At 61.0% G+C, this 44306-nt stretch carries 39 protein-coding genes and 2 pseudogenes; 16 read left to right on the top strand and 25 right to left on the bottom strand.

Annotated features, from left to right (window positions below):
• Positions 1-88: 88 nt before the first annotated feature.
• Positions 89-697 carry an AAA family ATPase gene (locus BQ17_RS23270; RefSeq protein ID WP_256091520.1) on the top strand — a complete coding sequence of 203 codons (609 nt, stop codon included), beginning with the start codon at positions 89-91 and terminating at the stop codon, positions 695-697.
• A 474-nt stretch (positions 698-1171) separates the two neighbouring features.
• Here the strand turns inward: BQ17_RS23270 and BQ17_RS08180 are convergent, their stop codons facing one another.
• From BQ17_RS08180 to BQ17_RS21645, 11 genes are all read right to left on the bottom strand, one after another.
• Entirely contained in the window at positions 1172-2380 is a 1209-nt protein-coding gene (locus BQ17_RS08180; protein WP_089726016.1) for a type II secretion system F family protein, read from the bottom strand.
• Positions 2381-2384: 4 nt separating this feature from the next.
• On the bottom strand, positions 2385-4163 hold the full coding sequence (gene gspE, locus BQ17_RS08185; RefSeq protein ID WP_089726018.1) for a type II secretion system ATPase GspE: 1779 nt from the start codon (positions 4161-4163) through the stop codon (positions 2385-2387).
• Between the two features lie 211 nt (positions 4164-4374).
• Positions 4375-6258 (bottom strand): polysaccharide biosynthesis protein, encoded by a 1884-nt coding sequence (locus BQ17_RS08190; RefSeq protein ID WP_089726020.1) that lies wholly within the window; start codon positions 6256-6258, stop codon positions 4375-4377.
• A complete protein-coding gene (locus tag BQ17_RS08195) occupies positions 6255-7298 on the bottom strand; it encodes an MraY family glycosyltransferase (protein ID WP_089726022.1) in 1044 nt (347 codons plus the stop codon). The genes BQ17_RS08190 and BQ17_RS08195 overlap by 4 nt, the downstream gene beginning before the upstream one ends.
• Before the next feature lie 263 nt (positions 7299-7561).
• Positions 7562-8116 carry a DJ-1 family glyoxalase III gene (locus BQ17_RS08200; RefSeq protein WP_089726024.1) on the bottom strand — a complete coding sequence of 185 codons (555 nt, stop codon included), beginning with the start codon at positions 8114-8116 and terminating at the stop codon, positions 7562-7564.
• A gap of 13 nt (positions 8117-8129) precedes the next feature.
• Positions 8130-9497, bottom strand: coding sequence for a S41 family peptidase (locus tag BQ17_RS08205; RefSeq protein ID WP_089726026.1), 1368 nt, complete (start codon positions 9495-9497; stop codon positions 8130-8132).
• Between the two features lie 42 nt (positions 9498-9539).
• A complete protein-coding gene (locus tag BQ17_RS08210) occupies positions 9540-10802 on the bottom strand; it encodes a murein hydrolase activator EnvC family protein (protein ID WP_089726028.1) in 1263 nt (420 codons plus the stop codon).
• Positions 10799-11218, bottom strand: a complete 420-nt coding sequence (locus BQ17_RS08215) for a secondary thiamine-phosphate synthase enzyme YjbQ (protein ID WP_089726029.1) — start codon at positions 11216-11218, stop codon at positions 10799-10801. The genes BQ17_RS08210 and BQ17_RS08215 overlap by 4 nt, the downstream gene beginning before the upstream one ends.
• 22 nt (positions 11219-11240) lie before the next feature.
• On the bottom strand, positions 11241-11648 hold the full coding sequence (locus BQ17_RS08220; RefSeq protein WP_256091521.1) for a CoA-binding protein: 408 nt from the start codon (positions 11646-11648) through the stop codon (positions 11241-11243).
• A gap of 535 nt (positions 11649-12183) precedes the next feature.
• Positions 12184-13068, bottom strand: a complete 885-nt coding sequence (locus BQ17_RS08225) for a TIR domain-containing protein (protein WP_089726032.1) — start codon at positions 13066-13068, stop codon at positions 12184-12186.
• A 519-nt stretch (positions 13069-13587) separates the two neighbouring features.
• Positions 13588-18255, bottom strand: a complete 4668-nt coding sequence (locus BQ17_RS21645) for a DEAD/DEAH box helicase (RefSeq protein ID WP_176722351.1) — start codon at positions 18253-18255, stop codon at positions 13588-13590.
• 359 nt (positions 18256-18614) lie between these two features.
• Here BQ17_RS21645 and BQ17_RS08240 point away from each other — a divergent pair, with 359 nt between their 5' ends.
• Positions 18615-19301 (top strand): YiaD family glycine zipper/OmpA-like lipoprotein, encoded by a 687-nt coding sequence (locus tag BQ17_RS08240; RefSeq protein WP_089726034.1) that lies wholly within the window; start codon positions 18615-18617, stop codon positions 19299-19301.
• Positions 19302-19691: 390 nt separating this feature from the next.
• Here the strand turns inward: BQ17_RS08240 and BQ17_RS08245 are convergent, their stop codons facing one another.
• On the bottom strand, positions 19692-20168 hold the full coding sequence (locus BQ17_RS08245; RefSeq protein WP_089726036.1) for a group I truncated hemoglobin: 477 nt from the start codon (positions 20166-20168) through the stop codon (positions 19692-19694).
• 413 nt (positions 20169-20581) lie between these two features.
• Here BQ17_RS08245 and cobT point away from each other — a divergent pair, with 413 nt between their 5' ends.
• Both cobT and tsaC read left to right on the top strand, forming a co-directional pair.
• Complete coding sequence (cobT, locus tag BQ17_RS08250; protein WP_176722353.1) at positions 20582-21643, top strand: nicotinate-nucleotide--dimethylbenzimidazole phosphoribosyltransferase; 1062 nt, start codon at positions 20582-20584, stop codon at positions 21641-21643.
• Positions 21644-21667: 24 nt separating this feature from the next.
• Positions 21668-22233 (top strand): annotated as a pseudogene (gene tsaC, locus BQ17_RS08255) (L-threonylcarbamoyladenylate synthase type 1 TsaC).
• Positions 22234-22269: 36 nt separating this feature from the next.
• Here tsaC and BQ17_RS23275 read toward each other — a convergent pair.
• The 4 genes and pseudogenes from BQ17_RS23275 to tagH form a co-directional block, all read right to left on the bottom strand.
• On the bottom strand, positions 22270-22497 hold the full coding sequence (locus BQ17_RS23275) for a Uma2 family endonuclease (protein ID WP_424945083.1): 228 nt from the start codon (positions 22495-22497) through the stop codon (positions 22270-22272).
• Positions 22474-23480, bottom strand: a pseudogene (locus BQ17_RS08260) (IS5 family transposase); the annotation flags it as partial. The gene BQ17_RS23275 and the pseudogene BQ17_RS08260, both read right to left, overlap by 24 nt.
• 73 nt (positions 23481-23553) lie before the next feature.
• The gene (locus BQ17_RS21650; RefSeq protein WP_165741680.1) at positions 23554-23685 is read right to left on the bottom strand and encodes a hypothetical protein; all 132 of its coding nucleotides are present in this window, start codon (positions 23683-23685) and stop codon (positions 23554-23556) included.
• Positions 23686-24143: 458 nt separating this feature from the next.
• The gene (gene tagH, locus BQ17_RS08265; RefSeq protein ID WP_141699168.1) at positions 24144-25949 is read right to left on the bottom strand and encodes a type VI secretion system-associated FHA domain protein TagH; all 1806 of its coding nucleotides are present in this window, start codon (positions 25947-25949) and stop codon (positions 24144-24146) included.
• Between the two features lie 268 nt (positions 25950-26217).
• Between tagH and BQ17_RS08270 the strand changes: the two genes are divergently transcribed.
• From BQ17_RS08270 to cfa, 5 genes are all read left to right on the top strand, one after another.
• Positions 26218-26967 (top strand): hypothetical protein, encoded by a 750-nt coding sequence (locus BQ17_RS08270; RefSeq protein ID WP_089726042.1) that lies wholly within the window; start codon positions 26218-26220, stop codon positions 26965-26967.
• Between the two features lie 29 nt (positions 26968-26996).
• Positions 26997-27251 (top strand): hypothetical protein, encoded by a 255-nt coding sequence (locus tag BQ17_RS08275; protein ID WP_089726044.1) that lies wholly within the window; start codon positions 26997-26999, stop codon positions 27249-27251.
• A gap of 202 nt (positions 27252-27453) precedes the next feature.
• Positions 27454-28119, top strand: a complete 666-nt coding sequence (locus tag BQ17_RS08280; protein ID WP_089726047.1) for a septation protein A — start codon at positions 27454-27456, stop codon at positions 28117-28119.
• A 1-nt stretch (position 28120) separates the two neighbouring features.
• Positions 28121-28423 carry a YciI family protein gene (locus BQ17_RS08285; RefSeq protein WP_089726049.1) on the top strand — a complete coding sequence of 101 codons (303 nt, stop codon included), beginning with the start codon at positions 28121-28123 and terminating at the stop codon, positions 28421-28423.
• A gap of 176 nt (positions 28424-28599) precedes the next feature.
• Positions 28600-29772, top strand: a complete 1173-nt coding sequence (gene cfa / locus BQ17_RS08290) for a cyclopropane fatty acyl phospholipid synthase (RefSeq protein ID WP_089726050.1) — start codon at positions 28600-28602, stop codon at positions 29770-29772.
• A 111-nt stretch (positions 29773-29883) separates the two neighbouring features.
• On the opposite strand, the gene BQ17_RS08295 is transcribed toward cfa, so the two are convergent.
• From BQ17_RS08295 to BQ17_RS08305, 3 genes are read right to left on the bottom strand one after another with little or no spacing between them, the layout of a single operon-like run.
• The gene (locus tag BQ17_RS08295; RefSeq protein ID WP_089726055.1) at positions 29884-30816 is read right to left on the bottom strand and encodes a hydrogen peroxide-inducible genes activator; all 933 of its coding nucleotides are present in this window, start codon (positions 30814-30816) and stop codon (positions 29884-29886) included.
• A complete protein-coding gene (gene sfsA / locus BQ17_RS08300; RefSeq protein WP_218068174.1) occupies positions 30813-31571 on the bottom strand; it encodes a DNA/RNA nuclease SfsA in 759 nt (252 codons plus the stop codon). Before sfsA ends, BQ17_RS08295 begins: the two co-directional genes overlap by 4 nt.
• On the bottom strand, positions 31552-31842 hold the full coding sequence (locus tag BQ17_RS08305; RefSeq protein ID WP_089726057.1) for an acylphosphatase: 291 nt from the start codon (positions 31840-31842) through the stop codon (positions 31552-31554). The genes sfsA and BQ17_RS08305 overlap by 20 nt, the downstream gene beginning before the upstream one ends.
• 100 nt (positions 31843-31942) lie before the next feature.
• On the opposite strand from BQ17_RS08305, the gene arsC reads away from it, so the two are divergent.
• From arsC to hda, 3 genes are all read left to right on the top strand, one after another.
• Entirely contained in the window at positions 31943-32290 is a 348-nt protein-coding gene (arsC, locus tag BQ17_RS08310) for an arsenate reductase (glutaredoxin) (protein WP_089726059.1), read from the top strand.
• Positions 32291-32612: 322 nt separating this feature from the next.
• Entirely contained in the window at positions 32613-33212 is a 600-nt protein-coding gene (wrbA, locus tag BQ17_RS08315) for an NAD(P)H:quinone oxidoreductase (RefSeq protein WP_089726061.1), read from the top strand.
• Positions 33213-33224: 12 nt separating this feature from the next.
• Positions 33225-33920 (top strand): DnaA regulatory inactivator Hda, encoded by a 696-nt coding sequence (hda, locus tag BQ17_RS08320; protein WP_089726063.1) that lies wholly within the window; start codon positions 33225-33227, stop codon positions 33918-33920.
• Positions 33921-33933: 13 nt separating this feature from the next.
• Here hda and BQ17_RS08325 read toward each other — a convergent pair whose 3' ends face one another.
• Positions 33934-34497, bottom strand: a complete 564-nt coding sequence (locus BQ17_RS08325) for a CDP-alcohol phosphatidyltransferase family protein (protein ID WP_089726066.1) — start codon at positions 34495-34497, stop codon at positions 33934-33936.
• Between the two features lie 111 nt (positions 34498-34608).
• Here BQ17_RS08325 and BQ17_RS08330 point away from each other — a divergent pair, with 111 nt between their 5' ends.
• Positions 34609-35850, top strand: a complete 1242-nt coding sequence (locus BQ17_RS08330) for an alginate O-acetyltransferase AlgX-related protein (protein WP_089726068.1) — start codon at positions 34609-34611, stop codon at positions 35848-35850.
• A 407-nt stretch (positions 35851-36257) separates the two neighbouring features.
• Here the strand turns inward: BQ17_RS08330 and BQ17_RS24635 are convergent, their stop codons facing one another.
• Complete coding sequence (locus tag BQ17_RS24635; protein WP_089726070.1) at positions 36258-36575, bottom strand: Asp-tRNA(Asn)/Glu-tRNA(Gln) amidotransferase subunit GatB; 318 nt, start codon at positions 36573-36575, stop codon at positions 36258-36260.
• On the opposite strand from BQ17_RS24635, the gene BQ17_RS08340 reads away from it, so the two are divergent.
• Entirely contained in the window at positions 36514-37752 is a 1239-nt protein-coding gene (locus BQ17_RS08340) for an alginate O-acetyltransferase AlgX-related protein (protein WP_089726072.1), read from the top strand. The genes BQ17_RS24635 and BQ17_RS08340 overlap by 62 nt on opposite strands.
• A 269-nt stretch (positions 37753-38021) precedes the next feature.
• Here BQ17_RS08340 and gatB read toward each other — a convergent pair whose 3' ends face one another.
• Entirely contained in the window at positions 38022-39455 is a 1434-nt protein-coding gene (gatB, locus tag BQ17_RS08345; RefSeq protein ID WP_089726075.1) for an Asp-tRNA(Asn)/Glu-tRNA(Gln) amidotransferase subunit GatB, read from the bottom strand.
• A 568-nt stretch (positions 39456-40023) separates the two neighbouring features.
• Here gatB and BQ17_RS08350 point away from each other — a divergent pair.
• Together BQ17_RS08350 and BQ17_RS08355 are read left to right on the top strand one after the other, a co-directional pair.
• Positions 40024-40287, top strand: coding sequence for a UPF0175 family protein (locus BQ17_RS08350; protein ID WP_176722352.1), 264 nt, complete (start codon positions 40024-40026; stop codon positions 40285-40287).
• Positions 40288-40403: 116 nt separating this feature from the next.
• Positions 40404-41174 (top strand): beclin/Apg6 coiled-coil domain-containing protein, encoded by a 771-nt coding sequence (locus tag BQ17_RS08355; protein WP_141699169.1) that lies wholly within the window; start codon positions 40404-40406, stop codon positions 41172-41174.
• A 41-nt stretch (positions 41175-41215) separates the two neighbouring features.
• Here BQ17_RS08355 and waaA read toward each other — a convergent pair whose 3' ends face one another.
• From waaA to BQ17_RS08370, 3 genes are all read right to left on the bottom strand, one after another.
• Entirely contained in the window at positions 41216-42499 is a 1284-nt protein-coding gene (waaA, locus tag BQ17_RS08360; protein ID WP_089726081.1) for a lipid IV(A) 3-deoxy-D-manno-octulosonic acid transferase, read from the bottom strand.
• 650 nt (positions 42500-43149) lie between these two features.
• Positions 43150-43908: a polysaccharide deacetylase family protein gene (locus BQ17_RS08365; protein ID WP_089726087.1), complete on the bottom strand. Its 759-nt coding sequence runs from the start codon at positions 43906-43908 to the stop codon at positions 43150-43152.
• 187 nt (positions 43909-44095) lie between these two features.
• Positions 44096-44306, bottom strand: a 211-nt coding sequence (locus BQ17_RS08370) for a winged helix-turn-helix transcriptional regulator (protein ID WP_141699170.1), incomplete at its 5' end; no start/stop codon positions are given.

Here is a 44306-nt window from a genome sequence, read left to right on the forward strand (position 1 = left end):
CCGGGAGAGGGGTTGGGGAGAGGGGATCAAAAAGATGAATCGCGCTACTTTTTCACTTATAAGTTTACCACTACCTTAATCTGCAACGATGATACCGCACCATGCTCAGCGCCTTATAGAAGACGCACTCGCCCGCCAGGCGGCGGTGGCGGTCATCGGCCCGCGTCAAGTCGGCAAGACCACCTTGGCGCTGGAAATCGCTCAGAGCCGACCTGCGATTTATCTCGACCTGGAGGCGATGGCGGGCCGTGAGAAGCTGTCCGATCCGGTGCTCTTTCTCGACCAGCAGGTGGACAAGCTGGTCGTGCTCGACGAAATACACCGCATGCCTGCGTTGTTCGAGGCACTGCGAGGCATCATCGACGCCGGTCGTCGCTCAGGCCGTCGGACCGGCCGTTTTCTGATCCTGGGCATTGAAACCCGTGATGAGTTGTTTGGACATCCTGTCGTCGGCGCGAGCTGGGAAGCGAAGCGTGCCCATCAATCCATAGCTGTTGGGCACGGCGCGATAGAGGCCACAGACTCGATCGCCGGGTCGGCAGCGCGCCGTTGCCCAACCTACCCGACTCGCTTCCGGCCAAGTCGGTCCCCCAAACAGTGCTGTCCGGCATTATTTTGGTGCTGCCCGAGAGGGCGTCGTGTTGCGTTACGCCGCGGTCGGCGCCGTGCTCCGCCAAACGTTTTCTCGCGCGGCTAACGCAACCTACACCTAAAGCAAGGTCCGCGCGGGCAGGCAGCACGGCGGGGAATATGGGTGTAGGTTGTGTTAAGACGCCGGCACTGACCTGGCAGACGATCAGCGAGCCTTGGTGCGTCGCAACGCAACAGGTCCGGTCCCCCAACCAGCGCCTTTTCTAAGAAGAAATCCGGCATCGTTACCTGGCTTGCCTGTATTGACAGCTCGCCTAGGCGAGTGGAATCGGAATGGTATCCTTCCGTTCAACCGGAGTGTCACCAGGTTCTGGATGGAAACGGGACATCGTTTGATGAAGGGGCCAGGATTATCCTGGCCCCTACTCTACCGGTTCCAATCGGTGCAGCTCGGAACGTCGCGGAGGGCGTTCCCTACAATCCCAAACTCTTGTGATTCCCCCTGTAGAGAACTGCCTCTGTGTCATCCCGTGAACCGTTCGGAACCCCGGATCGAGTGTTCCCTCCGTCATCCTTCGTCCTATATCACCAACTCGTTGGCACCGAGGATAGGGACGATGATGGAGATGATGATCCCAGCCACCAGGATGCCAAGCCCGACGATCAGCACGGGCTCCAACAGGGTGAGCAGGCGCTTGACGCTGGCTTGGACCTCTTTGTCGTAGATCTCTCCGACTTTGGCGAGCATGGCGTCCAGGTGGCCGGACTCCTCGCCGACCCGGATCATTTGCAGCGCCAGCTGGGGTAGGATCTCGCGCCGTGCTACCGGCTCGGCCAAGCCGCGGCCGTGTTTGAGGTCTTCGCCCACCTCATCCAGCAGCCCCGAGAGCTTGCGGTTGGACACCACCTCCTTGGATAGATTCAGGGCACTGAGCAGTGGCAACCCGTTTTTCAGCAGCGTCGAGAGGGTGTGACAGAAGCGTGCGGTCTCCAGTTTCCAGATCAGGTCCCCGAACAGGGGTAGAGCCAGCAGCCGCCGGTCGAGCCGGGTCCGCACCGCCGGGTCTTGGAGCCGGCGTTCCACGGCCAGGGCAATCAGCGCGACCACTGCGAGCAGGGCCCACCAGTAATCCCGGAACAGGTCGCCGACGGCAATGACGATGCGGGTCGGCACGGGCAGGGCCGCCCCCATGTCTGCGAACAGGACCGAGAACTGGGGAACCACGAATACCAGCAGCATGATCACCGAGAGACCGGCTACCACCAACAGGATCAGGGGGTAGATCAGGGCCGAGGTGATGGTCTCTCTCAGTTCGGCAGTGCGCTCCAGGTAGTCGGCCAGGCGACCGAGCACCACCTCCAAGGTACCGCTGGCCTCGCCGGCACGTACCATGTTCACGTACAGGCGCGGGAACTGTCCGCCTTGTTCTTCCAGGGCCGCGGCGAAGGTGGAACCGCCGCGCACCCGCCTCTGTAAGCTTGTCATGACCCGGACGATCCGTTCTTCCGGTGCGAGATCGATCAGGATCTGGAGGGAGCGGTCCAGGGTCAGACCGGACTCCAACAGGGTCGAGAGCTCCCGGGTAAGCACGGCGATCTCTTTCGCCGTGAGGGGGCGCACCCGACCCTGGCGCAACCGGTCACTCAGTCCGCCGGCAGGTCGGATCTTGAGCGGAATCAGGCCCTGCCCCTGGAGCTGCCGAATCACGGCCCCCGCATCGGGTGCCTCCAGCTCGCCCTCCGTGGCCTCGCCGTCCTGACGCACCGCCTGGTAGGTGAACCGTGCCATCGGATCAGGTCTCCTCGCCGGCGACCCGCATGACCTCTTCGAGCGTCGTGCGTCCGGCCAGGGCCTTGCGCAGACCGTCTTCATACATGGTCGACATCCCTTCCGCAAGCGCCTGACGTCGGATGTCGGTGGCGGTGGCATGGGAGAGCACCGACTGGCGAATGCGGTCGGTCATGATCAGGACCTCGGTGATTACCAGGCGTCCCAGGTAGCCGGTGTCGTTGCACTGCCCGCAGCCCACCGCACGGTATAGCAAGAAGTCCTCCTGGTCCGGGTCCCGCAGGCGCGCGAACTTGGCAGCCAGCGCCGGCAGGGGCCGGTAGGGCTCACGGCAGGCCGGGCACAACCGACGGACCAGGCGCTGCGCCAGGATACCGTTGATGGTGGAGGTCAGCAGATAGTCCTCCACCCCCATGTCCAGCAGGCGGGTGACGCCGCTCGGGGCGTCGTTGGTATGCAAGGTGGAGAGCACGATGTGACCGGTGAGGGCCGACTGCACGGCGATCCGCGCAGTCTCGGTGTCACGCATCTCGCCGACCATGATGATGTCCGGGTCCTGGCGGACGATGGAGCGCAGGGCCCCCGCGAAGGTCATGCCGATCTGCGGCTTGACCTGGATCTGATTGATGCCCGCCAGCTGATACTCCACCGGGTCTTCCACGGTGATGATTTTGCGCTCCTGGGTGTTGAGGCGGCTCAATGCCGTATATAGGGTGGTGCTCTTGCCGCTGCCCGTGGGCCCGGTGACCAGAAAGATACCATAGGGCATGTCCAGGATGGTGCCGAGCCGCTCCCGGGGCGGGCCGTCGAATCCCAGGGCGTCGAAATCGAAGCGCACGCTTTCCTTGTCGAGCAGACGCATGACCAGGCTCTCACCGAACAGGGTGGGCACCGTGGACACCCGCAGATCGAGCTCCTTGCCTTGTACCCGCAGGGGGATACGCCCATCCTGGGGCAGGCGACGCTCGGCGATGTTGAGCTTGGACATGATCTTGATGCGGGAGATGACCGCGGCAGTGGAATGGGTTGGCGGAGAGTCCGTCTCCTTGAGGATGCCGTCGATCCGGTAGCGGACCTTGAGCTGGTCCGCGAAGGGCTCGATATGGATGTCCGAAGCGCGGGACTCCACCGCGCGCTGGATGATCTGATTGACCAGCCGGACCACCGGTGCCTCGCTGGCCAGGTCTTTGAGGTGCTCGATGTCGTCCTCGGAGACCTCGCCAAACCCCGGTGTGGACTCGTCCGCTCCGGTCTCGCCCTCCGCCTGCTCGTAGAGGCGCGTCACGGCCAGCTCGATCTCCGACGGCAGACCGACGGTGCAGGCTACCCCTTTAGCCGCGGCCATGGTCAAGGCATCCGGCACGAAGGCATCGGTGGGATCCGCCACGGCAACAGTGAGCCCCGCCTCGTCGTCGCGCAACGGCAGCACGCCGGCGTCCTTGAGAAAGCGGGGGCTGAACAGCTCCGGCGCAACCGATGATTGGGGGAAGTCGGCAGCTTCCACCAAGGGGAGGTCCAAAACGTGCGAGAACGCCAGCGCCATGTCCCGTTCCGAGACCAGACCGAGACGAACCAGCATCCGCGGGATCGGGTCGCCGCTCTCTTCCCCCAGGCGCCGGGCGCGTGCCAGATCCGGGTTTCCGAGCTTGCCCTGTTCCTGGAGGAAAGCGACGACACGGGATTCGATGGGTTCCTCCGACGCCAAGGCCGACGATGTGCCCGCGGGAACCTGGTCTTCTACTCCGTCAGCGGTAGCTGGTTGCGACTGATCGTGCAAATTCATAGTCTTCGGGGATGAACCGCCATCTCATTTATTCGTCCGCAAATAAACGCAAATTGTAACAATTCTTATTTGCGTTTATTTGCGGACGAATAAATGCGTTAGTGCAGCGTAGTAGAAATACTAATGCTATTTGTTAAGTGGATTTGTACCAGAACGAACCGCACCGAAGAACCACGGATGGACACGGATAAACACGGATTGTGATCTGTGTTTATCCGTGTCCATCCGTGGTTTCAATGCAGTGAAGTGGACCCCCAGGCGCCTCGCGCCATTGAGGTATCAGGGTACCGAGCGCGGCGTATAGGGCCGCTTCGTCACCGGCCCGGACGCCGGTTTCCAGTGCTTCGAGTCCGCGCGCCAGTTCCTCCGACTCCGGCACCAGCCCGCGCCGGGCAACGCGAATCTTGGGATGTGCAGTCTCCGCCAAGTCTTCCGATTCGTAGAAGAGCTCTTCGTAGAGCTTCTCGCCGGGCCGCAAGCCCACATACTCGATGGCGATGTCCTCACCGGGGAGCTGGCCGGAAAGACGGATCATCTGATCTGCCAGGTCGGCAATCGCGATGGGTTCACCCATATCGAGCACGAAGATCTCGCCGCCCCGCCCGATGGCTGCTGCCTGCATGATTAGCTGGCAGGCCTCGGGGATGGTCATGAAGAAACGCTTGATCTCCGGATGGGTGACAGTCACCGGTCCACCGCGCTCGATCTGGCGTCGGAACAAGGGCACCACGCTGCCCGCCGAGCCCAGCACGTTGCCGAAACGCACCGTCTCGAAGCGGGTCTTCGAAGCTTCGAAGATCGCCTGACAGAGGATTTCGGCCGCCCGTTTGGTCGCCCCCATGATGTTGATCGGATGCACCGCCTTATCGGTGGAGATCAGGACGAATTCCTCGCACCCGAAGTCGTCTGCGGCCTGGGCAACGACTCGTGTACCTAAAACATTGTTGCGGACTGCCGAGTGTATCTGCTGTTCCAACAGGGGCACGTGCTTATAGGCCGCGGCATGAAAAACGACCCGCGGTCGTTCCCGCTCAAACAGCTCACGCACAGCCGCCGCGTCAGTGACATCGAGCAGAGCGCACGCCAGCTCCACCAGGGGATAGGTGTCCCGCAGCTCCGACTCGATACGGTACAGGTTGTATTCACCGTTGTCCGCCACCAGGAGCCGTGTCGGCCGCGCGGTCGCAATCTGGCGGCACAGCTCGGCGCCGATCGATCCACCGCCCCCGGTCACCAAGACCACCCGGTTTTCCAGGGAACAGTGGATACTGTCCTGATCGAGTCGCACCGGGTTGCGGCCGAGCAGGTCCTCAATGGAAACCGGGTGCACCTGGCTGATGGACACCTGCCCCGCCATCAGGTCCCGCAGCGGTGGAACGGTACGGTAAGGCTTCCCGGCCCGTTGGCACAGCTTTACAAGGTGCTGCATTTGCCTGGTCGATGCGCTGGGAATCGCCAACAGGATCAAATCCACGGACAGCCTCACGACTAGCTCCGGAATCTCGGCCGTTGTTCCGCGGATCGGGATACCGTGCAGTTCGCTGCCGCGTCGGCGCGGCTTGTCGTCCACAAAGGCCACGGGGAGATAGGCCGGATGCGGATCTCGCAGCATATCCCTGACCAGCATCTCCCCGGCGCGGCCGGCCCCCACGATCAGGACCTGTTGCGCGTCATGCAGGGCCAGTCGGTGATCCTTCAGCCGCCGGTAGAGCAGGCGCGGGCCGGCCAGCAACAGCATCTGCAGTCCCAGGTACAGCAAGGGAAGGGAGCGCGGTACCCCCTGCATACGGTCGAAGATGAACAGAGCAAAGAAGATCAGGGCCGTGCCTGCCAGGACCCCCTTGGCAATGCGCATCAGGTCCGGTAGCGAGGCGAAGCGCCAGATGCCGCGATAGAGCCCGAATACCCAAAAGACAGAGGCCTGGATGAGCAGTACTAGGGGCAGGGCCGTCAAGGCACGGTCCAGGAACGGTTCCGGAATCACCCCGAGATTGAAGCGCAGCCAATAGGCGCCGAGCCAGGCCACCGGAACCATCGCCAGGTCATGGACGAATGCCGCAGTGCGCGAGCGCAGGCGATCGACCCAGGGCTTCATGGCGCAGCAGTACCCGCCGACCGTTCAGCCAAACGGGTCTTGATACCGAGCGCGAGGTAGATGACCACCCAAGCACCGAGCAGGAACCACTGATCGCGCATACCCAGGTCCCGCGCCGCCACGGCGGTGACTGCACAGGCCCCCATGAGCAGATAGGACCAGAGGACGGTCCTGCGGTGGCTCCAGCCCGTCAGCACCAGGCGTTGATAGTGGTGGGAACGGTGGGCCTGCCAGACGCGCTCGCCGCGTACCAAGCGGCGTAACAGGGTCCAACTGGCGTCCACAATGAAGGGCGAGAACGCCAGCCAGGCCACCCATAATGGGAACAAACCGCGCCGGGTCCCGATGAGAGACAAGGTTGCCGCCAGCAGACCCAGGACGGACGAGCCGAGATCCCCGAGAAAAATCCGGGCCGGCGGGAAATTGAACAGGAGGAATCCGGCCGCCGCCGCAACCACGACGCCGTTGGCCAGCGCAAATCCCGGATCCTCACCCTGCCAACCCAACACCCCTAGGGCCCCGAAGCCGAACACCGCCATTCCCCCCGCGAAACCGTCCATACCATCCATGAAATTGTAGAGATTGACCATCCACACCAGGTAGCCGAGGGTCAGGAACCAGGACAGGGTATTCGACAGCTCCCGGTAGATGCCCGGCAGCTCGATACCGGACCAGGCGATTCCCCCAACCAACAAGAGAATACCGGCACCTAAGTGAGCGGTGAGACGATAGCGGGCCCGGACCCCGCCGTGGTCATCGAGAAGGGAAATCCCCCCTACCAGGAGCAGGGCGCCCCCGATCCAGGCCCAGGGGGAAGGTAAGGGAAAGGCCGCGAGTGCAAGGACATAGGCAACCGCAAGTGCGGTGCAGATCGCAATCCCCCCGGTGCGCGGTAGGACGCCTGCATGGAGTGAACGTTCGTTCGGCAGATCGACCATGCGGGAGAAAAGCGCGGGAGAACGGGAAAACCACCAAGTCAACAAGGTACTGATCGTAAAGGCCACGACCAACGAAACGAAGACAACGACGGCCTGGCTCATTGGTCACACTCCGAACCAACAGCACGCGCTAGTACAGATGCTCCCAATTACCGATAACATTGAGCGAGCAGGATCTGCATGGAAAAGTTAGCCGCAAATCAACGTAACGGGATGAAGAAACGTCGATGATGGCAAGTCGATTGCAACCGATTTGCGTTGATTCGCGTTCATTTGCGGCAAAAAAGAATTCTCATTCGACGGGAACATGGCGAAATCTCTGGTAGGGTGATGCTTCCGTTATCTGCGCGCAGATGTACCACGGATCAAACCTCCCGCACCAAGGCGGTCTCCACCTCGTCCCGCTTCGCCTTGCCGACGAGCGACTCGATGAGCTGAAGCGCGAAGTCCATGGCGGTCCCAGGCCCACGGGAGGTGATCAGCTTCCCGTCCACGACCACTGGCGCCTGGAGCAGGTCCACCTCCGGGAAATCCTCCTGGATGACGGCCCCTGGATAGCTGGTGGCGGACTTCCCGTCGAGCAGACCCACCCCTGCCAGCACCTTGGGGGCGGCACAGATAGCGGCGATGAAACGGTCTTCGGCTCGATAGCGTTTGAGGAGCGCGTGAATCCGCTCGTCCTGCTCCAGCCGTTGGGCCCCGGGGAGCCCGCCGGGCAGCACGATCATATCGAACCTCTGGTCCATGACCGCTTCCAGCACGGTGTCGGGTACCAACACCGTGCTGCGACTGGCGCGTACCGGCCCCTCCGTCAGACCGGCCGTGACCACCTCGATCTCGGCGCGCCGCAATAGATCGATGACGGTGACCGCCTCCAGCTCCTCACACCCCTCGGCCAGGGGAACCAATACCCGTGCCATATTCGTCTCCTTCTCACTCCTCGGCGTGACGGCCCAGGATATTCAGACCCTTGAGTACATTCAGTGCCTCGTTGAGCGCATAGTCCTCGGCGGCCAAGGGCTGTTTCTCCGTTACGGTCTCATCTTTTCCGGCCTCATCGTCCGTGGCCTTGTCTTTGCCGTCCGGATCTTTACTGGCCGGATCTTTGCCGGCCGGTTCCTTATCATCCAGGTGATGGTGCAAATCCACTTCCTTCAATGGTGCCACGCTCGGCTTCTCCGTAACGCTGAGCTCGCCTCTGACCAGCTCGATATCGGGCTTGATCCCATGGGCCTGGATGGAGTGACCGGAAGGGGTATAGTATCTCGCCGTGGTCAACTTGAGCGCCGTGGCATCGTCTATGGGCACGATGGTCTGTACCGAACCCTTACCGAATGTGGGGTAGCCCATGATGATGGCGCGTTTGTGGTCCTGGAGTGCCCCGGCTACGATCTCCGAGGCCGATGCGGACCCGCCGTTGATCAGCACCACGATGGGGGCACCCTTGAGCACGTCGTCCGGACCGGCTTTGAACTGGAGCTCCGAGTCCTCACCCCGACCTTTCGTATAGACGATGATCCCTCCCACGAGGAAGGCATCGCTCACGCCGACGGCGCTGTTGAGGACACCGCCCGGATTGTTTCGCAGATCCAGGACCAGGCCCTTGAGCCTGCCGTCGTTTGCTTTCTCGAGTTCGTTCAGGGCCGAGAGCAGATCCTCGGTGGTACGTGACTGGAAGTGGGAAATACGCACATAGCCGTATCCCGGCTCGAGGGTTCGGCTCTTGATGCTCGCCACCTGGATGATGTCCCGCTCCAGATCCAGGTTGAAAGGCCGGTTCACGCCCTCCCGCAGGATGGTCAGGGTGATTCGCGTGCCGGGCTTGCCGCGCATGGTGTTGACGGCATCGTTCAGGCTCATACCTTTTACCGGCTTGTCATCGATTCGTATGATCAAATCCCCGGTTTTGATTCCGGCGCGCTGGGCGGGGGTATCGTCGATCGGGGCGATCACCTTGATGAACCCATTCTCCATCCCGACCTCTATCCCCAAGCCTCCGAACTCGCCGCTGGTGCCGACCTGTAGCTCGCGGTACTCCTCCTGGTCCAGGTAGGTGGAATGGGGATCGAGCCCCGAGAGCATGCCGCGGACGGCACTCTTGAGCAGCTTCTTGTCATCCACCGGTTCCACATACTCGCCCTTGATGCGCCCGAAGACCTCGGCAAAGATGCGCAGCTCCTTCAGAGGCAACTCGTCGTGTGCCTGTTCCTCCTCAGCAAGGATTACCCCGATAGAGCCGCCGGCAGCGGCAAGGAGCAGGCCGATTGCAAACGTCATGATCGATCGGAATGGGTTCTTCATCGGGATATCACTGAAAAGCTGTTTGGTTAAATAGACTGAAACTTAGGTACTCGGTGGGAGCAGAGAAGTTTCGACGCGTTTCGCTGCCGAGGTATCGGCGGCGGACTCACGTCCCGACCCGACATCGGGCCGACACCACTGCTCGGGGTTCAGGGGACGGCCCCGGTAACGGATGGCGAAATAGAGCCCGGGCGACAGGCGGCCACCGCTACTACCGCTCAGCGCGATCGTTTCGCCGGCGGCAACCCACTCCCCCCGTTCCTTGAGCAGGGCCTGGTTATGGCCGTAAAGTGTCATATAATCGTCGTCATGTGCGATGATGAGTAACAGCCCGAAACCCCGCAACCAATCCGCATAGGCCACTTGGCCATGGTAGACCGCCCGCACCTTGGCGCCTTCCTCCGCCCTCAGGACAACGCCATCCCAGCGCTGGATACCACCCGCCTTGCGACTGCCGTAGTGCGACAGCAGTGAGGCGTCGGCAAGCGGCCAGGCCAAGTGTCCGCGCAGCTGCTTTAGCGGCTGCAGCTTCTGATGCAGCTCCGCTTCGGGTAGTGCTCGGGCCTGCTGCTCGAGCCGTTCCAACAGTATGTGCATCTCCCGGGCCTGGGCACGCAACTCTTCGATGCGTTCCGCCCGGGTGGCGATGGTCTGCTCCAGGGAAGTCAAGAGCGCGGTGCGCTTGTCCTGCGCCATCATCAGGCGGGCCCGGGTCTCATCCCGGCTCTGTACCAACAAGACGAGCCGCCCCCTTTCCTTTGCTGCTTCCCGGACCAGGTCATCGAGTCTGCGCGCACGTTGGGTTACGGCTTCGATGCGCTGGATGCGGAAGCGGTTGAGGAACCCATAATAAGCCATGACTCGGCTCAGGCGATTGGAATCTTCCTGATTGAGCAGGATCCGGATATGGTTCTCCGGTCCCATGGCATACGCGGAACGCAACAGATTCTCCAGGGCAGTGCGTTCGCGGCCTAAGATTTCGCGCTCAACCACCAATCGGCTTTGGAGCTCCTCCAGAACCCGTTCCTGGTTACCGATCATCGTCATCAACCGGTGTACCGTCCGGGCCAGGTCAGCAATCTTGCGTTCGCGCCGCTCAAGCTCTGCCCTGAGCTCCTGCCGACGGCCACGGCGCACATCCAGGTTCTGCTCCAGGTCCCGTACCTGTTGCTCGATGTCGGCCAGATCGCGCTTGCGACCCTCGATGGCCTCATCTTCCGTCCCGGCCGGTACCAGTGTGGGAATCGACACCAGCAAGACGACAACCAGATGGAGTCGTCTCCGAATCAGACCGGGCGCACTCAAGATTCGGCCTCCGCGTCGGCCAGGATGGTGCAAACGACGGTCCGGTTGCGGCGGGGACCGTCGAACTCGCAGAAGAAGATATTCTGCCAGGTAGACAGGCCGAGCCGGCCTTCGATCACAGGGATGGTCTCCGACGGCCCCACCAGACCGGACTTGAGGTGCGCATCTCCGTTTCCATCCTGGACGTCGTGCTGCCACACACCCTGTGGGATCAGCTTGCGCAGCAGCTCGACCACATCCCGTTGCACACTATCGTCCCAGTTCTCCTGGATCATGAGGGCCGCGGTCGAGCCTTGGGCATAGACGGCCACCAGCCCGTTGCGTACGCCGCTGCGGCGCACCAGATCACGGACCTGGGGCGTAATATCGACCAGGGTCTCCCGCCTGTCCGTCCGCAATTTGATCAGCTCGCGCATCCGTCTTTCTCCCGTGCCTTCTTCAGAACTGCCCCGTCCGCAGCAGGACCAGGGTACAGGCGTGTTCAAAAGGGATGCGGGCGTCCTTGAGGGCAAGCTCGAGGGCGTGCGATTCGGTTCCCGGGTTCAGGATCACCCGTCCCGGTGCCAAATCGAGGATGTCCGCAATCATCGCCTTGCTGCGTGCAGGCCCCAGGTACAGGGTGAGGGTATGAACCGGCCCTTGGATCCGACGCAGGTGGTTGACCACCGGGATGCGATCGATACGGCTCACCTTCGGATGGCTCACCTTCGGATGCACCGGAATCACGTCGTAGCCCCGGTCATGCAGCAGCTTCACCGCCTGATAGGAGTAACGGGTCGGCTTCGGGCTCGCGCCTAGGACGACCACGGTCTGTTCCCGCGGCTTCAAATGGCTCCGCCGTTGCACGGCTTCGGCTTCCGTTAGTTAGTGGATGATTCACTGGGTTAGGCGTGCATTCTATCGCTTGGACTTTCGACGCAAAACTCGCACACGTCGTAACCCGATAAAAAAACCCCTGGCTCTTTATGGATTCCGGACTGCTTTGGAGTGCGCCGGCAAAGCGGCGCGACCGAATCAACCTCAGCGACGGGGGATACCAGCGGCGCTTGCCGAGAACCTGGGCAGCGGGTTCCACGTGCGCCGCGGCGACGGCGCCTTCCCCTGGCTGCAACGCCTGGCCGGGGATAGATGCGTCGCCAAATCCAAAGCGGCGGCGGGTTTGCAGCGTACATGCCGGCACCCCCGGTTACACCAGGTAGCGTGGGTTTCTACCAATACCGGGATAAGGTCGCCGCCGCACTCCAAAGTTTCCGCCGGACCGCTCCGGTTCGCCGCCTGCCGGTGCGTCCCTGCACGCAGACAGATGCTCACCACACTCGACGGTCGTGCCGGGGAGGGAGGATAGAACAGTCTGGAATCCATAAAGAGCCAAAACCCTTTGTTAGAAACCAATTGATGTCAGATGTTTTTTCAGTGAATCTTCAATTTTGGATTTTCCTGCAATCTTGTTTTTATAAAAGATTGTTCTAATTCCGGATAGGTCAAAAGGTAGTCTTTCCCTATTGTCATCGCAAAGCAATATCGTCGGCTTATTGATTCCATGGGAATAACCGACCTCATAATATACATTTGGGTTGTCCGGGGTTATGTCGGCAATCACGATAGCGGATTCCTGAATGGAATTTACAATGTCCTGAATGATCGGGTTTTGCGTAAAGATATCATCGGCTCGGATTGCATCGAATCCGAATTCTTTGCAGACCGGATTAATGACTTCATTATATAGCTCATCGAACTCCTCGGTAAATTGCATCACGACAAAGGCCTTCGGGATATCTTTGCTGATTTTTATCTCGGATACGGTTAAAGGAGAATTACCACCAAAATAAAATGTAAGCTGGGACTTTTCCACGATTGCATTTGTGGCGCAAACCGACACATTGTCGACGAACAGATTGATTTTCGAGCCTTTGACCGTGACTTTAATCGAGTATGTTTTATGGGCCGACAGTTGGGTACCGAGACCTGCAACAGACAGATTCTGAAATTGATTGTTTCTGAATATACCTATTCCATATGGCGCACCATTGTAATTCAATCCTACATGTACTTGAGCTTCGAGTCCATAGTTGAATACCAATTGGCAATGTGAGGAAGCAGCTTCCAATGTTACGTCGAATTCGATTTCACCATTTTCAAAATATATATCCGATTTCGTGAATGCATGACTGGGAGCACCCATTTCCAAATTCGCAGCAGGAGTTGGACGATATCTAAGTTCACCTTTCTCAAAGATCGTATTTCCCGACAGATTGATCCAGTTCATTTTTTTAACTCCTGTTTTTTGTTGTCAGCGCCAAGGGCAATCCGCCCGTCACCTGATCGTTCAGACTCTCCACTGTCTTTGCTGCCTCCCTGGCATCGGCAGATTCCGGCAATCCCTGTCGGAATGACGAGGTGGGGTCTGAACCATTACCCGCATGTTAGGCGATTGCCTCATGTCAGTCGATGGGCACGCTTCGCTTGGTGCATCCTGCAAGCAACCGTGGTCTGGAGGTCTCCGTGGAATGACCAAAGTCCTGGACTATCTTGATAGGCGTTTGCTTTGCCCATCCTACGGGCTGTCATCTCGACCGGAGGGAGAGATCCTGGACCGTAAAATCAGGCACATAATTCACAAGATTTCTCGCTTCGCTCGAATTGCGTTTCTCCAATCGATACGCAGCCGGGCAGGTCTGGAGAATACACTGAATAACCGGTTTCCGTCTTCTCGAATATGATTAAATACTTCATTGTAATGTAACAAAGTGCAACTATAACGTACCACAAATCTTTTCCGCTGCAATCACCACCCGCGCCCTACCATTTTCCGGTGTTTGACGCTATCCCTACTCTTCCGCTCCTGGGTCAGGAGTTGCGCGTACTTGCGTTCCTCCTCGGCGCGCGGGGTGATAAAAAACCGTATCTCACCGTTGATCCTGGCGGCCACCGGGATACCCTGGCGATACAGGACCCGGTTGCCGAGGATGGCGGCGACCCGCTCCCCAGGGGTAAGGACACCGGTGAGGTTGACCGGATCCGTGGCGCTGACGACCACCGGGGATTCAGGGCCCGGCTCGCGGTGGCGGCGCAGGGCGGCGACGGCCTCCGGGTGGGCGAATTGCTCGCCGCTGAAGCCGGTGACGAAGCGTCCGCCGCGCACCTCGCCCCTGGCCTCCAGGCGCCAATAGGCACGCAGCAGCTCGCGCCAGGGCGGCAGGCCCCGTTCGCGTTCCAGGATCCGGCGCATCACCAGGCCATAGCGTTGGATCAGCTGGTGCGCTAGTTTCTCCAGCCGGACACTCTGCGCTGCCGGCGACTCGGGTTGGGCACCGGCGCCCGGTGTGGGCAAGGCGTCCCAGCGCCCGGCCCGGTCGATGGGGTCGATGGGGTCGATGGAGCTATTACCGCGCCGGCGGCGTGTGGTGACACTGCTTGCCGCCGGCGCGATCAGGGCACGCAGGCCGGCGAAGCCGTCCGCGGTGACCCGGCCGGCGGCCACCAGCTCACCGAGGGCGGTTGTGACCTCGGTACGCAACCGGCCGCTGTCGCTCACCAGATCGGCGAAGAAGCGGGCGCCGCGGGTCTGGAGCAGATCCAGCAGCAGCTCAGCGCGGGACGAGAGTCCGCTGGCCTCTGCCGGGCCGTCCGCTTGCCATAGGGCAACCGTCTCGCGGCGCAGAATAGCGATGGGGGTGGTGCGTATCGGGGTCTTACCCCCCTGGCCCGGATGCAGTCTGAGCCAGAGATAGCGACCGCTGACCGTCAGGCTATCGAGCAGATCCGGGGTGTAGGCGGCAATGCGTGCAGGCAGGACCTCGGCCTCCCAAGCGGCGGCGGGGATGCTGAAGCCGGCGAGCCGGTCGAGCACGGCGCCGGTGCCCTCGATACCCTCTACCCGGTTGCCGGCCAGGCCCTGCCAGTGGAGCAGGAAGCGCATGTAGGCCGCCGGGCTCACGGGGGCGATCGCCTTGCGCAGTCCCTCCACCGTATAGCGGTTGATCCGCGCCAGCAGTCGGCGCTCGCACCATTGCTCGCCGGCCAGGTCCGGGTCGAAGCGGCCGCGCACGGCAAAGCCTTCCTGCTCCAGCGCCGCCAGGGCCTGCTCCAGGTCACTCACGGGCAGATCCAGCGGGCGGGCGAGATCCGCGGCCCGGACCGGTCCCAGGCACTCCAGGCGGCTACGGATGACTTCACGCAGGGCGTGATCCCGGTCCGCAGGGAGGGTGTCGCAAAAGGCATCGGTCACCTTTCGATCCCTTCTCCCTAGATCCCTCGCCTGCTCGGGACAGGCTCCCTCTCCCTGGGGGGAGGATGTCGCAAAAAATGACGCTCTTTGTAGGATGCGGTGAGCCGCCAGGGACGGCGGCGAACCGCATCGATGGATGGCGGTGTGTTCCACCAAGTTGGGCATGGCACTATCCAACGATGCGGTTCGCGGCCTACCCGCCCCGTCCCTGGGGCGGGGCAGGCGCTCACCACATCCTACGGGCTCGCGCAGGGCGCTGTCTCGATCCCCTCTCCCCAACCCCTCTCCCGGTGGGAGAAGGGCTTTTGTGACCCGCTCCGCGGGAAACGGGATGCTCGATGGGATGCCGGCGACGATGGTTGGATCCAGGGGACAGACGGCGGCCAGCTCGGGCAGCCGTTCGGTGGCACACAGGATGACCGTGCCCCTCGGTATCTCCAGACGCACCGCGCGCTGCTCCGCGGCGAGCCGGGCAAAAAAACCCGTGCCGGCGCCCAGCTCGTCCCAGGTCAGGAATCCGGCCAGCAACAAGGCGTCGTGGAGTTCGTCCGGGTCAGTAATACTCGGCCAGGCCTGCTCGCGTATCTTGGCCACGGCGGCCGGGTCCGGACGGGCGAGCCGCGCGGCTTGGTCCTGGTCGATCAGACCCCGGGTACGAACAGCCAGGGTGCGCCGCTCCTCGGCGGGAGTGTCGTCGAGAAAGGCGTAGGGACGCGCGCCGATGACCTCTTCGGCCAGGGGCGAGGGCGCGGCCAGGTCGCGGGCGATCACCTCGACCGCGCCGGACTCGATGCGCGCAAACAGGCGTTCCAGGCCTGCGGTATCCATGACCTCGGTGAGGCAGTCCCCCAGGGTTTGAGTGACCAGGGGATGATCCGGGATCTCGCGCTCACCCTGGATGTTTTCGAGGCACGCGAGCTGGTCGGGAAAGATGAGCGCCACCAAATCCTCGGCCGCGGAGCGTTGGAACTGGGGCGGCACCTTGCTGCCGCCGCGGTAGCGTCGTACCGCCAGGGCGGTAGTAGCGTTCCAGCGCCAGTGGGTGCCGAACAAGGGGACATCGAGCAGGGCCTGGGTCAGCAGCCGGTGCACCGTATCGCTCTTGAGGAAATGTTGAATGTCTTCCAGGGCAAAGCTGTGCACGGCGCCCAGGGAGAGGATGATACAGTCGTCCAGCGCCGCGGCCTGGAGCTCGAAATTGAAGGTGCGACAGAACCGCTTGCGCAGGGCCAGCCCCCAGGCACGATTGAGGCGCGAGCCGTAGGTCGAGTGCACCACCAGGTGCATATCGCCGACCTCGTCGAAGAAGCGCTCGAGGACGATCCGGTCCTGGGTGGGCAGCAGGCCCAGGGCCGCCTGGGCGGCCCCGTAATAGACCAACAATTGGTCGGCTGCCGCGGGCTCCAGGCCATAGGTATCCAGGAGCCAGGCCCGGGCCTGGTCAACCCCCGCCTCCAGCCGCTCCGCAATCCCGGCGCGCAGCGCGGAGACGCCCGCCGAGAGCAGGTCGTCGCGTCCCGGCGCCTCGCCGAACCAGAAGGGGATGTTGGGCGGCTGACCCCTGGCATCTTCCACTAGCACCTGGCCTGACTGCACCCGCAGGATGCGGTAGCTGGTATTGCCGAGCTGGAAGATGTCGCCGGCCAGGCTCTCGAAGGCAAAGTCCTCGTTCAGGGTGCCGATGCGCACGCCCTCGGGCATCAAGAGGACATCATAGTCGAACTGATCCGGGATAACGCCGCCGTTGGTAATGGCGGTCAGGCGCGCGCCCTTGCGTCCACGTAGCCGGCCCCCGATCCGATCACGATAGAGATAGGCGGCGCGGCGCCCGACCCGGGTCGAGAAGCCGTCGGCGAGCATCTGTAGGACCTGATCGAAGGTGGCGCGGGAGAGTTCCCGGTAGGGCCAGGCCCGACGCAGGCGATCGAACAATCCCTGCTCATCCCAGTCCTGGGCGGCAACCTCGGCGACGACCTGCTGGGCCAGCACATCCAGGGGTTGGTGAGGGAGCCGGATGCGGTCGAGCCGGCGCGTCCGCGCCGCCGCGAGCAGGGCGGTACACTCGGCCAGGTCATCGCGGGACAGGGGAAACAGCCGGCCCTTGGGAGTGGCCGCCAGGGCATGGCCAGAGCGGCCGACCCGTTGCAGCAGGGCGGCCACGGACCGCGGCGAGCCGAGCTGGCACACCAGATCGATGTCGCCGATATCGATGCCGAGCTCCAGGGATGCGGTCGCCACCAAGGCCCGCAGCGCACCGGCCTTGAGTCGGTCCTCGGCCTCGCAGCGGTGCTCCCGCGCCAGGCTGCCGTGATGGGCCATGACCGCACCCTCGCCGAGGCGCCCGGAGAGGTGGTGCGCCACCCGTTCGGCCAACCGCCGGGTATTGACGAAGATCAGGGTCGTGCGGTGCTCCAGGGCGAGGGCCGCCAGGCGGTCGTAGAGCTCGCCCCACACCTCCCCCGCCATCACCGCCTCCAGGGGCGAGGCGGGGACCTCCAGGCCGAGATCCAAGGGACGGCTATGGCCCAGATCGATGATTGCGCAGGGCATCTCCCGGATGCCGAGGAGAAAATGTGCCATGTCCGTGACGGAGCCCTGGGTCGCGGAGATCCCGATGCGCTGCAGCGGCTGCCCGGTAAGGACTTCCGGGGCAAGGGCCTCCAGTCGCTCCAGGGACAAGGCCAGGTGAGCGCCGCGCTTGCTGCCGGCCAGGGCGTGGATCTCGTCCAGGATCACCGTCCGCACCGTTTTGAGCATGTCGCGCCCCGAGGCCGAGGTCAACAGGATGTAGAGGGACTCGGGCGTAGTCACCAAGATGTGTGGCGGAAGACGACGCATCCGCTCGCGTTCGGACTGGGGGGTATCGCCGGTGCGTACCCAGGCCCGGATCTCCACCGGCGGTAGGCCCCGCGCCGCCAACTGGTCTGCGATGCCTAGTAGTGGCCGTTGCAGATTGAGCTGGATGTCGGTAGACAAGGCCTTCAGGGGCGATACATAGAGCACCCGGGTGTGGTCGGGTAGACCCCGCTCCAGGCCCTCGCGCAACAGACCGTCGATGACGGCGAGAAAGGCCGCCAGGGTCTTGCCCGAGCCGGTGGGTGCCGCCAACAGCGTGTGCCCACCGCGTGCGATGGCCGGCCAGGCCGCGGCCTGGACCGGGCTCGGCGTATTGAAGCTGGTCCGAAACCAAGCCCCGACGGCGGGGTGAAACAGGGAGTCGCTCATCGGCAACCGGTGTTGGAATCAGCAATTCTGGGTAGTGGTAAATTTTTAAGTGGTAGCGTAGAAGGGTTCATTATGCTCCATCTCTTTTTTGATCCCCTCTCCCCAGCCCTCTCCCGGAGGGAGAGGGAGTGGCGCGTGGCGTGCCCAACACGCCGCTAGTGGCTATGCTTCTATTTAGACCTTAACCACTACCCAATCTGAAGGGTCTGGATAACTTTAGCATCTTCCTGTGCGCTTCATATGGCGACTGGCGAACCGAAAAGAGCGCGGGCAGAATCCTGCTTTGATACTATTCCACCCAAGCCGTACAAAGTGCTACGGCGATTCTTTCATAGGATTTCTTGGCAGGAGATCGATCGATGAACAAATCTTGGATGAAGCCCGGTGCCACACTCTTTGCCGGCAGCCTGTTGCTGGTCGCTTGTGCCACCGACGAGTACGGCAACCGGCGGCCACTTACGGAGACCCAGGCAGGGGCCGCCATCGGCGTCATTACCGGCGCCGCCGTCGGCGCCGCGGTAGCGGACAAATCGGCCAAGGGTGCCGTGATCGGGGCGGTGGGAGGCGGCTTGGCCGGCGGCCTGATCGGCCACTACATGGAGCAGCAGCGCCGTGACTTCGAGAAGCTGCTGGCCCCGGAGATTGCCGCCGGCGTCATCCGCGTCAAGCCCCTTCCCGACGACCGGTTATTGGTCGGAATGACCAGCGAGACCACGTTCGAGATAGATTCGGACCGGATCAAACCCGGCTTCCACAGCACCCTGGACAAGATCTCGGGCGTCGTAAACAAGTACGGGAAGACCCGGCTCACCATCGCCGGCCATACCGACAGTACCGGCTCGGCCGCGCACAACCAGGGGCTATCGGAACGGCGTGCCCAGGCGGTAGAAGGCTATCTGCTCAGTGAGAGTGTGTATCCCGGCCGCCTCAGTGCCATCGGTTACGGCGAGGACCAGCCTATCACGAGTAACGAGACCGAAGAGAGTCGCCGTCGCAACCGCCGGGTGGACATCACTATCATTCCCATAACCACGGAACAATCCTGAATGATTTGGCGTTGTTTGGAGGGAAAAAATCCCTCCTGCGTCGGGACAGGGTTTGACGGGTTGCGTTCGACGCCTAACGGCTTGTCGATCTCCTTCGGTGTCCGTGCCGGCGTCTTAACGCAACCTACGCCCAGATTACCCCCCGCGCTGCCTGTATGCGCGGACCTCGCTTTTTTGTGGCTGTCGGTGTTGCAACGCGGTTCCAGACCCTGGCTGCTTCGATTGACATCAGCCGCAACAGATGTCGTGCGGCACGAATCTTGGCCTCATCCGCCTTCTATACTCTGTTGAATTCCGGGATATTGTGAGGATTGGTCTGCTCCAAGTGCTTGATGGCCTCGTCCTAATAACTCATGGCCTCTCCTGCTTTACCAAGTGTGAAAAGCGGTTTCACTCGGTAACGGCGATCTCCTTCTTCATGCCCTCGACGATGGCCATCAACTCGTCTTGCTCCTTTGCGGGCACCTCATAGTTGTTCATCACTCGGCGGAGGTCCGCCATCGTGGCCTGCCACTCCTTTTCGTTGATTTTGAGATGACCATGGGACTCTTTCATACTGCGGCCCGTATACTCACATGGACCTCCCGTCTCCCGGCAAACCATAGCCGTCAGGTGATACTTCAGGCCGGCCGCCGGCACACGGACCTTGGCTGCCTTGATCGCCGGGTTGGCATTGAGCACATCGTTTACCAGCAACAGATCGATGAATTCATCCACCACGGCAGCGATTGGATACACCCCGCCGAGCCTGTCGTAGAGGGGTTTGTCCGTCTGTTTCTCAGCGGCTTGGGCGAGACCTTGCGCAAGCAATGCAACCAAAATGCTCCCGAGTAGGGCTGTTCTTATGGAAGCGCGCGATTTGAGCATGCTATTTCTCCTTTGATTTAGCGATTGGGAACTGGAACGGTGATTATACTGCTGCCAGATATAAGGTGAATGCTTTCACAATCTCCGGAGTCCGGGAACGAACAAGATAATCTGGCCGATGTGGTTCGCTGCGCTCACCACATCCTTGTATGTTCTGTTTCCAAGGGAAAGCCAAGGATGGGGTATAAAGGGATTTGATGGAGCGTACCTGGGAAGCCGTTACATCCTACGGATCCTTCTGGAACCCTCCGCCGAGGATAGATACACTGCTGTTGTTCCCGCACTGCCGGGGCGTATCAGCGAGGGAAAACCCTTATGGCCTACTACTTGTTCTCTGGCCCGTGGAGCACACGCTGCGGCAAGCCGGTCTCGACCAGCGTCCGATTGTCGTCCGTTTCCGGGAGGCGGTTGCCGTGAGTTGGCTGTCCAAGCCCGTGCGGCCCCTGGACGAGGATGCACGCCACGTCGCCGCCAGACGGCAGGTAGGGCTGACCAAGCCACCGGGATCGCTCGGGCGGCTCGAAGAGATCGCGATCGCATTGGCGGCGATGCAGGGCGAGGTCTACCCAACGGTCGATCCGGTCCGGATCCTGGTCTTCGCCGGCGATCATGGGGTCGCCGACGCCGGGGTCTCGGCCTATCCCCAGAGCGTGACGGCCCAGATGGTGACCAACATGGCAACGGGAGGTGCCGCGATCTCGGTGCTGGCCGAGGCGCTTGCTGCTGACCTGGAGCTGATCGTGCTCGGCACCGTCGGGGAGATTGCCTGTGATCCGGTGCCGCCGTCGGTGCGGCTGGTCGGTGTCGCCCCGTCCACAAAGGACTTTTCGCGCGAGCCGGCCATGTCGAGCGCCGAGCTCGACGCCTGCCTGGCTGCCGGGCGTGCGGCGGTCGAGCGTGCGGTTAACGACCGGGATTGCCGGCTGGTAATCGGCGGCGAGATGGGGATCGGAAATAGCACCGCGGCCGCGGCGCTGGCCTGCGCCTTGCTGGGGCGCCCGGCCTCTGAGCTGACCGGTCCCGGCACCGGCCTCGACGCCGCCGGTATCGCCCGCAAGGCGGCCTTGATCGAACGCGCCCTGCACCTGCATCGGATCGCGCCGGATACCCCCCTCGAGGCCCTGCGTCGAGTCGCCGGTTTTGAGATCGCGGCCCTGACCGGGGCCTATCTGGGCGCGGCCCAGCTGGGGATTCCGGTGCTCGTTGACGGTTTCATCGCGACCAGCGCGGCCTTGGCCGCGACCCGTATCCTATCCGGGGCGCGGGACTGGATGCTGTTCGGACACAGCTCCTGCGAGCCGGGCCATGCGATCCTGCTCGCGGCGCTCGGCGCCGAGCCGCTGCTGGATCTGGGGTTGCGGCTCGGGGAGGGCAGCGGCGCCGCGTCCGCGCTGCCCTTGCTGCGTCTCGCCTGCGCCCTGCACCGGGAGATGGCGAGCTTTGCCGAGGCCGGTATCGACGGGGCCTTGCTCTAACGGATACGGACGTGACCACCGAGCTTGAGAGCTTGCCCGGACGCTACAAGCTGCGGATGGCTGCCCACTGCATCCGGGGCGGCGGCATCCTCGCCTACCCCACTGAGGCCGTCTATGGTCTCGGATGCGATCCCTGGGACCGGGCTGCGGTACAACGCCTGCTCGCCATCAAGCGGCGCCCCGAGCACAAAGGGCTGATCCTCATCGGCGCCGATTTCGCCCAGCTCGAGCCCTTCGTAGAGCCGCTGGACGCGGCCCGCATGCAAGCCGTCCTTGCGACCTGGCCCGGCCCGAACACCTGGCTGCTGCCCACCCGTGCCGGCATGCCGGACTGGCTCCGGGGGCGGCATGCGACTCTCGCCGTGCGGGTCACCGCCCACCCCATCGCCGCAGCCCTGTGCACGACTGCCAGCAGCGCCCTGGTATCCACCAGCGCGAATATCAGCGACCGTCCGCCGGCGCGTACTCCCCTCCAGGTGCGGTTGACCCTCGGTCACCAGGTGGATCTCGTTCTGGCCGGCCACTGCGGGACCCGCGCCCGTCCATCCACCATCCGCGACGGGCGCACCGGTGCGGTCATTCGAGCTTGAGGTATCAAACCCGACCAGCTCTAAAGGACCCGATGCTCAAGGCAACAGGGCCGCGATTTCGACCCGCAGCGCCAGCGCCGTCAGGAGGGAAATGGTCTTGCCCGCGGTGAGCAGAGTACGTTCGGCGTAGGCGCCATGGCTCGGTCTGCGGTAGACCTCCAAACGGCGGTCGCGCAGGCTCAGGATCCAGTATTCGGGGATGGCGTTACGGGCATAAGCGGCGGCCTTGTTCAGTCGGCCTTTGGTGAGCTGGAGGTAACGCATGAGGTTATAGGTCAGGTTCATGAGGCCGATCTTGACTTCGGCACGAGCCAATCCGATGGTGCGGATGAATTTCCCTTTCATGCTGTTTTCCTGAACGCCGAAGATGTGTTCGACACGGGAGCGGATCTTGGAACGTTTGCGATGGTTGGCTTGCTGCTCGTCACTGAGCGGGTGGGCACGGTGTCCTTTTTCGTTGATGTGGCTGTCGTAGCCGGCGTCCTCCAGCACCCGTTCCGTTTCCTCACTGCGGTAGGCACTGTCGGCCCAGACGCCCGGATCTTCGTTGTCGGGGTCGAGGAGGGCGTCGAGGACGCGGCTGTCAGGCACGTTAGCCGGCGTGGCCTCGAAGGTACGGATGAGCTTGTGCTTGGCATCGACACCGAGGTGGTTTTTGTCGCCGAAGGACTGTTTGCCCCGCTTTCCCGTCCAGCGTCCCGCCACGTCTTTCTGCGCCCGCTTGGCCCCGCTCCAATCGGCCGCAACTTCGCCTTCCTTGATTCGCCGGTTTTCTTCGCGGTGGTTGCGTTGAATGGGCACCGGGACGATGGTGGCATCGATGAGCTGTCCTTGCCTGGCCTGGAAACCCGCCGTGGTCAGAAAGTCGCCGAAGCGATCGAACAAAGTGTCGATCAACCCCCGCTCCTTGAGGCGTTAGCGAAAGCGCCAGACTGTGGTGGCATCCGCAACCGCATCCTCGAGGCCTAAACCGAGAAAGCGCACGAATGAAAGCCGATCCCGAATTTGATACTCGACCTGTTCATCCGCCAAGTTATAGAGTGTCCGCAGGATCAGGATCTTGAACATCAACAGGACATCGAACGGTTTGCGACCCGCATTGGATTTGCGTCCCGTTCGTGGACCGGCTCCAGCAGGGGACGAAAGATCTCCCACGGGATCGCCGCGACCAGCCGCTCCAGTGGGTCGCCCAGCTGGCTGATGCCCTGTAACCGGTTTTCTTGGTCGAAGAAGCTACACTGGCCCAGAGGTTTGCTCGCCTGTGGTTCCTAGGTCGGATGGCTGAGAGTTTAACTCGAACCCCAGCCGCAACGGTATTTTTCAAGGTGCCCTCTGGTCTTGACGGGGATACGTGGTCAGTGTAAAGAGCGCCCCGGTGGCAAGCCCGCGGGCACTGCCGGTACCCTGTAGGGTCTCGTAGCCTGCGTGCAGCTCCTCCAGGCGGACCCGCACCGGCTCCTGCCGGCATCGCGTTGCCGGTAGCCGCCCGGATGGTCGTAGATTTCCAGCGCCGCATGGGGGTGCGGCTTGGGGTCGTCTAGAGGTGCGAATCGAGTTCCTGAATTATTTGGCGCGGCCTGGAGGACCGGACGTGTTGGGTTACGGCGCGTTCGACACCGTGCCCTCCGCGGCGTTTCTCCGTGCGCCTAACCCAACCTACACCCGACGCGAGGTCGGCGCGGACCGGCAACGCAGGGGTAATATGGGTGTAGGTTGCGTTAAGACGCCGGCACTGACTTGGCAGACGATCAGCAAGCCTTGGTGCGTCGAACGCAACACGTCAAACCCTGTCCCGACGCAGGTCGGTTCCGTTGGCTGAGGGGCATGGCTTGGTCCTTGGAAAAGGCAGCATAAACTGCGAATCACGCGAATTGGATGGTTCGTACCCACGGGAACATTCGCGTCGATCCCTAAGGCGATGTTTTGTCGTGGGGCCTGGCCTGTCTGAGGCGCGCTGCCTGATCTTCGTAGGCACGGGTGAAGGCGTCTCTGAACAGGTTCATGAAATCGTCGGCCGCATCCGCCGCAATCGCCTGGTAGGTTTCAGTGAAAAGGTCCCAATACTTTGCCTTGCGGGCCATCGGCATCAGGTTGTCGATGAAGGAACGGTCGCGAAACCGTTTTTCCAATTCCGCCGGGTCCAGGCGTTTCAACAGCGCATGGAGCGCCGCGCGGAGACCGGCGACGAGTGCCATCTCGTGGCACTGGATGTCGTCGAAGGCCTCACGGGTCGCTTCCAGGGGCGGCAAGAAACCACGGCTCGGTCGAAACAGCAAGTGAGCGAGGGCGTCTCTTGGGTCGACCGAGAACTTGAAGGGATTGTTTTCCGTCGCCTGGATCCTGGTCATCTCCAGACGTAGCTCGTTCTTGAAGCTGGCCCGACCCATCAGGACCCGCATCAGCCCCTCGGTCATCGCCCGCAAGAGCAACCCCGTGGTCCGCATAAGTTCGGCTTGGGCCTGCCGATCGGCCGGTAGTTCTCCGGTGTCCAATCCCGTGAGGAAGGCCTGGAGTGCATCCGTCTCGCTGGCTATGGTAGGCGCTGATCGTGTTTCTTGGGTCCTTTCACCCGAGGGAGGGGTCGGTACCGGTTGCCCCTCGCGTGGGGCCGGGTTCGGAGCGATCGAGGCAGTCGGAAACTCAGGGCTACCGGTATGGAGGGCCGGCTTCGGAGCGGTTAGTGCAGGTGAAGACTCGGGGCCACCGAGGCAAGAAGCCGGGTCCGAAACGGCTGAGGCAATCGGAGGCTCAGGACCACCGGTCGGTAAGTTCCACTCTTTTTGCTCCTCAAACGGAAGCGGGTCCGGAGTGGCTGGAGTAGACGGAGACTCGGGGTCACCAACATGGAGGACCGGCTCTGGAGCGGTTGGTGCAGATGAAGACTCGGGACCACCGACGGGGAGGACCGGGTCCGAAACGGCTGGGACAGATGGAGACTCGGGGCCGCCGACGGGGAGGACCGGGTCCGAAACGGCTGGGACAGATGGAGACTCGGGGCCGCCGGTCGGTAGGTCCTGTTCTCCGGGTTGCGGGCGCGATGCATCCGCCCAGATGTCATAGTCCTCCGGAACTGCTTCGGGCGGACTGTAGGAGGCGTTCCAGTCGGGGGTATGATCCGGCTCCGTCGCCGCAGCCGGGGCCCTGGAAGACTCGCGCTCGGGCCTAAGCGTCCGGTGCCCCTCTTCCGAGGGCGCCGACATCAGCCAGTCGTCAGGCCCTGCGGATGCTTCCTGGCTTGCCGCTGGGGGGGAGAACGGATCGCTTGCTGCCGATGTCTCTCCGACCAGATCCATGATATCAGGCACAGCGCCGCCGGACGGGGTCTGCGCATAGGACTCGAATTCGGGCCTACCGCCGGCAAGGGGGTCGATCGAAGCGACAGGTTGCGGTTGAGAAACCTCCTGGGAGACGCGGATTTCATAGGCACCGATGCTCAGCACGTCACCGTCATGAAGCTCGACCTCCTGACCCTCACGGAACGGTTCCGCGGCGTTGTTGACGAAGGTCCCGTTCTTGCTGGTATCCGTCAGAAAGAAGGCACCCTCGCGAAAGCTGATTCTGGCGTGCTGTCGCCCTACCCAACGCTCGGGGTCTGCAAGCGCCAGCTCATTATCCGGGTTGCGCCCGATGGTCCCGCCGGTGATGCCGATCCTCGCGGTCGGCGTCGACTGTGCAGGGCGATCTTGATAGCGGACAACGGTCAGAATCAATTCCATGGGGGAAAGTATAACCTTCACCGACCATTTCAACACGACCACGGCGAGACTTTTGATTAACCGCTGGGACGCAGGGAATGCAACGTAATTATTCAACCGGTGGTATTCTAGTTTTGTTGCTGCCGAGTATAGGCAACTTGAAAATTCCCTGTCATGGGGTTTTCAAGGCACCCTATAGATCAGAAACGACAAGCTTAGAACACCAGCTTGGAACGCTTGTCGAGATGGGCAGACGGCGCCCAAGCCTGCTGTTAAAATCAGTAGTCTTATGTTACCGCCGGTCGACATCGCCTATATCGCCGAAGCGCTCCGCATATACTCGGAGGCGCTCACCGAGGTACTCGAGGACCGGAATGGCGAAGCAGATCCCGATCCACGGGTCCTGTTGAAGGCCCTGAGCGATCTCTTCGATCACCTACGGCGACTCGAGGACGGCGCACCGGATCAGGTAGCGATGGATGGATTCACTCCACCGGCGTCGGCGGACCTCCACTCCCTGGGTAACTACGGCATCGACCTGTTGGCCCGCCTGGCAGCCCTCGCCGGTACTCTGTTAGCGCCACCAAAGGCCCGCGCTATTGAGGAGCTGGCACTGCCGCTTGCCTGCTGGATAGCCCGCCGCGGTGGAGAGCTTGGCTACCTCGAGCCAGTGGTCAACGGCGCGGCACATCTGGCCAATCGTCTGATGCGACCATCCGAGTTGGAGCAGCTTTACGGCCTGCTCACGGAGGTCGTCAATGCAGTCGACCCCCGAATCTCTCAGCACACGACCTCCGCGGACTCGTCCCGCCCGTGGCGGGTCCTGCTGCTCAATCGGGCCATCGTGGCGACGCGTAGCCATCAACCGGCGCTGATGGAGGAGGCCTTCGAGTCCGTCATCGAGTACCTACCTGAGGAGGCACCCACCTTCTTTCGTGAGGGAATGGAGCAGATGGACGCATTGAATTATCCATCCCAGGTCCGGGATCTGATGCAACGCTTCTACCAACAATGTTGTGGGCGGCGTGTGCTGCATTAGTTGGAACCGGTCAGAATGAGGAAAGACCCATGTTCAAACTATTCAAGAGGCTATTTCTGTTAATCTTTTCCCCCCATTTCTTCGCTGGCCTTAAAGCAGAAGAAGTTTTTGAAAAACAAGCACTGGAAAACTCCTGGATAGTAGAAAAAATCCCTCAAGACCAGACGAGTTTTGAAAAATATAGAAAGAGCGACAAGTCTATTAAAAGAGGAGATTATATTTGCAGAAACTGCAATAATTCTGAAGAGGTATTAGGCATTATAAAATCAAGAAGGGTAAATTAAAGTTCCAGGATAGTGCCCTGCCCAACATGGTATGGGACACGCCGCCATCCATTGATGTGGTTCGCCGCCGTCCCTGGCGGCTCACCGCATCCTACGGAGGGCGTCATCTTTTGCGACACCCTCTCCGGGAGAGGGGTTGGGGAGAGGAGATCGAAATGAACCTCTCTACTTTGACAACTTATAAATTCACCATCACCCACACATGAAATTCCTGATCGACTTCTTTCCGGTCCTGCTCTTTTTTATTGCCTACAAAGTCTACGACATCTACGCGGCTACGGCAGTGGCGATTGTCGCCTCGGCGGTCCAAGTGGGTTGGTTCCGGCTCAAGCACCGCCGTACCGAGACCATGCACCTGGTCACGCTCGGCCTGCTCATGGTTTTCGGAGGGCTCACCATCTTTTTGCAGGACCGTACCTTCATCATGTGGAAGCCGTCTATCGTCAACTGGTTGTTCGCGGCCGTCTTCCTCGGCAGCCACTTCATTGGTGAGCGTCCGCTCATCGAGCGCATGCTGGGCCAGGCGGTTAAGATGCCGCGTCACATTTGGCGCCGCCTGAATCTGGCCTGGTCCATCTTTTTCATCATCGCCGGGTTGGCGAATCTATATGTGGCCGGGCAATTCTTCACCGCCGAGCAGGCACTCGTCGCGGCTGCCGGTCAGCTGGAAGTCGATCTTGCCGCCTGCAGCGAGGTATCTTCCAAGGAGCTGCTCGAGCTGTGCATGGTGGCCCAGTCACGGGAGGAGACTTGGGTTAACTTCAAGCTCTTCGGTATGATGGGGCTGACGCTTGTCTTCGTGGTTGCCCAGGCATTCTATTTGGCCCGGCATATTTCAGATTCCGCGGCCTCGGAGGAGATCCACTAACATGTATTACGCCATCATTGCCAAGGACAAGGCGGACAACCTGAACGACCGGCTCAAGGCACGTCCGGCGCACCTGGATCGGTTGCGACAGCTACAGGACGCGGGCAGATTGCTGCTGGCGGGCCCGCACCCGGCTATCGACAGCGAAGATCCGGGAAGCGCCGGATTTACCGGCTCGCTGATCGTGGCCGAGTTTCCCGACCTCGAGGCCGCTCGTGCCTGGGCCGCCGCCGATCCTTATGTCACCGCCGGAGTTTTCACGGAGGTCACGGTAAAGCCCTTCCGCAAGGTTTTTCCGGAGTGAGCCCGGGATGAGCATGAAGCCGACAGATTTTTCGGGTATATAGAAACCTGATCCCAGGCCGGAAGGTGAAGCAGAAGAGCGCGGCCTTTCGGCGCAGCGCCGTCGGAAGATACGAGAAATCTGTACCACGGCAGACTATATGTGACGGATACCTATCGCAAACCGGGAACATTCGGATGGCTTCGGCACAGGATACGGCGATGGGGACCAACCATGGCCCCAAACCAGAAGACCGGGAGGTCCCCGGGGTCCTGATTCGGCTGCTGGAATTAGCCGACGTGCAGCTCAACGGCAGCCGGCCTTGGGATATTCAGGTCCACGATGCGGCACTCTATGACCGGGTTCTACGTCAGGGTTCCCTCGGTTTCGGCGAGGCTTATATGGATAATGCCTGGGATAGCAAGCGTTTGGATGAGACCCTCTATAAGCTGCTGAGCGCCCGCCTCAACACGATAAAGGGCTTCGGCAAGCTCCGGTTCTTAGGGGCATTCCTGCGTAATTTTCTGTTCAACCCTCAATCACGCAAACGCGCCTTCCAGGTCGGAGAACACCATTATGACATCGGCAACGATGTCTATGCGGCCATGCTGGACCCGACCATGAGCTACAGCTGTGGTTATTGGAAGGACGCCGCGGATCTGGAGCAGGCCCAGCTCGCCAAGCTTCGCCTCATCTGCGACAAGCTAGAGCTGAAATCCGGCGAGCGGCTGCTGGACATCGGTTGCGGTTGGGGGGGACTGGCCCGATTTGCGGCGCAGAACTACGGGGTAGAGGTAACCGGCATTACAGTCTCGAAGGAACAGCAACGCTTTGCCCAAGCGCGTTGTGTTGGTCTACCGGTCAGCATCGAGCTGATGGACTACAGGGACCTTAGAGGCCGCTTCGACAAGGTCGTCTCCGTGGGCATGTTCGAGCACGTAGGCCCCAAGAATTACCCGGCCTATTTCGCGACCGTCGGGCGGGTGATGGTGGCAGATGGGTTATTCCTACTTCACACTATCGGTGACTACGACCACCCGCGCGCCCCGAACCCCTGGATCGACAAGTACATCTTTCCCAACGGCCATGTCCCCTCGCTCCAGGAGGTCAGCAAGGCCATCGAGCACGACTTCGTCCTCGAGGATTGGCACAACTTCGGCCAGGACTATGACGCTACGCTCATGGCTTGGTGGAAGAACTTCGACCTCGCCTGGCCGCGGTTCGCCGACAGGTACGACGAGCGTTTCTATCGCATGTTCAAGTTCTACCTGAACGCCTGTGCCGGCTACTTCCGCTCCCGCCAGGGCCAACTCTGGCAACTGGTGCTGAGCAAATACGGTCGGCGCGAGATCTACCGCTCCATCCGTTGATAACCGATAGCCCGACTCTTTAAGGGCACCTTGAAAAATGAAGCGAAGTGGAAACTGCGTTTTCACTTCGCGGCTTGAAAAATCGCCGGGAAGCAATTTTTCAAGGTTCCCTTAAGCCGAGTCCGGATACGAGACACCGGGAAGGTCCGCCCCGCGGATGGCGCGCGCGAGCACATCGACCGCCTCCAGGCGCGAAAACGATTTGCGCCAGGCCAGGGCCACCCGGCGGTGCGGGGCCTTTCCGGCAAAGGGCAGGCCACGTACCAAAGGCTCCACGAACCGGTCCTCCGCGACGGCGCTACAGGGCAGCACCGTTATCCCAACCCCGCTGGCCACCATGCAGCGGATGGTCTCCAGGGAGCCTCCTTCGAGCCCACGTTGCAGGCTGTTGCCGCCCGCGGTGGATCTGATGCAGTTCGGGCAGACCTCGAGTACCTGGTCCCGGAAGCAATGCCCCGGTCCGAGCAGCAGCACATCCTCGTTGCCGAGCTGATCGACATCTACCGACGCTTGTCCGGACCAGGGATGACTGCCCGGCAATAGCACGATGAAGGATTCGTCGTAAATGGGCCTCGTCAGTACCCCCGGCTCATTGAAGGGCAGCGAGATAACGATGACATCCAGATCCCCGCGCTTGAGGCGTTCGCTCAACACGGACGTGAAGTTCTCCTCGATCATCAGAGGCATTTCCGGTGCCTGTTCCGATATCCGGGGAATCAACCGGGGCAGCAAATAGGGACCAATGGTATAGATGGCACCCAGACGCAAGATACCGGCAAGCGGATTCTTTCCATGTCGGGCCAAGTGCTTGATTCCATCCGCTTCCTCCAATACCCGTTGGGCCTGCTCGACGATCTGCTGACCGACGGTGGTGACGGTCACCTCCCCCGTACCACGCTCGAATAGACTCACCCCGAGCTCGTCCTCCAGCTTTTTGACCGCCACACTCAAGGTCGGCTGGCTGACAAAGCAGGCCTCCGCGGCACGTCCGAAATGGCGCTCTCTCGCCACCGCCACGATGTAACGAAGCTCACTGAGTGTCATTGCAGATTCGGCATTGTAAGATCCACCGGCAACCCCTCGCCGACCTCCAGGTGGGTTTCCGTGTGCCTGATGCGCACGGCGAGCACTTCGACGCCAGCCTCCGCCGCTGCGGTTAAACGCTCGGTGTAAGCGGGATCGATCGACCAGGCCGGGGCAAAGCACTGACCCTCGGGCCGATTGACGGCGTACAGCATAACACCGCGGTTGCCCAGTTCCACCGCCGCCTGCAGTAGACTCAAGTGTTTGCGCCCACGTTCGCTGACGGCATCCGGAAACCGCAGCCAGTTGCCGTCGAGTAGGGTCACGTTCTTGATCTCTATCAAGACATCCGGCGCCGGTCCCTTGGTGAGGACGATATCCAAACGCCCTTTAGAGTATCCGGTGGGGGCAAATTTCACTTCGCGTCTGAGCTTCCGATATCCGGCAAGGGTCGGAATCCGTCCCCCCATTATGCCTTCTGCCATCACCGCGTTGGCGCGACCGGTGTGTATACCCACCCAACCGGCACCCATATCCACCCGTTCCAATGTCCAAGCCAACTTGCGGCGGGGATCGTCGCTGCAACTCAGCTGCACCGCTGCACCGGGGGACCAACAGCTAGACATACGCCCAGTGTTGGGCACGTGAGCGGTTACGAGCGAACCGTCGGCAAGCTCCACATCGGCCAGAAACCGCTTGTAACGACGCAGAATGCGTCCGTCGATCAGGGTCGGTAACAGCAGCTTGAGATCCCGGCTAATGGATATCGAATCCACTCAGGTGCGGGAAGGCACCCGGCTCGCAGGCGACACCCGTGACTTCGGCCGTGGGCGGACCGACGCGCAACCACTCGCGTAGTTGGCCCACCAAGTCCGGCTCGCCACAGACGAGGACCTCTACCCGGCCATCCGACAGGTTGCGCGCATAACCCGTCAGCCCCAGCCGTTGGGCCTGCTCGCGGGCGGCGGCGCGGAAAAAAACCCCTTGCACCCGACCCGCCACCAGACAACGAAAACATACGCGTTTGTCAGATGCCTGTTCACTCATAAACGCCGACCTCCTTCACCTTATTTGGAGTTTTCCGACCGTGGCTTACAATAGCAGTATTCAAGGGGCGATGTCCGCCCCGCCGCGATCGAGGGCTTTCATGACCATCACCATCTACCATAATCCACGCTGCAGCAAATCCCGCCGGACCTTGGAGCTGCTTCGGGACCAGGGCCTCGAGCCCCGGATCCTGGAGTACCTCAAGACCCCCCCGGATACTGCAACGCTGGAACGTCTGCTGGATATGTTGGGCCTGGAGCCTCGTGAGCTCATGCGCAAGCAGGAAAAGGCGTACCAGGAGCACGCGCTGGCGAACCCGGAGCTGTCCCGGAACGCCCTGATCGCGGCCATGGTCGCCCACCCGAAGCTGATCGAGCGCCCAATCGTCGTCACGGAGGATAAGGCCGCCCTGGGCCGTCCACCGGAGGCCGTGCTCGATATCCTGTAGGATGCGGTGAGCGCGGTAGGTCATACAGGATGGCACCACGAGGAGGCGCGAACCGCATCAAAGCAATCCTGAATGATTTGGCGTTGTCCGGAGGGAAAAGATCCCTCCTGCGTCGGGACAGGGTTTGACGTGTTGCGTTGCGACGCTCAAAGGCTCGCTGATCGTCTGCCAGGTCAGTGCCGGCGTCTTAACGCAACCTACACCCACATTACCCCCGCGCGGCCTGTGTGTCTCGCACGCAGACAGCACCCGAGCGCATCTGCGCACGTACTACCTCGGCGCCCGGCGTGCCGAATCGGTCATTCTCCACTGAGGACCAGCCATGCCCTACATACTGATTTTGTACTACAGCCGCTACGGCGCTACGGCGGAAATGGCGCATCAGATCGCCCGCGGCACGGAGGAGATACCGGGCATCGAAGCCCGACTGCGCACCGTCCCCGCCGTCTCCACCCTATGCGAGTCCACCCAGGACAAGATTCCGGACGCAGGCCCCCCCTATGCCGAGCTGGAAGACCTGCGGGGTTGTGCGGGACTTGCCCTCGGCAGCCCGACCCGCTACGGCAATATGGCCGCGCCCATGAAGTACTTCCTCGATGGCACCAGCTCCTTGTGGATGGCGGGAACCCTGATCGGGAAGCCGGCCGGGGTATTCACCTCCACCGCCAGCCTCCACGGCGGGCAGGAGACGACCCTGCTGTCCATGATGCTGCCCCTGCTGCACCACGGAATGCTGTTAGTCGGGCTGCCTTACAGCGAAACCGATCTGCTGCGGACCAGCAGCGGCGGGACCCCCTACGGCCCCTCCCACCTAGCCGGCAGTGAGAGCAATCTGCCCCTGACCGACGCGGAAAGACACCTGTGCCAGGCATTGGGCAAACGCCTCGCCCGCACCGCCTTGGCCTTGGATGGGGTCGGTTGATCCGGATCCCGGATGCACCAGATTCCCCTCCCCGTCCAGCTGAGGCCGGAAGCGGATTTCGCCGCTTTCGTGTCCGGTCCCAACGCCGAGGCCGTCGCCGCGGTCACGGCCTGGGCCGCGAGGAGCGGAGACAACTTCTTGTATCTGTTCGGCACCGCCGGCAGCGGCAAGACTCACCTGTTACAAGCCGCCTGCCGGCAGGTAACGCAGGGCGATCGCTCGGCCATCTATGTGCCCCTGGAGCATGGGGAGTTGGCCCCATCCATACTCGACAACCTGGAGCTTTGGGATCTGGTCGCCCTGGACGACATCCAGGCCATCGCCGGGGATGCGACTTGGGAACAGGGCCTGTTCGACCTCTACAACCGCCTACGCGAATCCGGCCGATGCCTGTTGGTGAGCGCCTACACTCCTGTCTCAGAATTGCCCCTGACCCTTCCTGATCTGCGCTCGCGTCTGGGCTGGGGGCCAGGCTACCGGCTGCTCCCCTTGCCCGAGGACGATTGCGAGCACTTACTTAAGGAGTCGGCCAAGCGCCGGGGCCTTGAGCTCGGCCCGGACGCGGTCGCCTACATCATGCGTCGCTGTCCACGGGAACCGAGCTACCTAATGGGACTTCTGGAGGAGATCGACCGCGAGAGCCTGCGCAGGAAATGCCGCCCGACGCGGTGGCTGATACGACAGATCATCGGGGCCCGCAAGTCGTAATCCCGCTGCCCCGTCAATTCTCTTTCCAGCCCTTCTGCGCTGCCTTACGCGACCAGATCCAGACATACTGGCTACCACTGACGACCACGGTGGTAAGACAGATCCAGATCAGCGTCCGGATGACCCATCCCGGCAGGGGCATGGGCCCGGCGTCCGTGATCACCAGCACGATCAACAGGATCTGGAGCACCGTGTTCAGCTTGCTCATCAGCGTCGGGGCCGCCTCTACTTCCTCGACCCGGTAGTTGTAGAGCACGGCCCCCCCGACGATCAGCAGGTCCCGGAACAGCACCGCCGACACCAGCCACGCTGGGATGAGCGCCAAGGCCCCGAGCACCAGGAAACAGGCCACCAACAGGATCTTGTCCGCAAGGGGATCGAGAATGCCGCCGAGGCGACTCTGCCAACCGTAATGCTTGGCCAGGAAACCATCGAGCCCGTCCGAAAACCCCGCTGCCGCAAACAGGAGCAATGCCCAGCCGAACTCCCGCTCGAGCAGCAGGTACAGGACCGGCATTACGGCAAGCAGCCGCAACAGACTGATGATATTAGGGAGGTCTTGGTACTTTAGCCTCAAATCAGCGAACGCCTCTTGCCGGGGCCGAAGAGCAGACAGGGCACCGAACGGTGTCCCGCAACGGGTCTGACGGTTAAAATCATATCCCCCTGCCGGAGGGCTTGTCCAAAAATGAAAACCTTATTCATTAAAATTCTGATTTTTCTGGTGGTACCCGTTCTGGCGTTTGACATCATCTCATTCTGGCTCCTGCCGACCGGATATGGGTTTCAGTTCAGTCAATACCGCCGGGATCCGCAGCCGAAGGTTGCGGGTCGCTACCGTTATCCTAAGGATTACTTCGTCAAACACCCTCAACGCGGGTTCGATATCGGGACCAACAGGCAGACATACCACTGGGTAGAGGGTGTCACCTACCCCATATGGTCGAACTCCATCGGTTGCTTCGATAGGGAGTATACTCGGTACGATCCCTACGTTTACTTCGCGGGAGACAGTCTCACCTGGGGGTATACGCCGTTCGAGGAAAAATTCGGCACGCTCATCGAAAAAATGACCGGTGTCCGTATATTGAAGTGCGGGGTTACCCATACCGGTCAGCGCCACCAACACCAAAAGTTCATCGAAATCGTCCAACAAATCGGCCACCTGCCGCAAGCACTCTTTGTCTTCTATCACTGGAACGATGTTGCCAACGACCATGTTCATCCGCACTCGACGGTCATCGACGGTTGGCAGGTCAATAACATCTCTATTGATAAAGATTACCGATTGACACGGCATACGGACCAGGAATTGGCGCAGAAAATCGTCCTTAACCTGAAGCGACATGCGGAGGAAAAACCGGTCACTTGGAGGCGGCGGATTCTGAACGTCTTGATGCGCTATTCGTTAACGGTAAACCTGATAAATTCGCTAGCGAAACAGGTGGCCAAGATAGGGCAACCCGACGCCGCCCCGAGCACTACGCCTGTGCTCAGGAACATCCATACCCACCTGTGCCGGGCAAAGGTTTCGAATAGGGACATCTATGCCCTCATGTGCCTGGCTCCGAGTGAAGAAGGCTTCTGGTTTTCCGATAATCCCATAGCGCGGGAGAATAAATCCGCACTGCTCGATTTTCGCGATTTCGCCCAACGCAACGACCTACTGCTCGTCGTCGCGTTAATGCCGGTGGGACCAGGGGATGACCCCCGGGGAGGGGATGGGTTAAATACGGAGCACTATCGGGAAGTGCGTGATTTTCTGGACGATAAGGGTATCCGCTTCGTCGATCTTACCCTCCGTTTCCGCGCGAGAGGGTTGACGGCAAGCGACCTATACTGGAAAGAAGATCCCCACCTCAACCCTGCCGGAAACCGTGCGGTTGCGGAAATCCTGATCGAGGAGTTTCCGCAGCTGTTTTCAAAATAACCCATCCTTAAGCAATCCTGAATGATTTGGCGCTGTCAAGTTTGACGTGTTGCGTTCGACGCCCAACGGCTCGTTGGTCTACGGCTAGGCCAGTGCCAGCGTCTTAACGCAACCTACACCCACATTATCCCCCGCGCGGTCTCACGCGCGGACCTCGCCTTAAGTGTATAGTTGCGTTAAGCCGCACGCGCAAACGCCTGGGGGAACAACAGGGCGTAACGCAACACGATGCTAGGATCCGTTTTAACCAGACAGCTTCTAAGATTTTAAGCTGGTAGGCTGGTCCGTAAAAGCTGGGTTTCGTTCCTCAACCCAGCCGACTGCCTACCATGGCCTACGGCCCTTTTTTAGACAGGCTCTCAGCCTCATTATTGAAGCGGCAGGCAGTCTACCCTGACGGGATTCGCTCATGCCCTGAGCTTCTCTTTCAGCAGTGCATTGACCTGTTGGGGATTGGCCTTGCCCTTGGTGGCCTTCATGATCCGACCGACGGAGCAACCAAACACCTGAGGCGAATCGCCCGTGTTCCAATCATTCCGGGATGCCCATAGGGAGGCGCCCCGAGGATCCGCGTAGCGGACGCTCGGCGATCGGCAGCCGGCGACTGGAAGCCGGCAGCAACTTGTCAATTGGATGAGTATAAATGGCATTGGGAACTGTAGGATGAAAACCTTATTCATTAACATTCTGATTTTTCTGGCGCTCGTTCTGGCGTTTGACACCATCTCATTCTGGCTTCTGCCGGCCAGGTATGTATCTCAGCTCAAGGAATACCGCCGGGATTCGCGGCCGGAGGTTGCGGGTCGCAATCGCTATCCCAGGCATTACTTCGTTAAACACCCTCAACGCGGGTTCGATATCGGGACAAACAGACAGGCATACCACTGGGTAGAGGGTGTCACCTACCCCATATGGTCGAACTCCATCGGTTGCTTCGATAGGGAGCATACTCGGTACGATTCCTATGTTTACTTCGCGGGAGACAGCTTCACCTGGGGGTATACGCCGTTCGGGGAAAAATTCGGCACCCTCATCGAAAAAACGACCGGTGTTCGTATATTGAAGTGTGGGGTTACCCATACCGGCCAGCGCCACCAGTACCAAAAGTTCATCGAAATCGCCGAACAAATCGGCTACCTGCCGCAAGCACTCTTCGTCTTCTATTACTGGAACGATGTTGCTAACGACTATGCTCACCCACACTCGACGGTCATCGACGGTTGGCTGGTCAATAGCGTATCCATTGATAAAAATTACCGATTGGTACGGCACACGGACCAGGAATTGGCGCAGCAAGTCGCCCGTAGACTGAAGCGACATGCAGAGAGAAGCTCGGCCGCTCGGGGGAAGCGGATCAAGGATGTCCTGAAGCGCTATTCGTTAACGGTAAATCTGATAAAGTCGTTAAGGAAACAGGTGGCCGAGATAGGGCAACCCGATGCCGCCGCGCTCACCACGCCTGGGTTTAGGAACCGCTATGCTCTCATGTGCAAGAATCGATGGGGTTTAGGGGACATCTATGCCCTCATGTGCCTGGCTACGAGTGAAAAAGGCTCCTGGTTTTCCGATAATCCCATGGCGCAGGAGAATAAATCCGCACTGCTCGATTTTCGTGATTTCGCCGAACGCAACGACCTACCGCTCATCGTCGTGTTGATTCCAGTGGGACCACTGGATGATCCCTGGAGAGGGGACGGGTTAAATACGGAGCACTATCGGGAAGTGCGTGATTTTCTGGACGATCAGGGCATCCGCTTCGTCGATCTTACCCCCCGTTTCCACGCGAGAGGGCTGACGGCAAGCGAGATATACTGGAAAGGAAATGCCCACCTCGGCCCTGGGGGAAACCGTGCGGTTGCGGAAATCCTGATCGAGGAGTTTCCGCAGCTGTTTCCGAAATAACCCCCTCCTCGGCCTTATTGAAGCGGCAGGCAGTCTACCCTGATAAGATTCGCTCGGTGGTGGTTAAGGTTTGAATGGTGTGTTGGGCACGCCGCCGTCCGCGGCCGGTGCATTCCGCACGCAGACAGGCTGGCGGCTTTGCCCAACCTACGCGTTTTGTTCCCTCTCCCTCCGGGAGAGGGTCGGGGAGAGGGGATCCAAAAAGAAACTGGGAGTGGTTAATGAACTTCTGTACTCGACCACTTAAAAATTTACCGCTACCGATTCGCTCATGCCCTGAGCTTCTCTTTCAGCAGCGCATTGACCTGTTGGGGATTGGCCTTGCCCTTGGTGGCCTGCATGACCTGGCCGACGAAGAAACCGAACACCTTCTCCTTGCCGCCGCGGTACTGCTCCACCTGCGCCGGGTTGGTTGCCAGGATGTCTTCGATCACCGCCTCGATGGCCCCGGCGTCGGTGATCTGCTTAAGGCCACGAGCCGCAATGACCGCGTCCGCATCGCCCTCGCCGTTCCAGATGGCCTCGAACACCTGTTTGGCGAGCTTACCGGAGATCGTCCGGTCTTGAATGCGTTTGATCAGCCCCGCCAGCATTGGGGCACTGACCGGGCTTGCGCCGATCTCCAGGCCGGCCTTGTTCAGGGCCGCGGCCAGCTCACCGTTGACCCAATTGGCCGCCAGCTTGGGATCACCCGTGTCCTGGGCGACGCGCTCATAGTAATCCCCCAGTTCCCGGCTCAAGGTGAGCAGGTCGGCGTCGTAATCGGATAGGCCGTACTGGTCCCGGAACCGCCGGCGCCTGGCGTCCGGGAGCTCCGGCATCACCTGCGTCGCCCGCTCGATGAAATCGGCATCGATGACCAGGGGCAGTAGGTCCGGGTCCGGGAAATAGCGGTAATCGTTCGCCTCCTCCTTGGTGCGCATGGAGCGGGTCTCGCCCTGATCCGCATCATAGAGCCGGGTCTCCTGCACCACCTGGCCACCGCCTTCGATGACATCGATCTGGCGCTCGACCTCGAAGCGGATGGCCCGCTCCAGAAAGCGGAAGGAGTTGATGTTCTTGATCTCGGTACGGGTGCCCAATTTCGCCTCGCCCTGGGGGCGTACCGAGACATTGGCGTCCACCCGAAAGGAGCCCTCCTGCATATTGCCGTCGCTGACGCCGATCCAGCGCACGATCCGGTGGATCTTCCGGGCATAGGCCACCGCCTCTTCCGGTGAGCGCATATCCGGCTCGGAGACGATCTCCAACAGGGGGGTACCGGCCCGATTCAGGTCGATGCCGGTCAGGCCGTGGAAGTCCTCATGCAGCGACTTGCCGGCGTCCTCTTCCAGATGGGCACGGGTGACACCGATCTCCTTGATCGCACCATCGTCCAGTAGGATCCGTACCCGCCCCTTACCGACCACCGGCAGCTCGTACTGGCTGATCTGATAGCCCTTGGGCAGGTCCGGGTAGAAATAATTCTTGCGTGCGAAAATGGAGCGCTCCGCGATCTCAGCCTCGATGGCCTTGCCGAAGCGCACCGCCAGAGTCACGGCCTCTTCATTGAGCACCGGCAGCACGCCGGGCAATCCCAGGTCCACCGCACAGGCCCGGGTGTTCGGCACGGCACCGAAATCAGTCGGCGCGCCGGAAAAGATTTTCGACTTGGTCGCGAGCTGGGTGTGAATCTCCAGCCCGATGACAGTTTCCCATTGCATCGTCTGAGCCTATCTTGAAGATTTCAGGAGCTGATAGCAATCCTGAATGATTCGGCGTTGTCGGAGGATTCGACGTGTTGCATTCGACGCACCAAGGCGCGCTAATCGTCCGCCGGGTCGGTGCCGACGTCTTACGTCTTAACGCAATCGACACCCACATCACCCCCCGCGCGGCCTGTCCGTGCGGACCTCGGGTGTAGGTTGCGTTAGCCGCGCCAGAAAACGTCCGGGGGAGTACGTTCTTGAACGCGGCGTAACGCAACACGACGCCTCTCAACTACCGACAACATTAAGCGGGTAGTATCCTATCCCCACGGAAAATTCGTCCGCAACTGCGGTAGCTTGCCGGACGACCGCATATTCCTTAGCCTTATTGTCCATACGCCCAACCAGCCGAGGTAGCTTTTCCGCTCATGGACACCGGCATCGGCAGTGCCCGTTTCAACATGGTCCGGTAACGGACCCGACCCTGTGATTGCCGTGACAGGCTCTCTACCGGACGCTGCGACGCTGGCGAGACTTGACATGTAATAATAACTCAACAGATGGAGAGTGTCCGATGTCGGTTATGAATATAGAACTTCCTGATATGATCGTTGAATCATATCGGCAGGAAAACGAAAGTCTTCAGGAGGGAATCAGGTGCGGACTTGTGATCTGGGAATACTTAAATGGACGTCTATCTCTGCGGGAGTGCGGAGAACTGCTGCACATCGGCTATAGAGGGTTTATCGAACTTCTCTGGAGCAAAGGAATTCCGGTTGACGGCTTGAACGCGGAGGAGTTTGACCAGCAGCTCGCCGCCCTTCGGGCGGTATCCGACCAGGCATGAAAGTTGTTTCAGATGCCAGTCCGCTGAGACGAAACCAATTTTATCCTCCGAACTATTGAACGTTATACAGATGAAGATACCCATTAATCGCTTGTTAGCCACGTGAAGGTAAACCGATGAACCCGCCAATTGCCGTCAGGATTTTACTCCCCCTTAAGAGGTCGGTGACAGTTACATTCTTAGCTATGCTCATAGTTGCTGCGGTTCGTGGATCTAGTGAAGTGGCCGGACTTATTACCGGAGCTATTACAGTAGGTGGGGTTCCAGCGTGGATGCTTCTATTGCCCACTCGTAAGATCACCAGGATTCAATCACGTTTTGGTAGTGGGTACGCAACTATTGGACTTCTGCATCTTGCTTCGCTGATTCTTATCTCAATCGCGATCCTGCCAGGTGGGGAAATTGCCACTGGAGTTGAGCTCTTTGCGATTTTGACGTGGCTGCTTCTTCTCGTTCTGCAGTTCGTACTGTTCCTCATCGCTTGGCCTACGGCGATTATCCGACGCAACGAATCAACGGAGGAAGCCGATGGTGGCTTTGATGTCTCACAGCCACTCTTAGCGATCAACGAGAGCTTCGAGAACTTTCATCAGGTTGTCAGCCGCGAACGAAAGGTACTCGACGTTGCGATTTCTTCAGTAAAGGAGAAACTTGATCAGCAGCAACTTCAACTTAAGGCGACCACGGAAGCACTGCAACACCAGAAAGAGGAAGCAGAGCATTACCGAAAGCTTGCTGATCTATCTAAAGAGCAACAGGACTTGTTCCTACAAATGTTTCGGAGGCAGAAGAGAACAGACTATGTGGTTGGACTTATCCTCGGCTTCGTTGCATCTTTGGTTGCTGGAGCAGTTTTCCTTTTTGTCGACAAAGTGTTAATCGGTTAACAGGGCCTTTCAACCGAGGATGACATGGCCGAAGGTTGGTGTTAACCGTTTGTTCCAGAGTCGTCTTCGTAGATCCCATCAATCAGATCCAGCAGCCGCTGCAAGGCGCCCTGGTTCGCTCGCACCACCCGTCGCCCTTGCTCGCCGACGTGTGCCCTGGTCGTTGCATCTCCCAGCCATTCCCCCATACATTGCGCCAGCGTATGGGCGTCCGTCACCCGGATCGCCGCCCCCTCCCGCACCATCAGCTCGGTAATCCGGGCGAAGTTGAAGGTGTGGGGCCCCACAGCGACGGGCACCCCTGCCGCCGCCGCCTCCAACAGATTATGGCCGCCGGTGGGCACCAGGCTGCCCCCGATGAAGGCCGCGTCTCCCGCGGCGAGAAAGGCCGGCAGCTCCCCCATGGTGTCGCCGAGGAATACTGAGACCTGCTCGCCGCAGGGATCGTCGGCGGATCGGCGCGCGAGTGCGAAGCCCCGGCGCTCGACTAATGCCGCGATCCGCTCGAAGCGCTCGGGATGGCGTGGTACCAGGACCAATAAGACTCCTGATAGCCGGTCCAGGATCTTTCGATGGGCGCGGAGGACCTGCTCCTCCTCGCCCTCATGGGTACTTGCGGCCACCCAGACCGGACGCCGAATCCCCCAGCGGCGGCGCAGTACCTCCGCCTGGTCGAGCAAACTGCCGGACCGGCGGACATCGAATTTGATGTTACCCATCACCCGTACCCGTTCGGCAGGTGCCCCCAGGGCCTGGAAGCGGGTCGCATCGGCGGGGCTCTGGGCACCGATCGCCGCGAACCGCCGCAGGGTCTCGCCGGTGAAGCCGCCGAGTCGGGCATACCTCTGAGCGGAATGGGCGGACAGTCGGGCATTGGCCAGCACCACCGGAATGCCGCGGCGCTCACAGGCACTCAGCATGTTGGGCCAGATTTCGGTTTCCATGACGACCACGAGCCGGGGGCCGATCGCATCGAGGAAACGGCTCATGATCGGCGCCAAGTCAAAGGGCGTATAGACATGGCGAACGGCACTCTCGAACAGACTGCGCAGGCGTTCCGAGCCGGTGGGTGTGGTGGTGGTGACCATGACGCCGGCGTTCGGATAACGCGCGAGGAAGTGCTTGATGAGCGGTTCGGCTGCCTGAACCTCCCCTACGGAAACGGCATGGATCCAGATGTGGGCCCGCAGCGGGCGTTGGCCGTAGAGACCAAACCGCTCGCCCCAGCGTTTGCGGTACGCCGGTGCGTGACGGCTACGCCAGGCGAGACGCAGCAGCAGAAAGGGCAGGGCGAGATAGAGGAGTAGGCTGTAGAGCCGCGCCACGGCGGGGACAAGATCGGCATCGGGTAAAAAAGAGTCGTAAGTTTACCACAGGGATTCGTCCACCAGACGTCGGCGCCTCTCCATTAGCAATCCTGAATGATTTGGCGCTGTCTGGGGGACCGGACCTGTTGCGTTGCGACGCTCAAAGGGCTGCTGATCTCCTGCGGCGCCGATGCCGGCGTCTTAACACAACCTACCCATGGGGCGCCCGCCGTGCTCCTGGCCCGCGCGGACCTCACTTTGAGCAATAAAGTCCTGTGTGCTTGCCCAGTCGGGTAGGCTGGACAAAGGCGCGCACTGCCGAGCCGGCGCTCGAACCAACGGCCTCTGGCACGCCGTGCCCAATATCCATGTTTGTCATTCCCGGCCGTGGATCGATGAACACGCAACGCTTGGAACATCCGACAAGCCGTTGCGGCACGGAAACCGCCGCGGCATGACCGAACCCATGAGTCCGCGTAGGGCGCATAAGCTTGCGCCATCCGCCGTATGCCAGTCACCTCCGTCGGGTGGCGGCCAGGCTCCCTCCTGCGTCGGGATGGGGCTTGGCCTGACCCGACCGACGGGCTACCACCCGCCGCCGTCTGGCGGGTGACGGCGCGCCTACCGCCGCAGCAATCGCGGCGCTTGGCGCACGCGCCTGACCCGCCCTACGGGCTCGCCCGGCGCCATTCCAGCAGCTGAGGCTTGGGCTTGTTCTTGACGACAAGCTTCCAGAAATAGCCGATCAGGCTGTCACCGAAGGAGATGGCCTTGCGCGGGAGTACCAAGGGGTGATCGCCGGGTAACGCGGGACCTCGTAGGCAGGTAGTGGCGCTGAGATAGCCGCTCGCAGCGGCGGCGCGTACCGTGTCCGGGGCGAAGCTTCCGTATGGATAGCACAGATGCTTGACCTCCTCACCGAGCAGGTCTTCCAAACACGCCTTGCTGTCGATCAGTTCTCGGTGTTGGCGCTCGGGGGTTGCCTCAGCGAGCTTGAGGTGACTTACCGTATGGGAGCCGACGGTTATGCCCGAAGCCTGGATTGCCCTTAGCTGGGCGGCGCTCATCAGCTCGGGAACCGGCCGCCCCGAGTCCTGGGCGAACCACTGCGCCTGCCCCCCCACCCGGCCGCTGACGGCATAGACCGTGGCCGGAAAGCCGTGGTGCCGGAGCACCGGCAGGGCGTGGCTTACGAAATTTGCGTAGCCGTCATCGAAGGTAAGCGCCACGGCCCGAGGCGGGATCGACCGTTCGCCGCGCACGCACGCCAGTACTTGGTCCAGGTCCAATACCCGGTAGCCGAAACCCTTCAGGAAGGCCATCTGACCGGCGAATCGGCGGTGGTCACAATAGTTCGCCCGGTGCTCCCGCATGGGCGCGAACTTGCCCACCTGGTGGTACATGAGGATAGAGATCCGGTTGGCCATAAGGATTTGACCGAGGGGTCTCTCCATAAGAACAGAGAATATCGTACGCTAAGCCTCAACCGCCGCTTACGGAAACTTCCTCACAGGCCCCCAACAGGCCCAGAGCGCGCCCTCCCCGATGGACGGACTTGTCCTACAAAAGGCAAAAGCCCGGACGGAACTTGCCTGTGGACCTGCGGAGTCGGTTCTATTTTTCCTCTTTCTGTGCAAGCACTTCCCAATGCCCTTTGCGCGTCGGACCTACATGGCGAATGCGGCCGCTCTCCGTAAGCTTTGTCAGATGGTATTTGATGCCGTTAGCAGTGACACCGATACGTGCTGCCAGAGCCTTGCGTGTCAGGGTGGGTTCTTGCCGCAACAAGGCCAGGATCCGTTCTTGGGTAGTTTCTTGGGTAGTT

The organism is Candidatus Thiosymbion oneisti (assembly GCF_900092655.1).
GTDB classification, from domain to species: Bacteria; Pseudomonadota; Gammaproteobacteria; order Chromatiales; family Chromatiaceae; genus Thiosymbion; species Thiosymbion oneisti.

Bases quoted from the DNA above. Each gene is read 5' to 3' on its own strand.
- gatB (WP_089726075.1), bottom strand. From the start codon at position 39,455: ATGCAATGGGAAACTGTCATCGGGCTGGAGATTCACACCCAGCTCGCG.
- arsC (WP_089726059.1), top strand. From the start codon at position 31,943: ATGACCATCACCATCTACCATAATCCACGCTGCAGCAAATCCCGCCGG.
- BQ17_RS08365 (WP_089726087.1), bottom strand. From the start codon at position 43,908: ATGGCCAACCGGATCTCTATCCTCATGTACCACCAGGTGGGCAAGTTC.
- BQ17_RS08340 (WP_089726072.1), top strand. From the start codon at position 36,514: ATGAAAACCTTATTCATTAACATTCTGATTTTTCTGGCGCTCGTTCTG.
- BQ17_RS08270 (WP_089726042.1), top strand. From the start codon at position 26,218: ATGTTACCGCCGGTCGACATCGCCTATATCGCCGAAGCGCTCCGCATA.
- hda (WP_089726063.1), top strand. From the start codon at position 33,225: ATGCACCAGATTCCCCTCCCCGTCCAGCTGAGGCCGGAAGCGGATTTC.
- BQ17_RS08350 (WP_176722352.1), top strand. From the start codon at position 40,024: ATGAATATAGAACTTCCTGATATGATCGTTGAATCATATCGGCAGGAA.
- gspE (WP_089726018.1), bottom strand. From the start codon at position 4,163: ATGAATTTGCACGATCAGTCGCAACCAGCTACCGCTGACGGAGTAGAA.
- BQ17_RS08225 (WP_089726032.1), bottom strand. From the start codon at position 13,068: ATGAACTGGATCAATCTGTCGGGAAATACGATCTTTGAGAAAGGTGAA.
- BQ17_RS08205 (WP_089726026.1), bottom strand. From the start codon at position 9,497: ATGAAGAACCCATTCCGATCGATCATGACGTTTGCAATCGGCCTGCTC.
- cfa (WP_089726050.1), top strand. From the start codon at position 28,600: ATGGCTTCGGCACAGGATACGGCGATGGGGACCAACCATGGCCCCAAA.
- BQ17_RS08330 (WP_089726068.1), top strand. From the start codon at position 34,609: ATGAAAACCTTATTCATTAAAATTCTGATTTTTCTGGTGGTACCCGTT.
- BQ17_RS21645 (WP_176722351.1), bottom strand. From the start codon at position 18,255: ATGAGCGACTCCCTGTTTCACCCCGCCGTCGGGGCTTGGTTTCGGACC.
- tagH (WP_141699168.1), bottom strand. From the start codon at position 25,949: ATGGAATTGATTCTGACCGTTGTCCGCTATCAAGATCGCCCTGCACAG.
- BQ17_RS23275 (WP_424945083.1), bottom strand. From the start codon at position 22,497: ATGCGTTACCTCCAGCTCACCAAAGGCCGACTGAACAAGGCCGCCGCT.
- BQ17_RS24635 (WP_089726070.1), bottom strand. From the start codon at position 36,575: ATGGTGTCAAACGCCAGAACGAGCGCCAGAAAAATCAGAATGTTAATG.
- BQ17_RS08275 (WP_089726044.1), top strand. From the start codon at position 26,997: ATGTTCAAACTATTCAAGAGGCTATTTCTGTTAATCTTTTCCCCCCAT.
- BQ17_RS08295 (WP_089726055.1), bottom strand. From the start codon at position 30,816: ATGACACTCAGTGAGCTTCGTTACATCGTGGCGGTGGCGAGAGAGCGC.
- wrbA (WP_089726061.1), top strand. From the start codon at position 32,613: ATGCCCTACATACTGATTTTGTACTACAGCCGCTACGGCGCTACGGCG.
- BQ17_RS08180 (WP_089726016.1), bottom strand. From the start codon at position 2,380: ATGGCACGGTTCACCTACCAGGCGGTGCGTCAGGACGGCGAGGCCACG.
- BQ17_RS08285 (WP_089726049.1), top strand. From the start codon at position 28,121: ATGTATTACGCCATCATTGCCAAGGACAAGGCGGACAACCTGAACGAC.
- BQ17_RS08240 (WP_089726034.1), top strand. From the start codon at position 18,615: ATGAACAAATCTTGGATGAAGCCCGGTGCCACACTCTTTGCCGGCAGC.
- BQ17_RS08200 (WP_089726024.1), bottom strand. From the start codon at position 8,116: ATGGCACGGGTATTGGTTCCCCTGGCCGAGGGGTGTGAGGAGCTGGAG.
- BQ17_RS08215 (WP_089726029.1), bottom strand. From the start codon at position 11,218: ATGCGCGAGCTGATCAAATTGCGGACGGACAGGCGGGAGACCCTGGTC.
- BQ17_RS08195 (WP_089726022.1), bottom strand. From the start codon at position 7,298: ATGAGCCAGGCCGTCGTTGTCTTCGTTTCGTTGGTCGTGGCCTTTACG.
- BQ17_RS23270 (WP_256091520.1), top strand. From the start codon at position 89: ATGATACCGCACCATGCTCAGCGCCTTATAGAAGACGCACTCGCCCGC.
- BQ17_RS08280 (WP_089726047.1), top strand. From the start codon at position 27,454: ATGAAATTCCTGATCGACTTCTTTCCGGTCCTGCTCTTTTTTATTGCC.
- BQ17_RS08305 (WP_089726057.1), bottom strand. From the start codon at position 31,842: ATGAGTGAACAGGCATCTGACAAACGCGTATGTTTTCGTTGTCTGGTG.
- BQ17_RS08190 (WP_089726020.1), bottom strand. From the start codon at position 6,258: ATGAAGCCCTGGGTCGATCGCCTGCGCTCGCGCACTGCGGCATTCGTC.
- BQ17_RS08245 (WP_089726036.1), bottom strand. From the start codon at position 20,168: ATGCTCAAATCGCGCGCTTCCATAAGAACAGCCCTACTCGGGAGCATT.
- BQ17_RS08355 (WP_141699169.1), top strand. From the start codon at position 40,404: ATGAACCCGCCAATTGCCGTCAGGATTTTACTCCCCCTTAAGAGGTCG.